The following is a 54,062-nucleotide window of genomic DNA, read 5'->3' on the forward strand; positions in this document are numbered from 1 at the left end:
CCACATCGCCAAACTCATGAACGACCGCCCCCGCAAAACCCTCGGATGGAAAACCCCCACCCAAGCCCTCGCCGAAGAAATCGCTCTCGCCGCCAAAAGTGTTGCAGTTGGAACTTGAGTTAACCCTTTCTGAACGTCCGCGACCAAGCCATTGATTTCATTGTGCCGAAAATTCTGTCCACCGTGGACACCCCAACCCTCATCCCGCCCGCAGCACCGGAAACCAGTCCTCCCGCAGCCGCTCTCCCGCCTGCATCCCATGCCCCGGAAACGGCGGCGAGGTCGGCCCCGGCCGCTCGACATAGCGGGCATCCTCGCCCACCAGCCGCAAGGAAAACGCCCGCCGCCGGTTCGCTGTCGTGTTCCCCCGCGCCCCGTGCAGGGTGCGGAAGTTGAACGCGACCGCATCGCCCGGCTCCATCTGCCACTCCCGGATGTCCATCCCCTCGGCCTCTGGGTCCGGCACCGCCATGTAATCGTCCTTGCCCGGATAGAAGTTCGTCTCCGACATCCAGCGCGTCGGCAGCACGTCCTTCGGCCAGAGATGCGAGCCCGCCACGCAGCGCAGCGCCGCCTCCTTCACCGGGTCCAGGGGCGACCAGAAACTCACCGTCTGCCGCCCCTCGACGAAATAATACGGCCCGTCGGTATGCCAGGGCGTCGGCTTCGTCGTCCCCGGCTCCTTGACCAGCACGTGGTCGTGGAACATCTGCACCCGCTCCGACCGCATCAGCTTCCCCGCAACCTCGGCCACCGCCGACTGCCGGATCACCGCCCCGAATTCCGGCACCTTCTCCCAGTTGCAATAATCGTCGAAGAAATACCCCGGCTCGCCCGGCTTCAGCGTCGCCATCTGGCTGGTCGGGTTCGCCATGTTCCGCGCCACGCCCGCCCGCAGCATCTCCACCCAATCAGCCCAAAGGCCCCTGATCAGCACGACCCCGTCGCGCTGGTAGGTTTCGACCATCTCTTCCGTGACTGCGACCATGGCATCCTCCCGATTGCAGCCACCCTGCCCCGGCCCGCGTCTCACGGCAAGACCAGGCAGGTCGACCCGAGCCGCTTCAGCGCCGCCCCGGTCCCAAGCTTGAACCGGGCAAGGCCCGGGGCCCGCTCGCTGTCCACCGACCCCAGGTCCAGCCAATGCACACCCTCTGCCCAGAGCGCCTCGGCCGCCCGGGTCAGCATCAACCCGTGCACGCCCGCCGCCCGCGCCGCATCAGAGCCCCAGCTCAGGTGATAGCTTGCCGACAGCCCATGCACGACAAAGCACATCGCCGCCTCCACCTCTCCCCCATGGCGCCATTGCCATATCCGCAGCGCGCCCTCTGGCAGCCCCCGGGTGAACCCCTGCGGCAGTGCCCGGTAGCGCCGCGCCGTCCGCTGGCGCAACTCGGCCTGAATCAGCGCGTCCAGGGTCCCGCGTTCGCCGTGCCGGACCTGCAGCCCCGTCCTTTCCGCCTGCTTCAGATGCCCTCGCCAGTTTCGCGCCATCCCCGCCCGCAGGTCCGGCCCAAGCCGCCAGATCGCGTGGTGCATCGGCGTGACCAGCGGCACCAGCCCAAAACCCTTGACCTGCGTCTCCGGCGTCACCATCGTCAGCCCCGGCCAATGCGCCAGTCGACGCTGCGCGTTTCGCCCCAGCCCTGCCATGCGCGAGATCAGCCGCAGCCGCCCCCGTTCCACCGCCAGCACCGGCCCGGCGTCCCCCTCCAGCCAGCGGGCCCGCGCGCCGCAGAAGGCCACCGCAGCCGCATAGGCCGGGCTTTGCTGAAGCGGCAGGAATCCCTCGAAGGCACCCGGTTCGACCATGGCGCGATTAACGCAGGCGAAACCTTTCCAGCTGCTTAATGCGCGGCATGAAACCCGTTTCCCTGCGCATATCTGTCGCTCCCACGCCCCGCCTGACCCTCTGGGTGCCCATCCTGCTGACCGGCGCGCTCGGCCTGGTCTGGCTGGCCCTCGTCGCACTGATCTGACTTCCGGACCCGGCCAAAGGTTAGGCTTTGACGCCTTCCCCACCCCCGGCTATGGTCTTGGCGGTCCAAACCGCATTGAGTGGCCTGCGCGACAATGAACCTGAAGGAACTTGCCCAGCGGCTCGGCTTGTCACCGACCACGGTGTCGCGCGCTTTGAATGGCTATCCGGAGGTGAACGAAGCGACGCGCGAGCGCGTCATGGCGGCGGCGAAGGAACACAATTACCACCCGAATTCCCGCGCAATCCGTCTTGCCACCGGGCGCGCCATGGCAGTGGGCCACGTCATCCCGATCGCCACCCGGCATGAGATCGTGAACCCGGTCTTCGCCGATTTCATCGCCGGGGCCGGTGAAACCTACAGCCGCAACGATTATGACATGCTCCTGTCGGTCGTCTCTGACGATGAAGAGGAGCAGACCTACCGTGCGATGAAGGTGAAGGGCAACGTCGATGGCGTCATCGTCCATTCCCCGCGCGAAAACGACCCCCGCATCCCGCTCTTGCGGGAAATCGGACTGCCCTTCGTGGTCCATGGCCGCGCCACCGGCACGACCGTCCCCTATTCATGGCTCGACGTGAACAATCGCCGCGCCTTCCTGCGCGCAACCGAATACCTGCTCGACCTCGGCCACCGCCGCATTGCCCTGGTCAACGGCCTTGAATTCATGGATTTCGCGATCCGCCGCCGCCGCGGCTATGTCGACGCGCTGGAGGCGCGAGGCATCTCCCCCGACTCCGCTCTCATGTCCTCCGACGAAATGAGCGAGGTCGCGGGATTCCGTGCCGCGCAAAGAATGCTTGCGCTTCCCGATCCGCCCACCGCCTTCCTTGCAGCCTCCATGATATCCGGCATGGGTGTTCGCCGTGCCGTCGAAAGCGAGGGGCTGGTGCTGGGCCGCGATATCTCTCTCATCCTTTTCGACGACGATCTCAGCTATATGAAGAACGGCGAGGACAAGCCGATTTTCACTGCGGTGCGGTCTTCTGTGCGGGAGGCCGGCCGTCTGGTGGCCGAGATGCTGCTGGACCGGATCGCCAACCCCGACCAGCCCCCGGTGGAACAGCTCCTGGAAGCCGAACTGGTCGAGGGCATGTCAACCGGCCCCGCGTCCCGGCGCAGGGCGCCCGAAGCGCTTTGATAGCACTGGCGCGATGGGACGATTCCCCGTATCACCCAACTCAATCCTGACCGACGGACCCGGCCCATGACCCTTGCGATCCTTGCCGACATCGGCGGTACCAATACCCGCGTCGCTCTGGCCGAAGGCACTCATGTCCGGATCGACTCGATCCGCCGCTTCCCGAACGCCGAATATCAGGCGCGTGGCCAGGACATTGCCCATGTTCTGCGTGACTACCTGGCCCAGACCGGTGCCGATGTGACCGGCGTCTGCGTTGCCGCCGCCGGTCCCGTGCAGGACGGCGTCGCGACGATGACCAACCTCGCCTGGGTGATGGACGCGGCCAAGCTGACCGCGGCCACCGGCGCGCGCAAGGTGGCGATCCTGAACGACCTGCAGGCGCAGGGCCAGGCGCTGGGGCATATCCCGGCGGCGAACCTGCGGGCGGTGATCCCCGGCCCGGTGAAGCCGGACACGACCATGCTGGTGGTGGGCCTTGGCACCGGGGTCAACGCGGCGCCCGTCCATCCGCTGTCCCATGGACGGATCGTGCCGCCCTCCGAATGCGGTCACGTCAACATGCCGGTCCGCAGCGAAGAGGATTTCCAGCTTGCCCGCTTCATCGAGGCGAAGCTGAAGGCCGAAGGCGAAGTGCCCCATGCCGGGGTCGAAGAGGTTCTGGCCGGGCGCGGCCTGGCCAATCTGCACGCCTTCGCCGCCTACGTCGCAGGCCACCCCTCCAGCCTGACCTCGGCCGAGGTGCTGGCGGCGCTGGACGCGGGAGACGCGACCGCCGCCCACGCTGCCCGGCTCTATGTGCACATCCTCGGCCAGATGCTCGCCGATCTGGCGCTGATCCACCTGCCCTATGGCGGCATCTACCTGATCGGCGGCATGTCCCGCGCGATGACCCCGCATTTCGCGCGCTTCGGACTGGAAGCGGCCTTCCGCGAGGACCGCCGCGTCGACCTCTTGCGGACCGATTTCGCGATCACCGTGGTCGAGGACGACTATGCCGCCCTGACCGGCTGCGCGGCCTATCTGAACAACGCCAGATAAGCCATTGATCAGACGGCAAGACGTTCCTTGATGAACTGAAGCGCCACGCTCAACCCGTCCGGCGCGATGCCATGGCCGGTGCCCTTCATCACATGCGCGTAGACCGGGAACCCGGCGGCAACCAGCGCGTCCCCCGCCCGGGCAAGCTCGCCAAACGGCACGACAGGGTCCTGGTCGCCATGCATGATCAGGACCGGCGGCCTGACCCGCGCCTCGGCGACCAGCGCTTCGGGCCGCAGCAGCCTGCCCGAGATCGCCACCACCCCGGCCACAGGCTTGGCACGGCGGGGGGCGACATGCAGGCTCATCATCGCGCCCTGACTGAAGCCGACCAGCACCAGCCGGTCGGGCGCAAGCCCTTCCTCTGCCAGGCGGGCGTCCAGAAACGCGTTCAGATCGGCGGCCGAAGCCTCGATCCCCGCCTCTGCCATCGCCTCGGTCGAGCCGTCGAAGCGCGGGATCGGGAACCACTGGAAGCCGAAGCCGCCCCCGGCGCAGCGATCCGGTGCATCGGGGGCCACGAAGGCCACCCCGGGGAGATGCGGCCCCAGCACATCGGACAGGCCCAGGAGGTCGGCGCCATCGGCCCCGTAGCCGTGCAGGAAGACGACCAGCGCCGTGGCCTCGCCCTGCGCCGCGCCCCTGCGCCCGAACCGCAACTCCTGCATCAGATCACCCCTTCGCGTTCCTTCGCGACCCGGTAGTAGGCCCAAAGGATGCGCGCCGCAACCGAGCGCCAGGGCGACCAGGCCTCGGCCATCGCGCGGAGCGCCTTTTCCGTGGGCCGCGCCTCCAGCCGGAACAGCATCCGCGCCGCCTCCTGCAAGGCCAGGTCGCCCGGTGCGAAGACATCGGCCCGGCCAAGCGCGAACATCGCATAGATCTCCGCCGTCCAGACCCCGATCCCCGGAACGGCGACCAGCTGGCGGACGACCTCCGCGTCAGGAATACCGCGCAAGACACTGAAATCGATGCCGGACTGCGCAAGGGCCCGCCCGTAGCGCGCCTTCTGCCGTGATAGTCCCGCCGCGCGCAGATCCTCGTCCGAGGCCGAGGCCATCGCCGTGGCATCGGTCAGCCCCAGACCCTCCAGCCGCCCCCAGATCGCCCGGGCGCTTGCGACCGAAACCTGCTGCCCGACGATCGCCCTGAGCAGCGCGGCAAACCCGTCCTCCTCCCGTCGCAAGGGCAAGGCCCCCACCAGCGGCAGGGCCTCGGCGAAGCGCGGCTCCTGCTTGGCAAGCCACCCCGCGCCTTCCGCCACGCAGTCCAGCGAGATGATGATCCGCCCAACCATGTTTCATCTTTGCCCAAATATCCCCGCCGGAGGCAACCACCTTTCCGCTTGCTCCTCCGGTTGGGCAGTTCTACCGATAGCCCATGAGCACAGACACCACAGCCCGCCGCAACGTCCTCGTCCTGGTCGCCGCCCAGGCCATCCTTGGCGCGCAGCTCCCGATGATCTTCACCATCGCCGGGCTTGCAGGATCCAGCCTTGCCCCGAACATCTGCTGGGCGACGCTGCCCGTGACGATGATGGTGGTGGGCTCGATGCTGACCGCGACCCCGATCTCGGCGCTGATGCAGCGCCATGGGCGCCGGGCCGGGTTCTACTTCGGCGTGGCAGGCGGGGCGCTGGGTGCCGCCATCGGCGCCTGGGGCCTGTCGACCGGCAGCTTCCTCCTGTTCTGCATCGGGGCGCTATTCTCCGGCATCTACATGTCTGCAAACGGGTTCTACCGCTTTGCCGCCGTCGACACCGCGTCCGAGGCCTTCCGGCCGAAGGCGATCAGCTGGGTCATGGCGGGGGGTCTGCTTTCCGCCGTCGTCGGGCCGCAACTGGTGAAAGTGACCGCCGATGCCATGGCCGTGACCTTCCTCGGCTCCTACCTCACCGTCATCGTGCTGAACTTCCTCGGGTCCTTCCTCTTCCTCGCGCTCGACATCCCGAAGCCGAAGCCCCCGACCGCCGGGGCCTTGGCCGGTCGCAGCCGTGGCGAGCTTCTGCGCAATCCGACGATCCTTGTCGCTATGATCTGCGCCACCGTCTCCTACGCGCTGATGAACCTCGTCATGACCTCCTCGCCCCTCGCCGTGGTCGGCTGCGGCTTCACCAAGGGCAACGCGGCCGACATCGTGACCGCGCATGTCCTTGCAATGTATGCGCCCTCGTTCTTCACCGGCCACCTGATCGCCCGCTTCGGTACCGAGAGGATCATTGCCGTCGGCCTCGCCATCCTCGCCTGCGCCGGGGCGGTGGCGATGGCCGGGGTGCAGCTGGAGAACTTCTTCGCGGCACTCATGCTCCTGGGCCTCGGCTGGAATTTCGGCTTCATCGGCGCGACGACGATGTTGACCAGTGCGCAGCGCCCCGAGGAACGCGGGCGGTTGCAGGGCCTGAACGATCTAGTGGTGTTTGGCGGGGTGACGTTGGCCAGCTTCTCGTCGGGCGGGCTGATGAACTGCTCGGGCGGAACGGTCCAGGCGGGCTGGCAGATGGTGAACCTTGCCATGCTGCCCTTCCTGGTGCTGGCGGGGGGCGCGCTGATCTGGCTCTGGCTGCGCCCCGAAGCGCGCCGCGCTTGACCCGAAGCGCCGATTTCTTCGAAGAAATCGGTGCGGAGCCTTCAAAGGCTCCGCCGCGGAGTTTCAGAAAACTCCGCCGCTACCAGCGTCCAGTGAACGCCTGCCAAAGCAACGCCCAACGTTTCCGCACCTCGGGCAGTTCTGGTGAAGATTGCCCCGCAACCACCTGATTCAAAATACTTTCTGTCTGCCATCCAACCAACAGGGCCGGGGCAACTTCCCTGGGCACCGCCTTCCGGCCCTTGCGCGCTTCCGCCAACCGCTCCAGCCCGAGCCGTGCAAGGTCCGCGGTTTCCATCCCCTCAGGCAAGGGCTGCCGCCCGCGCGCCCGCAATTCCGGCACCGCCCGCAGATAACCCGCCGCCGCCGTCGCCCAGCCATAGGCCCGCACCTGGGCCTCAGCCCCGTCCGGCGCGCCAAGAGCCCGTGCCGCCAGCCAAATCAGCCCTGCGCCGGTGTCGTCCAGATAGGCATCAAGCGCCGCCGCATCGGCGTGGGGGTCGCGATGGATGTCCCAACGCCGTGCCGTGATCAGCCGGTCCAGCACCAAGACCGGCAAGCCAAAATCCTGGATCAGCCCGTGCAGCGGCCCCGCCACCTCATGCGCCCGAGCCGCCCCCGAGGCGGTATTCTCCACCACGTCGCGCCACCATTGCAGCCGCATCTCCGCGATCAGCGGCTCCTGCGTGACCCAAGGCGCGCGGGCGACCTCCAGATTGAAGGCATAAAGCGGGAAAAGCTGTGCGCGCGCCTCGCGCGGGGCGGCCATTACCGCGCGGAACCGGTCCGGGTCTCCCCGTTCCACCAGCTCCGCACAAGCCTCCACGCTCACTTCGGCGCTCCGAAATCGCGGATCAGCTTCCATTGGATCGCGTCGAGCAGCGCCTCGAACGAGGCGTCGATGATGTTCGGGCTGACCCCGACCGTCGACCAGTGATTGCCCTGCCCGTCCTCGCTATCGATGATCACCCGCGTCACCGCCTCGGTGCCGCCATTGGTGATGCGAACCTTGAAATCCACGAGCTTCATGTCGTCGATGCAGGCCTGATACGGCCCCAGATCCTTGGCCAGCGCCTTCGAGAGCGCATTGACCGGCCCCCGGTCGCTGCCGCCCTCGTCCATGCTGTCGCTGACCGACATCATCTTCTGATCGCCGATCTTGACCACCACCACCGCCTCGGAAAGCGAGATCATCCGGTCGTACTTGTTCTTCCGCCGCTCCACCGTGACCCGGTAACGCTTGACCTCGAAGAACTCCGGGCACAGCCCCAGCTCGCGCCGCGCGACAAGCTCGAAGCTCGCCTGGGCCCCGTCATAGGCATAGCCCTGATCCTCGCGCGCCTTTACCACCTCGATGATCCGGCCAAGCCGCGGGTCCTTCGGATCGACCGCGATCCCCGCCGCCTGCAGCCGGGCGCGCAGGTTCGACTGCCCCGCCTGGTTCGACATCGGGATGACGCGCTCGTTGCCGACCACGGCAGGATCGATGTGTTCGTAGGTCGTCGGGTCCTTCAGGATCGCGCTCGCGTGCAGCCCGGCCTTGTGGGCGAAGGCTGAGGCCCCGACATATGGGGCGCTGCGCAGGGGGACGCGGTTCAGGATGTCGTCGAGCATCCGCGAGGTCTTGAGGAGCCCCGCCAGCGCCTCGCCGGCGACCCCTGTCTCGAACCGGCTGGCGTAGGGCTCCTTCAGGAGCAGCGTCGGGATCAGCGTCGTAAGGTTCGCATTGCCGCAGCGCTCGCCGAGACCGTTCAGCGTGCCCTGGATCTGACGGGCCCCAGCTTCCACGGCAGCAAGCGAGTTGGCGACCGCGTTGCCGGTGTCGTCGTGGCAGTGGATGCCGAGGCGGTCGCCGGGGATGCCAGCGGCAATGACCTCGGCGGTGACGCGGCCGACTTCGGCGGGCAGCGTGCCGCCGTTGGTGTCGCAAAGGACGATCCAGCGGGCTCCGGCGTCGAGGGCGGCTTGCAGGCAGGACAGAGCGTAGCCCGGGTTGGCGCGGTAGCCGTCGAAGAAATGCTCGGCGTCGAACAGCGCTTCGCGGCCCTTGGCGACGAGATGGCGGATCGAGGAGGCGATGGCCTCGCGGTTTTCGTCGAGGGTGACGTTGAGGGCGGTGGTGACGTGGAAATCGTGGGTCTTGCCGACGAGGCAGACGGCGGGGGTGTTCGCGTTCAGGACCGCCGCCAGCACATCGTCGTTTTCGGCCGACCGGCCCACCCGGCGGGTCATGCCGAAGGCGGTGAGGGTGGCTTTCGTGGCCGGGGGGGCGGCGAAGAAGTCGGAGTCCGTGGGGTTCGCGCCGGGCCAGCCGCCCTCGATGTAGTCGACCCCGAGGGTGTCGAGGGCGCGGGCGATCTGGGCCTTTTCGGGCGTGGAAAACTGGACGCCCTGAGTCTGCTGGCCGTCGCGGAGCGTGGTGTCGAAGAGGAAAAGCCGGTCGCGGGTCATGGGCGTGTCCACAGTGGACAGAAAATCGGAGCGAGGGATTTCAATGGGTTACGCGCACGCGTTAGGGTGGTGTTAACAAATGACGCGACCCCGCCCCGGACTTGATCCGGGGCCTCGTGATGGCAAGGGAGGCCCCGGATCAAGTCCGAGGCGGGCAATTTGGAGGTCAACGGAGCGCCTCCAACTTCACGGGGTCAAAGTTCTCCTTTAGCTTTGCTAACGCTCCTTGACCTACTGCCTGTTTCGTAGCTTGAAGTTCGACTCCAGCTTCAGCGGCTAGGTTCTTTAATTCATCAGCCGCCGCAAAATCTCGATTGCCGCGCAAGGCCGCCCACTTTCGAGCAATTTCGTTTGCGAGCTGATCGTGTTTCTCATCATGCTGACCCCAAGCAAGAGAACTGACAGTCGGCTGAAAACTGAGGAGACCCATCAGCCGGGCGCTTGCAAGAAGGGCTGCCCCTTGGTTCGCCTTTCTTAAGGCGTGGAGCCTGGCAATTGCGGCAGGTGTGTTCAAGTCATCTGCCAAGGCCTCAAGTACAAGAGGATCAGGGTCAACGGGTTCCACACCTCGGGTCAGTTCAATGAAACCGAGCAAAGTGTCTCTTGCCTGCCGCGCCTTCTCCGCCGTCCAGTCCATCGGGCTGCGGTAGTGCGTCATCAGGAGGACAAACCGGATCACCTCGCCCGGGATCCCCTGATCCAGCAAGTCCCTGACCGTGAAGAAATTCCCCAGGCTCTTGGACATCTTCTTGCCCTCGACCTGCAGCATCTCGTTGTGCAGCCAGTAATGCGCGAAATCGCCGTGCGGGTGGGCGCAGGCGCTTTGGGCGATCTCGTTCTCGTGGTGGGGGAATTGCAGGTCCAGCCCGCCGCCGTGAATGTCGAAGGACTCTCCCAGAAGCTCATGTGCCATAGCCGAGCATTCGATGTGCCAGCCCGGACGCCCCTTGCCCCAGGGCGAGGCCCAGCCGGGTTCCTGCCCCGAAGACGGCTTCCACAATACGAAGTCCATCGGGTCTTCCTTGAAGGGCGCGACTTCCACCCGTGCCCCGGCGATCATGTCATCGACGGAGCGGCCCGAAAGCTTGCCGTAATCCTTGTAGGACCTGACGCGGAACAGCACGTGCCCGTCTACGGCATAGGCGTGGCCCGAGGCGATCAAGCCCTCGGTCATCGCGATCATCTGGGCGATGAATTCGGTTGCGCGCGGCTCAAAGGTCGGCCGCAGCGCGCCAAGCGCGTCCATGTCGGCGTGATACCAGGCGATGGTTTCCTCGGTCCGGCCATGGATCAGCTCTTCCAGCGTCCCCGGCGACCCAGCCTTCTGCCGCCGCAGCGCCTCGGCGTTGATCTTGTCGTCAACGTCGGTGAAGTTCCTGACATAGGTCACATGCTCCGCCCCGTAGACGTGGCGGAGCAGGCGAAAAAGCGTGTCGAACACCACCACCGGCCGGGCGTTGCCCAGATGCGCGCGGTCATAGACCGTGGGGCCGCAGACATACATCCGCACATTGGCCGGGTCGATCGGAGCGAAGTCTTCCTTCTTCCGGCTCTTCGAATTGGTCAGGCGGATCGTCACCATGTCAGTCGTCCCCAGGCACGCAAGCATCACCCTCGCGCGGGAGCGGCTTTTCATCCAAGGGGAATGACGAAGCGCCCGCGCGACCGAAGTCAGCGGGTAATGCAGCAGATGCGGATGTTGCGCAATGTCGTCATGGCTGTGAGACATACACGAGGATCATCCACGCCGCCAAGGGGATTTCACCATGCAGGACCGCGCCTTCGTCAACGCCTTCTGCGCCGGGTTTCCCGGAGCCGGGGTCAGCCAACCCTTCGGCCCCGACCATGATTGCTGGAAGGTCGGGGCCAGGATGTTCGCGATCATCGGGCAGACGGGAGACGGGGTGTCGGTCAAGACCGACCATGTCGACACCGCTCGCCTCTTGATCGAGACGGGCCGGGCGATCCGCGCACCCTATCTGCACGCCTCCTGGGCACGGATTCCGTTCGGACGGGTTGGCGACGACGAGCTTTGCGAACGGATCGCCACGTCCTATGCGCTGATCCGGGCGGGCTTGCCGAAGAAGGTGCAGGCCGCGCTGGGGTAGGCGCGCCCTGCCCTTCTTGCAAAGGCCGTTCAGTTGCCCTTGCGGCTGAAGGTGCCCCGGTTGTCCGGGCCAAGCCCCAGCCAGCCAGCCACGGTGGCCGCGACGTGGTTGGTGATCATCGACTTCTGGGTGACGCCCTTCGCGCGCGCGGCCTTCATCCGTGCGCCGGACCAGGCGGGTGTCTCGGCCCGGATCTTGGTCGCGGGCAAAAGCACGGCGCCGGTGCGGGCATCCACCACCTCGGCGATGAAGTCGACGTTATGGACGCCCCAGTCGCTGCTTGACAGCTCGGCCTCATAGGTCAGGGCATGGAAGCGGGTCACGGTGACCGAGATGATCACCGGGGTCGAACCACGCAACCCCTGCGCCCCGCGCAGCACGGCGTTCTGGATGATCTTGCCGACCTGGGCATGACGGTCGCCCAGCGGATCCTCGCGCCAGACGATGTCGGCATTGGGCAGAAGCGTCTTGGCTTCGGACACGGAAAGCGACTTCGGGACCGAAACCCGCACTTCGGCCAGGCGCCAGGATTTGGCAAGCGCGGCGGGGACAGGGTCGTATTCGGTCTTGAAGGTGCCGCCGCCGACACAGGCGGACAGGAGCGTTGCGGTAAGTCCAAGCAGTATTGTGCGTCGGGTCGTTGACATGGAACCTCTCACGGGTCGGGATTTTACATCTTGTCAGCCTATCCTTAACGAATCCTGATGTCGGGAAAAAGGAGCTTGCGTGGCGGCAGGACGGTAGAAGCTTGCCAATCGGCGCGGCGCCGCGGTATTTGACAGGTTAAATAAAATGGGGACGACGATGGATCACGAGGGCTTGCGGCACTGGTCGAAGCGGGCGGCGGACTGGGCGGCAGACTATCACGCCACCCTGCGCGACCGGCCGGTGCGGGCGCCGCTGGTCCCCGGCGCGATTGCGCGGCAGTTGCCCCCCGGCCCGCCCGATGCCGCCGAGCCGATGGAGGCGATCTGGGCGGATTTCGAACGGATCGTGCCGGATGGCATGACCCATTGGCAGCATCCGCGCTTCTTCGCCTATTTCCCGGCCAATGCCGCGCCTGCCTCGATGCTGGCCGAGCAGCTGGTCAACGCGATGGCCTGCAATGCGCTGATCTGGCAGACCTCTCCCGCCGCGACCGAGGTGGAGCAGGTCATGGTCGGCTGGCTGCGCCAGGCGGTGGGCCTGCCGGAGGGCTTCACCGGCACGATCCATGATTCGGCGACCAATGCCACGCTGTCCGCCGTGCTGACGATGCGCGAGCAGGCGCTGGGGTGGAAGGGGCTGGAGGACGGGCTGTCGGGCGCGCCCACCTTGCGCTTCTACGCCAGCGCCGAGACGCATTCGAGCGTGGACAAGGCGATCCGCGTCGCGGGGATCGGGCAACGGAACCTGGTGAAGGTGGCGACGGACGCGGCGCGGGCGATGACGGGGGCCGCGCTCCAGGCGGCGATCCGGGCGGACCGGGCGGCGGGCCTGCATCCGGCGGGGGTCATCCTCTGCGCCGGGGGCACCAGCGTCGGGGCCTTCGACCGGATCGCCGAGTGCGTGGCAGCGGCAAAGGCCGAGGGCGTGCCGGTGCATGTCGACGCGGCCTGGGCGGGCTCGGCGATGATCTGCCCGGAGTTCCGGGACTTGTGGGCGGGGGTGGAGGGGGCGGATTCCATCGTCTTCAACCCGCACAAGTGGCTGGGGGCGCAGTTCGACTGTTCCATCCAGTTCCTGAAGGACCCGGGCGCGCAGGTGCGGACGCTGGGACTGCGGCCGACCTATCTGGAGACGGCGGGGCGGGAGGAGATCGTCAATTTCAACGAATGGACCGTGCCGCTCGGCCGCCGGTTCCGGGCCTTGAAGCTGTGGTTCGTGCTGCGCGCCTATGGGCTGGAGGGCTTGCGGGAAAGGATTCGCAACCACGTCACCTGGGCGCTGCGGTCGCGCGACCAGCTGGCGGCACTGCCGGGAGTGCGAATCGTGACCGAGCCCAGGCTATCGCTCTTCAGCTTCGCTTTGGAAACAGATGCGGCGACGGAAGCGCTTTTGCAACGGATCAACGACGATGGCCGGATCTACCTGACGCAAACCAGGGTGGACGGACAGTTTGCGATCCGGGTGCAGGTCGGATCATTTGACTGCCGCGAAGAAGATGTCATGCTGATTGCAAAGACAGTTCAAGAAATGCTTGCACCATGTTCCTCCGATTCGTTGCCGTCGCGCTGACGCTTGCCTTTCCCGTCCATTCGCAAACCCTCCCCTCCCCGCAGAGCGATACGCTTTCCGATTTCGCCGACGTGCTTGACGCGACCGAGGAAGGCCGGATCACCCGCCTCCTGACCGACACGCGCGCGGCGACGGGCGTGCAGATGGTGGTGGTCACCGTCCCGGGGATCGCCAGGCAGGGCGGCGGCGACATGGGGATCGAGGCCTATGGCAAGGCGCTGTTCAATGCCTGGGGCGTGGGCGGGGCGGACCGCAACGACGGCATCCTCTTGCTCGTCGACACCCGGTCGCGCGAGGCGCGGATTGCGCTCGGGGCGGGCTACGACCCGGTCTATGACGGGCGGGCGGCGCGGGTGCTGTCCACCGCCGTGCTGCCGCCGCTCCGCGACGGGCAGTTCGCCACCGGGATCGAGGCCGGCATCGCCTCGGCCCGCGACCGGCTGATCACGCCGTTCCTGGCGGGCACGCCGGTTTCCGTCACCGACGGGTTCGAGGCGCCGGAAAGCACGGGATCGGGCACGACCGCGCTTCTGGGTTTCGGGGCCATTGCCGCATTGGCCGGGGTCGGCATCTGGCGCAGCAAGCGCGCGCAGCGGGTCTGCCCGAATTGCGGGGCGCGGACGCTGGAGCGCAGCCGCGAAGTGATCCAGCAGCCGACGCGCAGCGATCCGGGGCTCGGGATGCAGCACCTGACCTGCTCCGCCTGCGGCTTCTCCGACCACAAGTCCTACCCGGTCAGCTTTTCCAGCCGCGAAGCGCGCCAGGAACGCGACGTCAACCGACGCGGCAGCGGCACCGGCGGCCGTGGCAATGGTGGCGGCTTCGGCGGCGGCAGGTCATCGGGTGGGGGCGCAACCGGGAAATGGTAGGTAAATCATTCACCTGCGTCGCGCTGTTCGTCCTGGGCGCAGGCGGGGTCGCGCAGGCGAAAAGCCCGCAGGACCAGATGTTTCCCGGCACCGACAGCTGCTATACCCGCAGCTATTCCGACGACCATCTGGCCAAACACCCGGCGCAGCGCGTGACCGACATCTCGGTCAGCCCCGACTTCACCATCGCCGATCCGATGCTGGGCCTGCATGTCCTGTTGCAACTGCGCGGCGTGCCGGGCGGCGCGTTCGAAGCCTATGGCTACTGCGAAAACGAAGGCGGCCACACGCTTTACTGCGGGATGGAGGGCGATGCAGGCGGGTTCCAGATCACGCCCGGCAAGAACGGCGCGATCCTGATCGAGGTCAGCAGCCTTGGCATGACCTTCGAGAACGACAGCGGCTTTGCGACGCTGGAACGAAACTCGGGTGATGACCGCAGTTTCCTGTTACTCCCGGCGGCCTGCCGCTGAGCGCCGGAAAAGCTGCGGCGCGGGGGGAAGCCGCGCCGCAACAGGCAAAGGTCAGAACTTCATGCCGACCTTGGCCTTGATCGTGGTGGCGTCGAAATCGGTGCCCGAGGCATCGAAGTCGTCGAACTGGTGCTGAAGCACCTCGCCGCCGACGGTCCAGCGGTCATTCACCGCATAGTCGAAGCCCAGACCGTAGACGAGGCCGTCATCGCTGAGATCGGTCCCGCCGACGCTGGCCTTGGCATGGGCGGCGCCCACGGTGCCGTAGACCAGGCTGTTGCCGATTTCGCGGCCCGCCATCAGCTTCAGCGCCGCGACGCTGTCAAGCTCGTCGCCCGCCGTGGCGCCCAGGTCGATCGCGGCCTTGTCCCAGGACAGTTCACCCCCGGCGACCCAGTTGCCCAGATCCCAGCGGTAGCCACCATGGATACCGCCCAGAAGGCCGTGACCGTCAAGACCCGCGCCGTTCGAATCCACGTCGCCGTAGCCAAGCTGCGCGCCGACATAGGCACCCGACCAGTCCACGCCAGGTGCAACATAGGGTTCAGCCGCCGGAACCACGGAGGGTTCCTCGGCAACCGCAATCGGGCCGCCAGCGAAGGCCGGGGCGGAAATGGCGGCGGTAGCAATCAATGCTGCGATAGTTTTCATTTCTGTCTCCTTGTTCTGGCCGACCACAACCAACGTCACATCGGAACGGTTCCGGGCGGCTCAGGAGAGGGAATGGGGGAGCGGGCGACCAAGGACAATGGCTCCTCACGGGCGCTTGATGAGCCGTGTGGCAGGGTGGCGGGGATGCGCCGAGGAACCCGGCCGCTTTTGGCCGACCCCCGCCGGTTCCGCCGCGTCAGGCGCGCTCGGCCAGATTCAGCCACTCGGATTCGGCGGCTTCAAGGCTGCGCTGGCGTTCGGTCAGGGCCTCGGTCGCCTTGCGGAATTTCACAGGCTCACGCGTGAAAAGTGCGGGGTCTTCCAGGAGCGCACCCAACTTGCCGATCTCGGCCTCAAGGCGCTCGATCAGGGCGGGGAGGTCATCCAGCCGCTTCTTCTCGGTGAAGGACAGGCCAGCCGGTTTTGCCGCAGTCTCCGGCTTTGCCGCGACCGCGGTGGCGGGCCGGCCTCCGGATTTCGGGGCGTCGGCTTCGACGGCCGGGCGCTGTGCTGCATAGTCGGACCAGCCGCCGGGATAGGCCTGCGCCCTGCCCCCGCCCTCCATCGCCACGGTCGATGTGGCGATCCGGTCGATGAAATCGCGGTCGTGGCTGACCACCAGCACCGTGCCGTCATAGTCACCCAGGATGTCCTGCAAGAGGTCCAGAGTTTCCACGTCCAGATCGTTGGTCGGTTCGTCGAGGATCAAGAGGTTCGACGGTTGCGCCATCAGTTTCGCCAGCAGCAGCCGCGCCCGCTCGCCGCCCGAGAGGCTGCGCACCGGGGCGCGGGCCTGCGCTTCGTCGAAAAGGAAGTCCTTGAGATAGGCGACCACATGCTTGGGCGTGCCGCGCACCATCACCTGATCGGACGCGCCAGAGACGCGCATCAGGGGATCCACGGTCAGGTTGTCCCAGAGGCTCGCGTCGAGGTCGAGGCGGGTGCGGGTCTGGTCGAAGACCGCGATTTCCAGGCTGGTGCCCAGAGTCACGGTCCCGGCATCCGGTTGAACTTCTCCGGTCAACATCTTGAGAAGGGTGGTCTTTCCAACACCGTTTGGCCCGACGAAGGCCACCCGGTCTCCCCGCAGGACGCGCAAGGAGAAGCCCTTGACGATGGCCTTGTCGCCATAGGCCTTGGTCAGGCCCTGCGCCTCGATCACCTTCTTGCCCGAAGTGGGCCCGCTTTCCAGCGCGAAGGCCGCCGTCCCCTGCCGCCGGATCTGCGCGGCGCGGTCGGCCCGGAGCGCCTGCAACGCCCGAACGCGGCCCATGTTGCGCTTGCGCCGGGCAGAGATGCCTTCGACCGCCCATTTCGCCTCGGCCTTGATCTTGCGGTCAAGCTTGTGGCGGGCCTCGTCCTCCTCGGCCCAGACGGTTTCGCGCCAGTCCTCGAAGCCCTCGAAGCCTGCCTCGCGGCGGCGGACCTCGCCGCGGTCGATCCAGAGCGTCGCCTTCGACAGTGCCCGCAGGAAGGCGCGGTCGTGGGAGATGAGGACGAAGGCGGTGCGGGTTTCGCTGAGCTCCCGTTCCAGCCACTCGATCGCCTGGATGTCCAGGTGGTTGGTCGGCTCGTCCAGAAGCATCAGTTCCGGCGCCTCGGCCAGGAGCTTGGCCAGCGCGGCGCGACGGCGTTCCCCGCCGCTGGCCGTTGCGACCGGCGTCGAGGGGTCGAATTTCAGCCCCTCGGCCACGACGGCAAGGCGGTAGTCCTGCCCCTCCGGCAACGCCGACGCAGCGAAATCGCCGAGCGTGGCGAAGCGCGTGAGGTCTGGCTCCTGCTCCATGTAGCCCACGGTCACGCCCGGGGGGACGGTGCGCAGGCCCCGGTCGGGCTCTGCCAACCCCGCCATCACCTTCATCAGCGTCGACTTGCCCGAGCCGTTGCGGCCGACAAGCGCGATGCGGTCGCCGGGCTGGACGGTCAGAGAAAGGTCGTCGAAGACCGGGTTGCCGCCGAAGGTCAGCGAGATGGAGGACAACTGGAGAAGGGGTGCGCGTGCCATGGGGGCGAGGTAGAGGGGGATTTGACCGGCGTCAACGTCCGGCCCGTGCGGACATGGCAGGATGGCGCAAACGGAGGCTTACATGGCACCCCTGGACGGCATCCTCATCCTCGACCTGACGCATGTGCTGGCGGGACCATTCTGCACGCAAAGCCTGCAGGACCTGGGCGGACGCGTGATCAAAGTGGAACGACCGGGCACCGGCGACGACACCCGGGCTTTCCCGCCCTTCGTGGCGGGCGAGAGCGCCTATTTCGCGACGCTGAATGCGGGGAAGCAGTCGATCGCGCTGGACATGAAGGCGCCAGCCGACCGGGCGATCTTCGAGCGGCTGCTGGCGCGGGCGGATGTGCTGGTCGAGAACTACCGCCCCGGCGTGATGGCGCGGCTGGGCTACGGCTGGGAGGTGCTGCATGCGCGGCACCCGCGCCTTGTCTATGCGGCGGTTTCGGGTTTCGGGCAGACCGGGCCGGATGCCCAGAAACCCGCTTATGACATGGTGGTGCAGGCCCGCGGCGGGGTGATGTCGATCACGGGCGAAAGCGGGGGGCCGCCTGTCCGGGTCGGGGCCTCGATCGGCGACATCGTCGCGGGGATGTACCTGGCGCAGGGCGTGCTGGCGGCGCTCTATCAGCGCGAGAGGACCGGCGAGGGCGCGTTCATCGACGTGGCCATGCTGGACAGCCAGCTCGCCATCCAGGAGCATGCGCTGGCCATCGCCTCGGCGACCGGGGTTGCCCCCGGGCCGACGGGCGCCCGGCATCCGACGATAACCCCCTTCGCCACCTTCCGCGCGGCGGACGGTTTCGTGGTGATCGCCGCCGGGAACGACGCGATGTTCGGGAAACTGTGCGATGTCCTGGGCCTGTCCATCGCCACCGACCCCCGCTTTGCCACCAATGCCGCACGCTGCGACAATCACGCGCTGCTGAAGCGGCTGATCGAAGCGGTGACACTGGGCGAGACGGTCGCGCATTGGCTGGCGGCGCTGGACGCCGCAGGCCTGCCGACCGCGCGGGTGCAGGACATGGTCGAGGTGCTGGCCGACCCGCAGATCGCCGCGCGGAACATGGTATTGCCGGTGACGCCCCATCCCGGCGGCCCGGCCTTCACCGCACCGGGCAACCCGATCAAGATGTCCACCCTGCCCGAGGCGATGAGCCTGCCCCCTGCCCCGCGACTGGACGGCGACCGGGCAGCGATCCTGGGCTGGCTGGAGGAGGACGACTGACGCCTCGCGGGTCGGGGCGCCTATTATATTGAGCGGCTCACGCCGCGAAGACTCTTTGTCTCGCGCTTTTGCGTGAAGGACGCAAAAGCGCTCGGATATGCGCGCCGCGCGGGGATATTTGGGCAAGTGTGAAAGGCATATTGCACAGGGTGTTCCGGATGCTATCCAGTCCCATGCCCTTTCGCAGCCTCGACCCCGCGCAAATCCTCAAGACCACAGAAACCCTGCAGCGACGGGTCGAAGAGCGGTTTCCCGACCGTGGGCTGGCACAGGTTGCACGGGAAATCTCCGCCCTTGCCCGCACCGTCCGGGACGAGGTCGCCGTCCTGGCCCCGCCGATCTGGTGGCTGCGCGGGGTGGTGGCGCTGGTGGTGCTGGCGGGAGCGGCGGTCTTCCTTTGGGTCGGCTCGATCCTGCCGCTGCGCGATGTGGGCCAGGACGCCATCGGCTCGGTGCAGGGCATCGAGGCGGCGATCAACACCGCCCTCCTCGCGGGCCTTGGCCTTGTCGCGCTGGTGCGGCTGGAAGCGCGGGTCAAGCGCCAGCGGGTCGCGCGCGGGTTGCATGGCTTGCGCTCGATCATCCATGTCATCGACATGCACCAGCTGACCAAGGACCCGGTGGCGCTCTCGCCCGATTTCACACCGACCGCAACCTCGCCCGCCCGCGATCTGGATGCGGTCGCCATGTCGCGCTATCTCGACTACTGCTCGGAGCTCTTGGCGATCACCGGCAAGCTGGCTGCCCTCTATGCCCAGGCGGTGCCGGACGAAGGCGTGGCGCAGGCCGTCACCGACATCGAGCTGCTGGGCGCGAGCCTTGCCCGCAAGATCTGGCAGAAGATCAGCCTGATCGACCCTGCCCCGTCCGGTCCAGTCGCGTCCCGCAAGCGCAACCGCAGTGCCGCAGTCAGGGCATCCGACTGATCCTGCCGCAATCCTCTGCCCCCTTGCGCCAGGTGCGTGATCCGGGTTTTCTGCAAGGCCAACACGCTTTGAACGGAAGCCGAAACCGATGCACCAGATCATCCGTGGCCTTCGCCCGCGCGACCCAAAGGAACATCACCGGGTCGCGACGACGCTGGAACTGTTCTTCGACCTTGTGACGGTCATCGCCATCGCCGCAGTCACTGCGGGCCTGCACCACGGCATCAGCGAGGGTCACGGACTGGAGGTGCTGCCGCGCTTCCTGTTCCTGTTCGTTGCCGTCTGGTGGTGCTGGATGAACTTCACCTGGTTCGCCTCGGCCTTCGACAACGACGATCCGCTCTACCGCTTCCTGGTCATGGGGATCATGTGCGGCGAGCTGATCTTTGCCGGCGGTGCTGCCTATATCTTCGACACGCTGGACATGCGGTTCGGCATCCTCGGCTGGGTCATCATGCGGCTCGGGATGGCGGCGCTCTGGCTGCGGGCTGCACGGGGCAATCCGGACTACCGGACGACCTGCACCCGCTATGCCATTGGCATCCTGATCGCCCAGGCACTGTGGGCCCTGATGTATGTCACCTGCCCGCCGGGTTCGACCGTCTTCTTTCAGGTCGGGATCGCGATCTATGTCGTCGAGCTTTGCGTCCCGGTCTATGCCGAGCGCGCCCGCCCCACGCCGTTCCACCGCCACCACATCATCGAACGCTACGGCCTCCTGATGATCATCTCTCTCGGCGAGATCATGCTGTCGATCAGCCACGGCTTCGGGGCGCTCTTCTCGGATCACCCCTCGCTTCAGGCCGCGCTGACCTCGGTCTCGGGGCTGGTGCTCGTGTTCTCGATCTGGTGGATCTATTTCTGCGAAGAGGAACACCTGACCACCACCGACATGCCGCAGGCGATCATCTGGGGCTATGGCCATGTGCTGATCTTCATGGCGACGGCGATGCTGGGCGCGGGCATCGCCGCCGCGGTCGACGTCGCGACGCATCACGGCGTGGCCACTGCGGGCGAGGTGTCGCACTGGATCGGCCTGGCGCTGGCGTTGCTGTTCGGCACGCTCTGGCTGGTGCGCGACCGGGCCCACGCGCTACCGCGCCGACTGAATCTGGCCTTGCCGGTGGCGACGGTCGTCTTCGGGCTGGGCGGGTTCCTGGGGCTGCCGCTCTGGGCCTATGCGCTCCTCTCGGTCGGGCTGGTGAACTGGCGTGCGCCGCATCTTGGCCAGGCAAAAGGCGCAAGCTGACCGCCATCTGCCGTTTCCGGGCGCTTGCGTCGGCGCTTCGCCAGATTACATAGTCCGGCGCGCAGGAGTCCGGCAATGACCACAGATGCTCTCGTTATCTTCACGCCCTCCGGCAAGCGGGGGCGCTTCGCGCTGGGGACGCCGGTCCTGACTGCCGCGCGGCAACTCGGGGTCGACCTCGATTCGGTCTGCGGCGGCCGCGGCATCTGTTCCAAGTGCCAGATCACCCCCGGCTATGGCGAGTTCCCGAAGCACGGCGTCACGGTGGACGAGGACGCGCTGACCGAATGGAACGCGGTCGAGGATCGCTACAAGCGCATCCGCGGCCTGCCCCCGGGGCGCCGTCTGGGTTGCCAGGCCAAGGTGATGGGCGACGTGGTGATCGACGTGCCGCCGGAAAGCCAGGTCCACAAGCAGGTGATCCGCAAGTCGGCGACCGAACGGGTCATGGTCATGGACCCGGCCACCCGCGCCGTCTATGTCGAGGTGCAGGAACCCGACATGCACGAGCCCACCGGCGATTTCGAACGGCTGGGCCGGGCCCTGGCCGCGCAATGGCAGGTCGAGGGGATCGAGGCCGATCTGTCGGTCCTGCGCCGGTTGCAGCCGGTGCTGCGCAAGGGCGAATGGAAGGCGACGGTCGTCCTGCACAAGGGCAACCATGACACTGCGACGCGCGTCCTGGACATTCTCCCGGGCTTCCACGAGGGGCCGCTTCTGGGCCTTGCGGTCGATCTCGGCTCGACCACCATCGCGGCGCATCTCTGCGATCTGTCGGATGGCAAGGTGCTGGCCTCCTCCGGCCTGATGAACCCGCAGATCCGCTTCGGCGAAGACCTGATGTCGCGCGTCAGCTACGCGATGATGAACCCCGGCGGCGATGTCGAGATGACCAAGGCCGTGCGCGAGGCGATCAATGCGCTGGCGCTTGCCATCGCCGAGGACGCAAAGGTCGACCCGGCCTCGATCTACGAACTGGTTCTCGTCTGCAACCCGGTGATGCACCACCTGTTCCTCGGCGTCGATCCGGTGGAACTGGGCCAGGCGCCCTTTGCGCTGGCGATGAGCGGCAGCCTGTCGCTGGATGCCCGCGATCTGGACCTGACGAACCTCAACCGGTCGGCGCGGGTCTATGTGCTGCCCTGCATCGCGGGCCATGTGGGGGCGGATTGCGCGGCGGTGGCGCTGTCGGAAGAGCCGCAGAAGTCGAAGGACATGGTGCTGATCGTCGATGTGGGCACCAATGCCGAGATCCTGCTGGGCAACGAAACCCGCGTCCTCGCCTGTTCCTCGCCCACCGGCCCGGCCTTCGAGGGCGCACAGATTTCCAGCGGGCAGCGGGCGGCCCCAGGCGCCATCGAACGGGTGGAGATCGACCCGGTGACGAAAGAGCCGCGCTTCCGGGTGATCGGCTCGGACCTCTGGTCGGACGAACCCGGCTTCGCCGAGGCGACCAAGGGCACCGGCGTCACCGGCATCTGCGGCTCGGGCATCATCGAGGCGGTGGCCGAGATGCGGCTGGCGGGGCTTCTGGACCCGAGCGGGCTGATCGGCGGACCGGAGCAGACCGGATCCGCCCGCTGCGAGCCACATGGCCGGACCTTCGGCTATCTCTTGCATGACGGCAGCGCCGGGGGTGGCCCGCGGATCACCGTGCTGCAGGGCGACATCCGGGCAATCCAGCTGGCGAAATCGGCGCTCTACGCGGGTGCGCGGTTGCTGATGGACGAGATGCACGTCGACACGGTCGACCGGGTGACGCTGGCAGGCGCGTTCGGCGCGCATATCAGCCCGAAGCACGCGATGGTGCTGGGGATGATCCCCGACGTGCCACTGGACCGCGTGACCAGCGCGGGCAACGCCGCCGGGACGGGCGCGCGCATCGCGCTCTGCAATGTGGCGGCGCGCAACCAGATCGAAGCGACGGTGCACGACATCCACAAGGTCGAGACCGCCATCGAGCCCCGCTTCCAGGAGCATTTCGTCAACGCGAATGCCATCCCCCATGCGGTCGATCCGTTTCCGAACCTGCACCAGATCGTTTCCCTGCCCGAGGTCAGCTTCAACCCGAAGACCGCCGGTGACGAGGGCGGGCGTCGGCGTCGCCGGGGATAGGCCTTTCCGGCGAAACCCTTGCAAGGCGGGCGAAAACCCGTAACGTCGGCGCCATGGACGATCCTGTCGCCGCCCTGATCGCGAAATGCGCCGCTGCCGACCGGGTGGCGTTCCGGGCGCTTTACCGCGACACCTCGGCGAAACTCATGGGTGTTCTCCTTCGTATGCTAAGGGAACGCACCGAGGCGGAGGATGCCTTGCAGGAGGTCTACACCAGGGTATGGCTGCGCGCCGGTCGCTACGATCCGGCGAAGGGTCGCGGCATGACCTGGCTCATCGCCATCGCCCGCAACCTCGCCATCGACCGGCTGCGCGCCCGGCCCGAGGCGCAGTCCGACGACGGGCTCGACACGGTGCAGGACAGCGCGCCCCGCGCCGAGACCCGGCTCGTGGCGCAGGGCGAGGCGCGGCGGATGGCCGATTGCTTCGGGACTTTGGAGCCCGACCGCGCCGACGCGGTGAAAGGGGCCTATCTCAACGGCTATTCCTATGTCGAACTTGCCGCGCGCCATGCCGTACCCCTGAACACCATGCGCACCTGGCTTCGCCGCAGCCTCCTGAAGCTGAAGGAGTGTCTGGACGCATGACCGACGCCCCGCTCACCCCCCACGAGGCAGATGACGCCCTGGCCGCCGAATATGTGCTGGGCGTCCTGAGCCTTTCAGAACGGGCCGAGGTCGAGGCACGCCTGAAACGCGACGCCGCCTTCGCCGATCTGGTGTCAGGCTGGGAGCACCGCATGGCGGGGCTGAACGACGGGTTCGAAGCGGCTCCCGCCCCCGACCTCTTGCCCCGGATCGAGGCGCGACTCTTTCCCCGGGCACCCTTGCCGAAGCGGCGCTCCGGGCTCTTCGGCTGGCTCTCGGGCGCGACGGTCGCCGCCGTCCTGGCGCTGGCCTCCATCGCCACCCTCGCCCCGCCGCACCAGGAACCGATCGCGCGGCTTGCAACCGAGGACAACCGGCTTGTCTACGCGGTGACGCATTTTGGCGACACGATGCAGATCACCCGTGTCGCAGGTGTTCCGGCCGTCGCGGGACAGGTTCACGAGCTTTGGATCATCGAGCCCGATTCCGCGCCGGTCTCGCTGGGCCTGCTGGAAGACAAGCCGCTGGTCATCACCCTTCCGGACCCGCCCGAGACCTACGTCCTCGCCGTCACCGTCGAGCCCGAGGGCGGTGCACCCGGTGGCATCCCGACCGGCCCGGTGATCCTGAAAGCCAACGTGGGAGATGCGGCCTGATCACGAGAGCGTGAGCACAAGGTCGGTCTGAAACTTTGCCAGAACGGCTCCGTTCCTTAGGGCATGAGGCGGGAATGACCCCGCCCAGAACCCGGAGGAAACACCCGATGAAATCCCTGAAACTTGGCGTTGCGATCCTGGCCCTGACCACCGGCATGGCGCTGGCGGAAAACCCGATGGTCGGCGGTGCGGCGATGTACGAAGACAAGAACATCGTCGAGAACGCGGTGAATTCGGCCGATCACACCACGCTCGTCGCCGCGGTGCAGGCGGCCGGACTGGTGGAAACGCTGTCGGGCCCGGGCCCCTTCACCGTCTTCGCGCCGACGAACGAAGCCTTCGCCAAGCTGCCCGCGGGCACGGTGGAAACCCTGCTGAAGCCGGAGAACAAGGACCAGCTGGTCAAGATCCTGACCTGTCATGTCGTCGCCGCCAACGCGATGGCGGCCGATGTCGGCAAGATGGTCATGGATGACGGCGGCGAACACACCATCAAGACGGTCGGTGGTTGCGAGTTCACCGCGATGGAGAAGGACGGCAAGATCATGATCAAGGACGGCCAGGGCAACGTGGCGAACGTGACCATCGCCGACGTCAAGCAGTCGAACGGCGTGATCCATGTGATCGACACGGTGCTTCTGCCGGCGATGTGATCCCTTTCGCCGACGGAAGGTCGGGGCGCCGTGGGGATTGACGCCCCGGCGCTTCGTGCCAGAGCCGCCCCGGGGGCCGGTACAAGGTCCCCAGAACCGTTCCCTGGGTTGGCAAGGTCTTCGGGCATGTCCCGAAGACCTTTTTCGTGGCGGCGGTTGACCGGGCCGGAGCGGCTGCCCTAGGCTCGCCCGATAGTTGTTGCATTGGAGAGCCCGGAGATGCGCATTCTCAACACCTTCATTGCCGCCCTTCTGGTTCAGGCCGGTCTTGCGGCCCCGGTTCTGGCCGAGGGCAAGTCGATCATCGTGCTGGATGCCTCAGGCTCGATGTGGGGCCAGATCGACGGTCGCCCCAAGCTGGAAATCGCCCGCGAGGCGCTGGGATCGGTGCTCTCCGGCCTCGACCCGGCGGCCGAGATCGGCCTCATGGCCTATGGCCACCGCGAAAAGGGCAGTTGCGACGATATCGAACTGGTGGTGCCCCCCGCCCCCGGCACCGCGCAGGCGATCACCGATGCCGCCAATGCGATGAAATTCCTGGGCAAGACGCCGCTGACCGAAGCAGTGCGCCGCGCGGCGTCGGAGTTGAAATCGACCGAGGAGAAGGCCACCGTCATCCTGATCACCGACGGGATCGAGACCTGCGAGGCCGATCCCTGCGCGCTCGGCACCGAACTCGAAGCCTCGGGCGTCGATTTTACCGCGCATGTCGTGGGCTTCGGCCTGACCGAGGAGGAAGGCAAGGCCGTGGCCTGCCTGGCCGAGAATACCGGCGGGAAATACATCCAGGCCAAGGATGCAGGCGGCCTGGTCGAGGCGCTGAAGACCACGGTTGCCGTGGTGGAACCGGAGCCTGTGCCCGAACCCGAGCCGACCCCGATGGTGCTGGACAAGAACTTCGATCCGGTCATCGTCCTGGCCGAGGGGCAGTCCGAACCCGCCGATAAGATCGTCGATGATGCCTATGTCACCCTGCGCCTTGTCCTGCCCGACGGTGCCCTCTCCGAGGAGACGATCACGGTCTACGGCCGCCAGACCGAACTTGTGCCGCCCGGCACCTACCGGATGTTCACCGAGTTGAACGACGCCAAGGCCGAGCAGGAGGTGACGATCACCGCCGATGCGCTGGCCCAGCCGGTCGCGAACCTGAATGCCGGGGTGCTGAACCTGAAGCTTTATGCCTTCGAAGGCGGCGATATCGCCTCCGATGCCTTCTGGGAAGTGCGCGGTCCGGAAGAAGTGTCCGAATCCGGCTATGGCCAGGCTCTGCACGTCTTCCCGGCGGGCGAATACAGCTTCCTCGCCAGCCTCGGCGCCGCGAAAGTCGAAGAAACGCTCACCTTCGAGGCGGGCAAGCAGATCGACAAGGACGTGATCATCGGCACCGGCCTTGCGGTGGTGGACGCCACCTATGCCGAGGGGGTGAAGGTCGAGGGCGGCGATCATTTCGTCGAGATATTCGGCGCGGCCAAGGACATCGACGGCAACCGCAAGTCGCTGGGCTATACCTACGGCGCGGGCGCCAGCTTCGACCTTCCGGCGGGCGATTATGTCGCCGTCGTGACGCTCGGGGCGGCCAAGGCCGAGGTCCCCTTCACCGTCAAGGTCGGCGAGCGGACCGAGATCACTGCCCCCCTGAATGCAGGCGTCGCGGCCTTCACCACGCAAGCGGACGAGTTCATCGAGGTGCTGGCGGCCAAGCCCGACATCAACGGCGACCGGGCGTCCTTTGGCTATGGCTACGGGCCCGCGTGGCAGACCACGCTGCCCGCGGGCGACTATGTGGTGAAGGCCAGCAAGGACGACAAGCAGTCCGAGACGCCCCTGACCGTCAAGGCGGGCGAACGCAGCGAAATGGCGCTTACCCTGCCCTGACCGGCAAGCCTGCCGCCCGGCGCAAGGTGTCGGGCGGTATCAGCGCGCCACGCTCCATCACCACGCGCGCGGCAACGGCCTGCGCCAGGGGCACGGCGGCGGCGGGTGCAAGCCCCATCAGGCGTGCGGCGAGATACCCCCCGTTGAAACTGTCCCCCGCCCCGGTCGTATCCACCGGGCGCAGACCCTGCGGCGGCAGGTGGCGGCTGGGTTCGCCATTCTGGAACAGCAGCGTCTCCCGCGCGCCATCCTTGACCACGACTTCGCCACAGCCCCAGCCCGCGAGCCGCCCTGCCGCGGCCTGCGGGTCCGCATCGCCGAAGGCCGCTGCCTCGTCCTCGAAGGTTGGCAGAAGGATATCGGCAAGCCCCGCGATCTGCCGGGCAAAGCTCCGCATCGCTCCCGCATCCTCCCAAAGGCGCGGCCGGTAGTTCGGGTCATATGCCAGAAGGGCGCCTGCCTCCCTCGCCTCGGCCAGCGCCGCCAACAGGGCCGCGCGACCCTCCGGGCCGACGATGGCCGCCGTGATGCCGGAGAAATAGACCAGCCGCGCACCGCGCAGCCGGTCGGCCAACGCCGGACCATCCCCGGCCAGTCGACGCGCAGCCGATGCCTGCCGCCAGTAGGTGAAACTCCGCTCGCCCCCCGCATCCGTCGCGATGGTGTAGAGCCCGACCGTTCGCTCGGGATCGCGGCTGATGCCCTCTGTCCCGACCCCCGCAGCAGCGATGAAATCGACCATCGCGTCCGAAACGGCATCTCGCCCGACTCGGCTCACATAGCCCACCGGAACCTCGGCGGGCAGAAGCGCGCGCAGGGTCCAGGCCACGTTCAGCGTGTCCCCGGCAAAGCCGCGCTGCCAGCAGCCATCGCCCCGGTCGAAGAACTCGACCATGCATTCGCCGATGGAAAAGACCCCGCCCGCCGCCTGCATTCCCGCCTCCCACTTTGCCCGGCCACCCTGCCGCCTGACCGGAGCGCAGGCAAGCCGTCAGCGCCCGGACTGCGCCATGAGGAAGCGGCGGATGTGCGGGGCGACCTGGTCCGTGGCCTCGATGAAGATCGCGTGCTTCAGCTCCGGCAGGATCACCAGCTCCGACCCCGGAAGTGCTGCCTGGATCAGCCGGTTGAGCCGTGGATTGCAGCCGCCGTCGTTCTCGCCGGTGATGATCTGCGCGGGCGCCGTGACCTCGTGCAGCCAGGGTCCCATTTCCGTCTCGGCATAGATGTCGAAGACATTCAGGAACACGTCCGGAGGCGTCTCCATCACCTGCCGCTTGCGCCACTCGATCACCTCGGGATGGGCCGTCAAGAAGGCATCGGTGAACCAGCGCGCGGTCAGCGTGTCCAGCACCTGCCCGATCCCCTTTTCCCGCATCGCCGCGACCACGCCCCTGACCTTGGCGCTGTCGTCCTCCGTCCGGAAGGCCGCCGTCGACCACAGGCCCAGCGACAGCACCCGGTCGGGATGGCGCCGGGCATAGGCCGGGCCGATCATGCCGCCCAGCGAATGCCCTGCGAAATGCGCGCGGTCGATCCCCAGCTTCGCCCGCAGCGCCTCAAGGTCGTCCACCAGATCGTCCAGCCCGAAACGCCCGTCCGGCACCGGGCTTTCGCCATGGCCGCGCAGGTCATAGCTGATGCAGGTGAAGCGGTCCTTCAGGTCCGGCACCAGCTTCGCAAAGGTCGCGCGCCGCGCCCCGATGCCATGGATCAGGAACAGGGCATCACCCTGCCCTTCAACGGTGTAGGAGCAGTCGAGGGCCAAGCTCTATTCCTTCGGATCGCTGGCCAGCCGCCCGGCCGTCGCCCAGTCATGCTTGGCCACATCGGTGAAGACCACCGTCACCGCCTGCGGCGTGCCCCCGCAGGTATCACACCAGGCCTTCGTCACCGCCTCGGCACAGGCGCGCTTCTGCTCCACCGTGCGGCCTTCGAACATCTCGATCCGGATGATTGGCATCTTTTCCCCCTTACGCGGCCTGCCGGGCCGTCGGCGCCACCTTGGGCATGACGTCTTCCGCCAGCCTGCCCATCATGTCCAGCACCGCCCCCTGCGCCTGCCCGAAGTTCGACGACACGATGACCTCGTCGATCCCCAGTTCGGCATAGGCGGAAAGCCGGTCGATCATTTCCTCCCGCCCGCAGATCAGGATGTTGCGGCGGAAGTCCTCCATGCTTTGCTTCCGGGGAAGCGGCTTGATGATCCCGTGCTCCACGATCCCCGGCCCGCCGAAGACATTGTCGAAGCTTTCGTAGTATCTGTAAGCCTTTGCCAGCATATCCTCCACTTCCGCCGGACGATCCGAGACAAAGATCCCCCGTTGCAGCGACAGCCGCTGCCCGGTCTTGCCGGAGGCCGCGACGCCCCGGTGGAAGGCCGCCACCTGCCCCTCCAGCACGCCGTGGCTCGCTGACAGCGGCGTCGTCTGGATGTGATAGCCCTTCGCCGCCGCCGCCTCGATCCCCGGCGGGGCCATGATCGCCAACGCCAAGGGGATCGGATCCTCGGGCCGCGGCATCGCCGTCAGCGCGTCGAACCTGTACCAGTCGCCATGCCAGCTGACCTCTTCCCGCGTCAGAAGCGCCTCCAGCACGGCAAGGCTTTCCTCGAACCGGGGCTTCGTCTCCTCCATCGGCACCCCGATCCGCCCCGTCTCGAAGCCGAAGGCGCCCTTGCCCACCCCCAGCACCAGCCGCCCGCCGCAGAGTGCCTGCGCCTGCACCACCTCGCCCGCAAAGACCCGCATGTCACGGATCGGCAGCTGGCAGATCGCCGTCGCGATCTCGACCCGCGAGGTCCGCGCCGCGATGGCCACGGCGAATTGCAGCGGCGAGGGCACCAGAAGGATGTTCAGGAGGTGATGCTCCGGCACCGATACGCCGCGGAACCCGCAGGATTCTGCATGAACCGCCTGTTCCAGCATGTCGGCCCAAAGCCGCTTGCCTCCGACCGAGGGGTCCAGAAGATGCGAGTTCAGGAAATGCGAGATGTCCATGCGGCCCTCCGTTGGCTTGTACGTTTGTACAAACCGGAGTAGCCTGTCAAGCACCCCGTGAACCGGCTATGCCAGGACCATGACCGAAGCCCCGCCCCGCAGCCAGACCCGGACCGACCGGCGCATCGAAATTGCCGAGGCCGCGCTGCGCGTCCTGGGGCGCGAGGGGCATGCGGGTCTGACCGCGCGCAGGGTCGCGACCGAGGCGGGGCTGTCGCTTGGCCATATCACCTACAACTTCACCGGGATGGACGAGGTCCTGGCCGAGGCTTATCGTCTGCTCTCCACCCGGCTTCGTGCGGCCTCGGACGCCAGCCTGTCTGCCGCGACGCCGAAGGACAGGCTGGCCGCGTTCCTGCGGGCGGGATTCTCGGACGACTTCCTGACCCCCGCGCATATCCGCACGCGCATCGACCTCTGGTCAGCCGCCGCCGCGCATCCCGCCGTGGCCGAAACCGAGTTGCAGCTTTACACCCATTACCGCGCCCGGCTGGAGGCCCTGCTTGCGCCCCTTGTCGCACCCGATACGCTCCGGGCCCTGACCGACCTGATCATGGCGACGCTGGACGGGCTCTGGCTCGACTGGATGCGCCGACGCGACCTTGTTGCCGTGAACAACGGGCTTCGGATGATCGGAAAGCTGGTGGCGCAGCACCCGCACCCCGGCGCGACCTGACCCAAACGAAAAGGCCGCCTGCGTGGCGGCCCTTGCTGACGTTTCCGGCCTATTCGGCGGCTTCCTGCGGCGGCTCGCCATCCGGCTTGCCCTCGCCCTTGGGCTTGCGCGGCCCGCGCGGACGCTTCGGGGCGCGCTCTTCCTTCGGCGGGGCCTCGACCGCAGGTTCCGCCACGGGTTCGACCTCGACGCGGGCGCGCGGCGCCGATTCCGGAGTCTCGATCAGGCCGGTGTCGTCGCCCGCATCCAGTTCGATCACATCGGTCGCCATCGGCTGTTCTTCGGCGGGGAAACTGCGCTCCTCGCGGTAGTCGCGGTTGAACTCCTGCCGACGCTCGCCCCGGTCCTGACGCTCGCCCCGGTTGTCGCGGTTGTCACGATTGTCACGATTGTCCCGGTCGTTGCGGTCGCGCCGGCCCTCGCCCTCGCCCTGGCGATCGCCGCGGGGCTGGCCCTGCTGGCCGTTGTTCTGCCCGTTCTGGCCGTTCTGGCCGCCGTTCTGCTGGTACTGCTGCTGCCGCGCTTCCTGTTCGGCCGCCATTTCCTTCATCGCCTCGGCGAGCATCCGGGTGTAATGCTCGGCGTGCTGCAGGAAGTTCTCGGCCGCCACGCGGTCGTTCGACAGCTGCGCATCGCGCGCCAGCATCTGGTATTTCTCGATGATCTGCTGCGGCGTGCCACGCACCTTGCCCTCGGGACCCGAGGAATCGAAGACGCGGTTGACGATATTGCCGAGGGTGCGCGGGCGGTTCTGGTTGGAACGCGAGCGTTTCTTGGAGGAGCGCATCTGGTCCTTATGATGGCTTTGGCCTGCAACCGCCGCCCCTCATGGGCAGCAAAATCCGGGTCAGCAGGGCTTGGACAATGCGTCAGGGGCAGGTGGAACCCGCGCCCGACAGGGGTCACTAATCACAGGGAAGCCCATGTGACAAGGGATATTTGCGCATTTGCGGTGGAATAGGCGGAGGTCAGGCACAACCGCAACTGTCGCCGCCGGGCTTTCTGGCCGCCACCACACGGTCACGGCCATCCATGTCGGGCAGGACGCGGATGTCCTCCAGCCCCGCCGCCCGGAGCAACGCACTGACGGCCACCCCTTGCGTCGGCCCGATTTCCACCAGAAGCCGCCCGCCGGGCATCAACCTGGCCGGGGCGCCCCGCGCGATGGCGCGGTAGGCGTCCAGCCCGTCGCCGCCGGGGGTGAGCGCCTGATGCGGCTCCCAGTCGCGCACTTCGGGCGCCAGCTGCGGCATCTCCTCTGTGGCGATATAGGGCGGGTTCGAGACGATCAGGTCATAGGCGCCCGTCACCTTGTCGAGCCAGTCGGACTTGCGGAACCGCGCCCGCGCCTCCAGCCCCAGGTCGCGGGTATTCCCGATCGCCACCTGCAACGCCGCGTCCGAAATGTCGGTGCCGAGCCCCCGCGCCATCGGCATGTCCTTGAGGCAGGACAAGAGGATGCAGCCCGTTCCGGTGCCAAGGTCCAGGACCTTCAGGAACGGCTCCTTCAGCGCCTCTGCGACCAGCGTCTCGGTCTCGGGCCGCGGGTCCAGCGTGTCGCGCGTCACCCGGAACGACAGCCCCCAGAACAGCCGCCGCCCGATGATCTGCGCCACCGGCTGCCGGGCCATGCGTGCCGTCAGCGCCTCGTCATACAGGGCCTCCTGCGGGGAGGTCATCTCGTCCTGCAGCTTCAGCGTCAGGCGGTCGTGGCCGATCCCCAGCGCATGCGCCAGCAGAACCCGCGCATCGCGGGCGCCGTCCTCGATCCCGGCTTCCTGAAGCCGCGGAACCGCCAGCCGCAATGCGTCCTGCGCTCTCACGCTTCCATCTCCGCCAGCCGCGCGGCCTGGTCATGCGCCACCAGCGCGTCGATCACCTCGCCCAGGTCGCCGCCCATGATCTGCGGCAGGGCATACAGCGTCAGGTTGATCCGGTGGTCGGTCATCCGGCCCTGCGGGAAGTTGTAGGTGCGGATGCGCTCGCTGCGGTCGCCGGAACCCACCTGCGACTTCCGGTCTGCCGCGCGGGCCGAATGCAGCCGCTCCCGCTCGGCCTCATAGAGCCGTGCACGCAGGACCTGCATCGCGATCTCGCGGTTCCGGTGCTGCGATTTCTCCGACGACGTCACCACGATCCCGCTCGGCAGATGGGTGATCCTGACCGCGGAGTCGGTCGTGTTCACATGCTGCCCCCCCGCGCCCGAAGACCGCATGGTGTCGATGCGAATGTCGGATGCGGGAATGTCGATGTCGACCTCCTCCGCCTCGGGCAGCACCGCAACCGTCGCCGCCGAGGTATGGATGCGCCCCTGCGCTTCGGTCTCCGGCACCCGCTGCACCCGATGCACGCCGCTTTCATACTTCATCCGGGCATAGACCCCCTCGCCCTGGATATGGGCCGAGAATTCCTTCAGCCCCCCGACCTCGCCCGCCTGCTCGCTGATTACCTCGAAGCTCCAGCCCATCCGCTCGGCATAGCGCTGGTACATCCGCGCCAGATCGCCCGCAAACAGCGCCGCCTCGTCGCCCCCCGTGCCGGGCCGGATCTCGATGATCGCGGGCCGCGTATCGGCCACGTCCTTCGGCAAAAGCGCCAGCCGCAGCGCCTGCTCCATCTCGGGGATGCGGGCCTTCAGCCGAGGCAGCTCCTCCTCCGCCAGCGCCTTCATCTCGGGGTCGGACAGCATCGCCTCCGCCTCGGCCAGATCGTCCAGCGACTGGCGATAGGCATGGATTTCCTCCACCACCGGCTTCAGATCGGTATATTCCCGGCTGATCCGGGCGATCTCGGCCGGGGCCGCGCCCGCGTTGAGCTGCGCTTCGAGAAACTCGAACCGCTCGGTGATCTGGGCAAGTCTGTCCAAGGGAACCATGCGGCGGGTTTCGCAGGCAGGCCCGCAAGCGTCAAGGGGCCGCCCCAAGCCCTTTCACATTTGCCCAAATATCCCCGGCGGAGCCCGCCCGAGCGGCTTTGCGTTCTTCACGCAAAGCCGCGAGACAAAGAGTCTTCGCGGCGAAAGCCGCTCAATCCAATAGGCGCGCCTCACCTCTGCGTCCGCGCCCAGTGATAAAGGCAGATCAGCTCATAGGCGACATGCGCCCCGGCAATCGCCGTGGCCCCGCTGGTGTCATAGGGTGGCGAGACCTCGACAATGTCGCCGCCGACCATGTTGATCCCGGCCAGATCGCGCAAGGCAGCTGCCGCCTGCCAGCTGTGCAACCCGCCCCAGACCGGCGTCCCGGTCCCCGGCGCGGCAGAGGGATCGAGGCAGTCGATGTCGAAGGTCACATAGGTCGCCCCGTCGCCGACGATATCCTTGGCCTTCGCCACCACATGCGCGACGCCCCTCTCATGCACCTCCCGCGCGTCGATGACGTTCACCCCCAGGTAATCCTCGGTCGTGGTGCGGATGCCGATCTGGACCGAGCGTTTCGGGTCGACGAGGCCCGTCTTCACTGCCTTGTACAGCATGGTGCCGTGGTCGATCCGGGTCAGGTCGTCATCCGGCCAGAGGTCCGAATGCGCGTCGAAATGGATCACGCCCAGGGGTCCGAACTTCTCGGCATAGGCTTTCAGGATCGGATAGGTGATGTAGTGGTCGCCCCCGAGCGTCACCGTCCCCGCCCCGGCTTTCAGGATGGTCCGGATGTGGTTCGTCAGCGTCTCGGGGAAGTCCGACACCTTGGCATAGTCGAAAGCGCAGTCGCCGTAGTCGATGATCGACATCTCCTCCAGGGGGTTCGTCGGCCAGCCATAGGGCGGATCATAGGGCTGCAAGCTGGACGCCTCGCGGATCGCCCGGGGGCCAAAGCGCGTGCCGGTGCGGTGCGTTACCGCTTGGTCAAAAGGCACCCCGGTGATCGCCAGATCAACGCCGGTCAGGTCCTTGGTGTAGGTCCGCCGCAGGAATGACGTCGCCCCGCCGAAGGCGTTTTCAAAGGAATACCCCCGGTTGGATTTCCGGGTGAACGCAGTGTCGACCTGCGTCTTTGCATCTTCCAGTGCCATGATGATCTCGGGTCTTCTCGGCGCAGTCGTTCAGCGGAGACGCGCGGATCCGGGGGGGCCAAGAAACCCCTGGCCCGCCGCCTTGTCAAGCACGCGATTTCTTCGAAGAAATCGCATCGGAGCCTTCAAAGGCTCCGGCCCGGAGTTTTCGAAAACTCCGGCGCCTCACCCGATCCGGTGCCCCTCCCGCACCAGCTCGTCCGTGACCTTGCGGATCGCCTTTTCCAGCGTCTCGACCACGAAATCCACCTGGCCCCCAGTGATCGTCAGCGGCGGCGACATCACGTTCAGATGCCCGATCGGCCGCACCATCAGCCCCATCGCCTCGGCCGCATCGCTGATACGCTTGCTCTCATTCACCCCATCCGGCAGCGGCTCCTTGGTACGCTTGTCGGCCACGTTCTCCACGCAGACCATCAACCGCCGCCCGCGCACCTGCCCCACCAGCGGCAGGCCCTCCAGCCCCTTGAGGCGCTCAAGGAAGTAATCCCCGACCACAGCCGCGTTCTCCAGCAACCCCTCGCTCTCGATGATCTCGATGCTCTTCAACGCCGCCGCACAAGCCACCGGATGCCCCGAATAGGTGAACCCAGAGGTGAACCAGCGCTCGCCCTTCGCCGCCATACCCTCCCAGATACGATCCGAGAAGATCAGCGCGCCCAAGGGCAGATAGCCCGAGGTCAGCCCCTTGGCGCAGGTGATCATGTCCGGCACCACGCCAAACTCCGCCTCGCTGGCAAACCAGTGCCCCAGCCGCCCGAACGCCGTCACCACCTCGTCGGCGATGAACAGGATGTCGTGCTTCCGGCAGACCTCCCACATCCGCCGCAGATAGCCCTCCGGCGGCACGATCACCCCGCCCGAGGCCTGGATCGGCTCGGCAATGAACCCCCCGATCCGGTCGGCGCCCACCCGCGCGATCAGCGCCTCGAACTCGGCCACCAGGTGATCGCAGAACCCCGCCTCGCTCATCCCCTCCGGGCGGCGATAGGGGTTCGGCGGGGTCAGGTGATGGATGCCGTCTTCCTTGTAGCGGAACTCGGCCACCCGGTCGCCCGGCCGCTTGCCCACCGACTGCGTCAGGTAGGTCGAGCCGTGATAGGAATGATCCCGCGCGACGATGTCGGTCTTTTCGGGCCGCCCCATGCAGCTCTGCCAGTACCAGACCATGCGGACAGCGGTATCCACCGCCGTCGACCCACCCGTGGTCAGATGCACCCGGTTCAGATCACCCGGAGCCAGCGCCGCCAGCTTCGCCGAAAGCCGGGCCGAGGGTTCGTTGGTCACATCGACAAAGCTGTTGGCAAAGGCGAGCCGCTCCACCTGGTCGGCAATCGCCCGCGCCATGTCCTTGCGCCCCAACCCGACGTTGGTGCACCACATCCCGCCGACCGCGTCCAGATAGCGCCGCCCCTCCGCGTCCCAGAGATAGCAGCCCTCGCCCCGCGCGATGACAAGGCTGCCCTCCTTCTCGAACGATCCGAAATTCGTCCATGGATGCAGGGCATGCGCCCGGTCCATTTCCCACAGATCGGCGGGCGAGGGGCTGTTCGACAGGTCGAGGGTCATTTGGCTATCCGGTCACTGACTGCACAGTCAATGTATCAGTTTGATCATATCCACGCCAGCCCCGGCACCGGACCAATGGTAGCGGTGGGGCAAGATATGGTGTCCAAAGGTTGATCCGGCCCCATCAGGACCCACGCTCTGCCGCTATCGGCAACTCCCCCGATTCGGCAATTCATACTGGCCCAAATATCCCCGCCGGAGGCTGCAAGGCCGGACCCAGGCACTGCGGTTTCAGAACAGCTTCTGCTTTGCCTTCGCCACGCTGAACCCGTGCCCTTCCGCATTGGTGCAGGTCATGCCGTTCTTGGCAGAGACGCAGGAGATGCCCCCCAGGCTGACCGCCTCGCCATAGGGCAGCACCGGGTTGCCCGGATCCTGCACCGTGTCGCCGACGCAGAGGAGTTCCCCCTTGCCCGACGCGGCAACGCCAAAAGCCATGCCCCAGTCCTGCTCGCAGCCCGCCGGGCGTTTCGTGTAGCTCGGCGTATAGGACCGGAGGTCGCAGCGCGCCTCGGCCCGACCGTCGAACGTGTACATCGCGCAATGGATGTTGCCGGTGGGCGACCGGAAGCCGAAATAGTCGTCGGCCAGCACCGGGGTGGCCAACAGGAGCAGGACAGCAAGAGCTTTCACGTCAGAATCGCCTTTCTCTCACGGGTCAATCCCGGCACTCTACGCGCCTCGCCCGCGTCCAGCCAGTTCAACCTTGACCGCAGTCATGCCCCGCCTCGCCCCAGCCGCCCTCGCCTACACCCTGCCGGTCTTCGCCGTGGCCTTCGCCCTCGGCGCCCTGCGCGTCACCTTCATCGCCCCGCAACTCGGCCCGCTGGCCGCCGTGGCGCTGGAGCTGCCCCTGGTCCTCGCCCTCTCCTGGCTCGTCGCGGGGCGCGTGCTGCGCCGCTGGCCCCTGACCCCGCGCCTCGGCATGGCCCTGCTGAGCTTCCTGATCCTGATGCTCCTCGAACTCGCCACCGCGCTGGCCTTCGGCCAGACGCCCGGGCAGTTCCTTGCCGCCATGGCCACCCCGCCCGGCACCCTCGGGCTTGCCGGGCAGATCGGCTTCGGCCTGATCCCGCTTATCCGTCAGCCCAAGGGCTGAGCCCGCTCCACCAGCCGCGCGAAGAAGCTCGCCCCGACCGGCGCCGCCTCGTCGTTGAAGTCGAAGGCCGGATGATGCAGCCCTGCCCCCGGTCCCGTGCCCAGGAACAGATAGGCCCCGGGGCGCGCTTCCAGCATGTAGCTGAAATCCTCCGACCCCATCTCGCGGCCCGCCCGGGCGTCCACCGCCTCCTCGCCTGAGACCTCGCGCGCCACCCCGGCGGCGAAATCCGCCTCCTCCTCGTGGTTGATCGTCGCCGGATAGCCCCAGTCATAGTCGATCTGCGCCGTCACCCCATAGGCCGCCGCATGGCCCTCGACGATCTCATGGAACCGCTTCTTCAACAACGCCCGCACATCCGGCTTGAAGCAGCGGATCGTCGCGGCAAAGGTCCCGTCCTCCGGGATGATGTTCGACGCCGACCCGGTATGGATCATCGTGACCGAGATCACCGCTTCGTCCAGCGCATAGACGTTCCTCGGGATGATGGTCTGCAAGGCCTGCACCATGCCGACGATCGCCACCACCGGATCGACGCATTCATGCGGCGTGGCACCATGCCCGCCCTTGCCCGTCACCTTGACCACCGCCGTATCCACGCTCGCCATCAACGGCCCCGGCGTGGTCTGGAAATGGCCGAAGGGAATGTTCGGCGCGTTGTGGATGCCGTAGACTTGGCCGATCCCGAAGCGGTCCATGATGCCTTCCTGCACCATGACCTGCCCGCCGCCGCCGTCTTCCTCCGCCGGCTGGAAGATCAGCGCCACCGTGCCCGCGAAGTTCCGCGTCTCCGCCAGGTACTTCGCCGCGCCCAAGAGCATCGTCACATGCCCGTCATGCCCGCAGGCGTGCATCTTGCCCTTCACCGTGCTGGCATAAGGCGCGCCGGTCAGTTCCTCGATCGGGAGGGCATCCATGTCGGCGCGGAGGCCAATCACCGGACCCGCACTCTGCCCCTTGATCAGCGCCACGATCCCGGTCTTCGCAATGCCTTCGTGGATCTCGTCCACCCCGATCTCGCGCAGCCGTTCGGCGATCCAGGCTGCCGTGTCATGGCAGTCGAAGGCCAGCTCCGGGTGCTGGTGCAGATACCGCCGCCACCCCTTCATTTCCTCGGCGTACGAGGCGATACGGTTCAGAACGGGCATGGCAAGACTCCTCCGGCGTGTCCTTTGATCAAATCCGAAATCCCGGCCGACCGCAATGGATGAGGCGTTTCCGGCAGGTCACGACTGCCTGACTTTGGCCGCCGATCCGGGCGATGCAAATCCGCATCAGGTGGCCGCAATCGATTCGCGGGGTGCAATGTCGACGCGGAATCCGGCGCAATTCCTTGCTATGTTGCGGCAAAAGCAGTCAGAACCCGAGAGCAGTCCATGAACCTTTCCCTGCGTGCTGCGGCCGCCCTTCTTTGCCTGGCCGGCCCCGTGCTGGCTGGCGGCCCGGCGGTCGTCGAAGATCCGGTCGTCTTCCCGCCGCCGCCCGATGCTCAGCCCGATCCGGCCTGGACGGGTGTCTATGGCGGTTTCTCGCTTGGCCGGACGACGGGGGATCTTGAATACCAGAACCCCGCCTCTTCCCACGATGTCGACTCCGGATCGCTCCGCTCGATCTTTCTTGGCTACCGTCTCCAGCAGGGCAACGTGGTCTACGGCGGCGAGATGGAACTGGCCAACCTGTCCGGAACCACCATCGAGGGCTTTGCGGAGGAATACTCCAAGGCCTTCGACGTGAAGGGATCCGTCGGCGTCACCAGGGGCCGTTTCCTCGGCTATGGCGTGCTCGGCTGGTCGCAGGTGACGTTCGACCACACGACCGGGCCGGGCAACTTCGGCGGCATTTCCTATGGCGCGGGCGTCGAGTATTCGGTCAACGACAATATCGGCCTCGGCCTCGAATACCTCGCGCGCAAGGTGGACGGTGTTTCTCCGAACGGCAGTCCCCAGACCACGACCATCGACGCGAATTCGCTGTCGCTGCGCATCGGCCTGTCGTTCTGACCTGTCGCGGGGGCTGGCCAAGGCCCCCGCACCCGCCGTAGGTTGGCCCCGCAGTTGACCCGAGGCCCCATGCCCGCATTGTCCGCCCTTCCGCCAACCGGCATCGACCGGCTCCTCGCCATCATGGCCGCGCTCCGCGATCCCGAAACCGGTTGCCCCTGGGACATCGCGCAAAGCTTCGCGACCATCGCCCCCTACACGCTGGAAGAGGCCTTCGAGGTCGCCGATGCCATCGACCGCGCCGACTGGCCTGAGCTGAAAGGCGAACTTGGCGACCTCTTGTTCCAGACCGTCTACCACGCCCAGATGGCGTCCGAGGCCGGGCATTTCCGCTTTGCCGACGTGGTCGAAACCATTTCCGACAAGATGATTGCCCGCCACCCCCATGTCTTCGGCGACCAGTCCCGCGACAAGACGGCAGAGCAGCAGACGAAGGACTGGGAGGCGCAGAAGGCCGCTGAACGCGGACCTGCCCGCACGCTCGACGGCGTCGCCCAAAGCCTCCCCGCCCTCACCCGTGCGCTGAAACTGCAAAACCGCGCCGCCCGCGTCGGCTTCGACTGGCCCTCGACCGGCGAGGTGCTGGACAAGCTCACCGAAGAGGCCCGCGAGGTGGTCGAGGCGCGCGATTCCCTCTCCCACACTGAACTTGCCGAGGAAATCGGCGATCTCCTCTTCGTCATGGCCAACCTCGCCCGCCACCTGAAGGTCGACCCCGAGGCCGCGCTGCGCACCGCCAACGCCAAGTTCACCCGCCGCTTCGCCCGGATCGAGGACTGGCTGGCCGAGGCTGGAAAGACCCCCGCCGACAGCGACCTTGCCGAGATGGACGCGCTCTGGAACCGCGCCAAGGCCGAGGACAAGGCACGCTAGGTCGCCAGCTTCATCATCACGATCCCCGACAGGATCAGCCCCGCCGCCAGCATGCGCAGCGCCGTCGCCGGTTCCCCCAGAACCACGATACCCACGGCGAAAGCCCCCAGCGCCCCGATCCCGGTCCAGACCGCATAGGCCGTCCCCAGCGGCAGGACCCGCATCGCATGGGCCAGCAGCGCAAAGCTGAGACCCATTGTCGCAAGCATCAGGACCACGGCCCAGGGTTTCGTGAACCCGTCCGAGGCCTTCATGGCCCAGGCCCAGACGATCTCGAAGATACCGGCGAAAAGCAGCGAAACCCAGGCCATCATAGCCTCCTGTCAAGCGCCGGGCCGTCCCGGACTTCAACCCTTTGACAGGGGGAGGACGTCGCCTCGCGGATTGGAAGCTCGCCTTTCCGGTGCCAGGGTTCAAGCATTCCTGGAAGAATTCGCCGGATGGTTGCCTTCCGGCAACCACCCCCGGGCCGCATTCCCGATTGACCAAAGCGAAAGACTCGGATTTAAGCGCCGCCAGAAACCTGACAAAAGGAGTCAGCCAATGCTGCGCCTCTCGACCTTCGCTCTCCTCGCCTGTTCCGTCCCGGCCCTTGCGCAAGAGATCAACGTCTACTCCCACCGCCAGCCCGAGCTGATCCAGCCCCTCGTCGATGCCTTCACCAAGGAAACCGGCATCGCCGTCAACGTGGCCTTCGTCGACAAGGGCATGGCCGAGCGGCTGCAGGCCGAGGGCGACCGCTCGCCCGCCGACCTGGTCCTCACCGTCGACATCGCGCGCCTGATGCAGATCGTCGACGCGGGTGTCACCCAGGCCGTCCAGTCCGACGTGCTGGAAGCCGACATCCCCGCCGAACTGCGCGATCCGAACGACCACTGGTTCGGTCTCACCTCCCGCGCCCGCGTCGTCTATGCCTCGAAGGACCGCGTGAAGCCCGGCGAAGTGACCACCTACGAAGATCTCGCCTCGGACAAGTGGAAAGGCCGGCTCTGCACCCGCTCGGGGCTCCACGACTACAACGTCGCCCTCCTCGGCGCGATCATCGTCCACCACGATGAGGCCTATGCGACCAAGTGGGCCGAGGGCCTGAAGGCCAACCTCGCCCGCAAGCCCGACGGTGGCGACCGTGACCAGGTCAAGGCCATCGCCGCGGGCGAATGCGACATCGCGCTCGGCAACACCTACTACATCGGCCAGATGCTCGCGAACCCCGAGGAAAAGGACGCCGCCGAGCAGGTCTCGATCATCTTCCCGACCTTCGAAGGCGGCGGCACCCACCTGAACATCTCGGGCGTCGCGATGACCAAATCCGCCCCGAACCGGGAAAACGCGCTGAAGTTCATGGAATGGCTGGCCTCGGACGAGGCGCAGAGGATCTACGCCGAGACCAACTACGAATTCCCGGTCAAGCCGGGTGTCGAACGCTCCGATCTGGTGAAAAGCTGGGGCGAGTTCACCCCCGACGCAACGCCGCTGGCCGACATCGCCAAGGCCCGCGCGGCGGCGCTGAAGATCATGGAGACGGTGGATTTCGACGGGTGATCGGGCCGCACTTGTAGGTCAGGGCCTGCCCCGACCCTCTCCCCGGGCGCGCAGGCATGCGCGCCTTTTTTCCTTGATCCACCCGCCCACGTGGGATGAACCGCGATCCGGAGCCTGAAGTCAGGTTGAAACCAACTTCGGCTGTGATGCGGGGTAGAGACAGAAAGGCGATCAGTTCAAGGTTTACCAACTGTTAGCGCGCCCAAAATATGCTCTGGTTATGACTCAGGTTGTTGTGGGTTGAATCTGTCGGCGCACAATATATGCTCCTCCGGACGGAGAATGTGATGTCCAAACTGACGTCTTTGGAAGTCTGCGCCGGTGCCGGGGGACAAGCCCTTGGCCTCGATCACGCGGGCTTTGATCATGTGGGCCTGGTCGAGATCGACAAGCACTGCTGCGCAACGCTCCGTCACAACCGTCCGAAATGGAACGTTCTCGAAGCCGACATCCGGTCCGTTGACGGCAAGTCCTTCCACGGCATCGACCTTTTTGCCGGTGGACTTCCCTGCCCGCCCTTTTCGGTCGCCGGCAAGCAACTCGGCGACCGGGACGAACGCAACCTGTTCGGGGATGCGCTGCGCATCATCGCGGAGGCCGCCCCGAAGATGGTTCTGATCGAGAATGTGCGCGGCTTCCTTGATCCGGTCTTCGCACCCTACCGCGATTTCCTGCGCTCCCGGCTCGCCGAAATGGGTTATATCGCGGACTGGCGATTGCTGAACGCCTCCGACTTCGGTGTCCCACAACTGCGCCCGCGCGTGGCGATTGTGGCGGGCCTTCAGCAATATTGGCGGCATTTCCGGTTTCCCGCACCAAAAGCCTCCCCTGCCAGCGTTGGCGAGGTTCTGTTCGACCTCATGGCGGCGGAAGGATGGGAGGGTGCTGCCGATTGGGCGCGCCGCGCCAACGAGGTTGCCCCGACGATCGTCGGCGGCTCAAAGAAACATGGCGGGCCGGACCTCGGGCCAACCCGAGCACGCGCCGCCTGGGCCAGACTTGGCGTCAACGGCAAGACTATCGGCGAAACCGCACCCGCGCCCGGGTTTGCAGACATGCCGCGCCTCACCCCACGCATGGTCGCGCGGCTTCAGGGTTTCCCCGACGACTGGCATTTCACCGGGCGGAAGACACAGGCCTACAAGCAGATCGGCAATGCCTTTCCGCCGCCGGTGGCCATGGCCTTGGGGGCCGAGATCCGCGAGGCGATCATCAGGGGCGACATGCAGTCCGACCTGCGGATGGAGGTTGCTGCGGAATGAGCCGCGGGAAGAACAGCCAGGGCGCTCGCGCGATGCTGCGAGCGCACTTCCTGGCAAATCTCGGTCGCATAATGGCATCGGACGAGCTTCGGCAGGTGGCCGGGAACATCTCGGAATGGGCTCGGCGCGTGCGCGAGCTGCGGACCGAGGAAGGCTACCAGATCCTCACGCACAACGACCGCAGCGAATTGAAGCCCGGCGATTATCTTCTGGAAAATCCGAAGCCTCAGCCTGCATTCGAACGCGCCGTCAGCAAGGAAACGCGGGCCTTCGTTCTGGATCGCAACGGGTTCACCTGCCAGCAATGCGGCGCCGTCGCGGGGGAACCGCACCCCTATGACCCGAGCCGCAAGACCCGCCTCCATATCGGCCATGTGATCGACAAAAGCCTGGGCGGAACCGATGACCCAAGCAACCTGCGCGCGCTGTGCTCGATCTGCAACGAAGGCGCCGCGAACCTGACGTTTGATCGACCGTCGCTGGCTAAGTTGCTTGTCCAGGTAAGACGTGCCACCGCCTCGGATCAGCGCGAGGTGCTGAAATGGCTGCGGCTCAAGTTCCCCAGGGATTAGTTTTGCTGCGGCGTTGCTGGCAGCCAATCTGACACCGACTTCGTGACAGCAAGATATGCTGAACTGGTCGGCATTGACGCAGCGGCTTCACCCCCCGACCATCCCGGTCCAGACCATCCCGATCCCGACCAGCGTTCCGGCCCAGCCCAGCCGCAGAAGCCATTCGCTCGTCCCCGACCAGGCCGGAGCCGGCTGAGGCCGCCTCTCCCGCTCCGTATCCACCCCCGCCATCCACAAACCGCGCCGCAGCCAGCCCAGCCGCAGGCCTGTCCGGTCCAGCATCGCCCCGACCCCGGCCCCGATCACCGCAGTGCGCAGATACCGGGTCAGCGCGCCGATCCCGCTCGCCTTGACCAGTGCCCCGGCGAGCGCCGCCAGCGCCGCCCCGCTGACGCCGACCCAGAAGCGCCACGCTTCGCCCAGCCAGGACCCGACCAGCCATTCGGTCCCAAAGGCCGTCGCCACGACCGCTGCGAGCGACAGAAACATGCGCATGATGGTCCTCCGAGCCGCCTTGCCCGCAGGAACCCTAACCGCCCCGGCACGCCTGCACAGGTCGCCAAAACCCGACCCCGAACCCGCGAAGGAATCCTTCCAAACCGTTAATGTCCGCGACCAACCCCTTGATTCTGCACGCCCCGATTTTCTGTCCACCGTGGACAGCTACCCCATGAACTCCACCGACAAGACCGTCGGCAGGTGCCGCGCGACCTCCTCCCAGCTCTCTCCCTCATCCCTCGACAGGAACACAGACCCCGAGTTCGTCCCGAACGCCACCCCTGCGTCGCACGAGGCCATCCCCTGCCGCAGCACCGTGAAGAAGCAGTCCTTCTCCGGCAGCCCCTTGCCCTTCCCCTCCCATGTCTCCCCCCCATCCGAAGTCTTCCAGACCAGCGCCCGCCCATCCACCGGGTACCGCCCCAGGGAATCCCCGTTCAACGGGAACACCCAGAACGTGCCAGCCTTCGAAGGATGCGCCGCCACCGGGAAGCCGAAGGTCGAGGGCAGCCCCTCCGTCACCTCCTCCCACACGGCCCCGCCATCCCGAGACCGATAGACCCCCTGGTGGTTCTGCATGTAGATCAGCCCCTCCGCCGCCCCGAAGGCGAGGTTGTGGACACAGGAGAAGATCTCGTCCTCCTGCCTGAACTCCACCCCGTCCCCCCAGTCCCGCGCCAGCGCACCCGCCGGCCCCGCCCGGTTTCCCCGCCGGTTCCGCATCTGCCAGCTTGTGCCCCCGTCCCGCGATTCAAACACCCCCGCCGCCGAAATCCCGACCCAGACCCCGCCCTTCTGATCCGCCAGGATCGTGTGCAAGGTCAGCCCCGCCGCCCCCGGCATCCACTGGTCCGCCCCCGGCTGGTCGGTCAGCGCCTCCAGCCGCCGCCAGCTTTCTCCCCCATCCGTGCTCTCGAACAGATAGGCCGGCTTCGACCCCGCCAGCACCCGGTCGCGGTCGAAACACACCGACCACAGTTGCTCCGCCCCCTCGAAAGGCCCCTTCGCGACCGACCACTCCCCGCCAACCCGCCGCCAGACCCCCGCCCCGTGCCAGCCACTCCCCCCGGCCGCAAAAATCTCCCCCCCGCGCCCGACCGCATGGTTGATCGGCCAGCCCTCGCAGAACGGCCCCTCCACCCGCCCGCCCGAAAGCACGAACAGCCCCTTCGTCGTCCCGACCAGTATCTCCATCGCACACCTCCCGTTTTCGCCATCCTGCCACAGGCCAGCCTCTGGACAAACCCTGTCGCCTCCCGGCACGGTGCAAGAAAGGAGCCCGCCCATGTCCCGCAAGATCATCATCGACACCGACCCCGGCCAGGACGACGCCGTCGCCATCCTCCTCGCCCTCGCCTCGCCCGAGCTGGATGTCCTTGCCCTCACCGCCGTCGCGGGCAACGTGCCGCTCCCCCTCACCCAGAAGAACGCCCGTACCATCGTGGAACTCGCCAACCGCGACACCCCGGTCTACGCCGGCTGCGACGCCCCCCTCGCCCGCAAGCTCGTCACCGCCGAGCATGTCCATGGGCGATCCGGCCTCGACGGCATCCCGCTCTCCGACCCGACCCATCCCCTGCAACCCGAACACGCCGTCGACTACCTGATCGACACGCTCCGCGCCCACCCCTCGGGCAGCATCACCCTCTGCCCCCTCGGCCCCCTGACCAACATCGCCACCGCCTTCCAGCGCGCCCCCGACATCGTGCCCAAAGTGGCCGAGATCGTCCTGATGGGCGGCGGCTATTTCGAGGGCGGCAACATCACCCCAGCAGCCGAGTTCAACATCTACGTCGACCCGGACGCCGCTGACATCGTGTTCAAATCCGGCGTTCCCCTTGTGGTGATGCCGCTCGACGTCACCCACAAGGCCCTGACCTCCCGCGCCTGGGTCGAGGGGATGCGGAGCCTAGGCACCCCCGTCGGCCAGGCCGTCGCCTCCTGGACCGATTTCTTCGAGCGCTTCGACACCGCGAAATACGGCAGCGAAGGCGCCCCCCTGCACGACCCCTGCGTGATCGCCTACCTCCTGGAGCCCGCCCTCTTCCACGGCCGCCACATCAACGTGGAGATCGAGACCTCCAGCCCCCTCACCCTCGGCATGACCGTCGCCGACTGGTGGCGCGTGACGGGCCGCGAGCCCAACGCGATGTTTATGGGCAGCGTGGACCGGGAGGGGTTCTACCGGCTTTTGACGGAGCGGTTGGGGAGGTTGTGAGGGGGGAAGTCTGAGGTCGGCCCGCTAAATCACAGAAACTAGCAGTCCAGATTTCTCGACATGTGCTTGCCCCGGCGGCAAAATCTGAACAAAGCCCGATTTCTCGTCGTATTGAACCCAAGCCTTCTTATGCAGCGCTCGGATGACCTTCCGCTTGAAGTCCGTTCCGTTTTTGTATTCGACCCACGTTTGCAGCTGCGGGACCGGTACCGGCTTCCCTTCCGCGTACAGTAGTATCATCACCTTGTCGCTCGCCGTCTTAGCAGGTTCCAAAACCCGACGCAGATCGCCACTTGCCCAAACCATATGGAAAGTTCGGGCAGTCACCGCCTCTACGACGGCGTGAGAGTCATTTAGAGGCAGTTGCGAAAAATTTCGTACGAACTCGCCCATGACCCACTTCATGCCACGCAGAAAAAGCTCCGCGTCCATGTGGTTAGGGCTGACCTCGGCAGACACATGGCCAATTGCGCGGTTGTTTCGTAGCTCATAAAGCGCTGCCAAAACTTTGGGCACCTGCATGCACAGGGAGCGGCCCTTTGCGCCGTTATGCTGCTCTAAGTCCCGACACGCTTGGGGAAAGTTTCCTGGCTTAGAAGGTGAGGAAGCATAGCCGCCAGTGGCGTGACCGGCACACACGCAGTAGGCTATTTCACAGAACTTGCCTGCTTTGAGGCCGACCTTCTCCCAATCAGCAGCGCGATACTCGTCAAGGGCTTGGTTAAACTCTTCAATAAGTGGGTCGCGTAGACCTGCTGGCACTAGCTTCAGCGCGTCCTGAAGAGTGGTCAAAGCCAAAATCAGTCTCTATCCCAGAAATAGAGCCAATTGTTTCCGTCCTTAATTCGCTGCAGAGAGCCCCTCTTGACCAGTTGCCCAGCCGCCGCGCTCACTTGGCTCACATTGTGGTTCTGCGCCTTCTCAGAAAGCTTGGCCACTATGTCTGCCGTGCTGCGCTTCTGCTTGAAGTATCCATCTGTTTTGAGCGCCAGAACACGGTCGGCGCAAGAATGTCCAGCAGGCGCTTTCTTCGAAACTTTTCGAGTACGGGGTTTTCCCTTCCCGTTCTCAACTACAGTAACGTCTTCAACTGTATCAACTTCCCCTGATGCTTCCGCTTCAGCACCCTGCGGGCGGCTGCCAAAACCTGCTTCTTCGATCAAGGGGAACAGCTTCGCAAGTAGGCCTTCAACGAAATCCTTCTCGCCTTCAATGTCGATGACGCCTGCAGGCGCGTCAATGTGGACCCGATTAGTCAAGATGGCCTCCGAACCAGAAAGAGGAAACATGATTGCGCCAAAGCCCAAAATACTCAAGATGCTTTGATGCTGAGTGTCTTTTAGCCGATATGTAGTATAGAAATCGTCGCTTGCGCTCACTCAAGCCCATCTCATTCCGCCACCACCCCCACCGGCAACCACAGCGTCCTGCTTCCCGCCGGGAACTCCAGCCACTCCGCCTGTGCCAGATACCACGCCCTCGCCCCTTCGTCCTTCGCCTGCACCAGCACCGCCGCGATGCCGATGCTCTCGGCAGCCCCCGCGATCCGACGGAGGGCGTCGGCCAGCAGGCTCGTGCCCAGACCTCGGCCCGCATAATCCCGATCCACCGCCAGCCGCCCGATGATCGACACCGGCACCGAATCCGGAGCATTCCGGCGCAGCTTTCCCGGCGCGGCCTCGCGCTGCACCGCCCCTGCGGCCAGGCAATAATACCCCGCCACCCGTGCGCCATCGCAGACCACATAGCTCCGCGAGAACCGGCTTTCGTTCTTCAACGCCCGCTCGCGCAGCCAGTCGTTCAACACCGGAACCCCGCAATCGAACTGCGAAAGGTCATGCGCCGCCGTGATCGGATGCGGGGCCGTCAGTTTCGGCAGGATCACTCCTCCCAGACCGGCTTGCGCGCCATCAACCGTTGCAGCTTCGGCCCCGGCGCGGGCGGATTGTCCAAGGCCTGCACGAAGGCGTCATAGGCCCCGGTTTCCAACACGAACAGCCGCTGGTCCAAGAGCACGTCAATCGCCTGCCGCCGCGCCGTGTCGATCATGAACTCGGTCCGGGTCTTGCCCAGCATCCCCGCCGCCTCGTCGATCAGCGCCCGCGTATTGGCCTCGATCCGCAAGTTGATGCTCCCCTTTTCCGCCGGTTGGGCGTCAAAAGGTGCGGGTGATTCAGCAAGGCCAGCGGGTTTTGTCATGGGGGCACACTAGGTGAAACGTATCCACATTGTCAATACGTAGGGTGTGCATTCATGCGCACCATGACGATCAACCACCCGGCGATTGACCCAAAATGTTGGGCCCAAAAAACGGTGCGCATGAATGCACACCCTACATTAACCACCCCCTCAACAAACCCCTAACGCCCACGTCCAACCCATTGCTTCCAAAATATAATCCGAAAATGTCCACCGTGGACAGCCACCCTTGCGACCCCACCTCACCCCAGCGGCAGCACCACCGAGAACCGGCTCCCCTCGCCCACCACGCTCTCCACCCGCAGCCAGCCCCGGTGGCGGCTCACGATGTGCTTCACGATCGCCAGCCCCAGCCCCGTCCCCCCCATCTCCCGCGACCGATGCGAGTCGACCCGGTAGAACCGCTCCGTCAGCCGGGGGATGTGGACCGGATCGATCCCCTCCCCCTGATCCGCGACCTCGACCCGCACCGCAGGCCCCCGCACCGTCTCCTCCGGCGAGAGCGACACCCGCACCACCTGTCCCGCGCCCCCGTATTTCAGCGCGTTCTCGATCAGGTTGGTGAAGACCTGCACCAGCTGGTCGTGGTCCGCCGGCACCGTCACCGGATCGCCCGTCAACTCCACCCGGTCCCCGGTCTTCTCCGCCACCCCCCGCAAGGAGGAGATCACCCCCTCCAGCAGTCCCCGCAGCTCCACCGCCTCCTTGGGCCGCACCCGCTCCTCCGCCTCCACCCGTGACAGCTGCAACAGGTCGCGCACCAGCCGGTTCATCCGCCCCGCCTCGGCCTCCATGATCCCCAGGAACATCTCCCGCGCCTTCGGGTCGTCCTTCGCGGCGTGTTTCAGCGTCTCGATGAACCCCATCAGCGCGGTCAGCGGGGTACGCAGTTCATGGCTGACGTTCGCCACGAAGTCCCGCCGCATCTCGCCCGCCCGCTCCTCCTCGGTCGCGTCGCGGAAGACGCAGAGCACGACATCGCCTTGCTCGGAGACCGTGACTTGGAACACCGCCTCCTGCCCCTCGCGGCGGAGGGTCATCCGCGCCTCCTGCATGCCGCCTTGACGGGCGACGGCAGAGATCGCCTCCAGCACCGAGGGCGCGCGGACGGCCATCGCCGGGTGGCGCCCGACGATCCCCTCGCCCAGAAGCGCCTCGGCGGAGGGGTTTGCGGCAAGGATGCGATCATCCCGCCGGACCAGCATCGCGGGCAGCGGCAGGCCGGAAAGCAGGCGCTGAAGCTCGGGTTCGGTCATTCCCTCCACTTCTCCTCATGATTGTGGCGGCAGGCCTTGTGTTGCGCCGGAATACCAGTAAATTCCCGGTTGTACATGTAACGCGGTGCGGTACCGGCCTTTGACCGGAACAAGGATCGGCCCCGACGCGAGTCATGCAGACAGACGATTTGGCGGCGCCTCACTTGGTGAGAGGTGGAGAGATGTCGCAAAAGCTTAGATGTCTGGTGATTGGCATTCCGGAAGCGAAGGCAGCCGAGGGAAGTTTGCGGCCCGAAGAGTTCGCTTCGATTGATCTGGCTGCGTTCGAAAGCCAGCTGCCGCTCCCGGCGTCGCTGGAGCTTGTCGTGACGCCCCTGTTCTGCAAGACCTTCGATGCGCTGGAGATTATCGAGAAGCTCGGCGCCCAGGACTTCCGCAAGACGCTGCGGGTCGTCGCGCCGAAACTGCCGAACCGGCAGATCGTCCTGCGGGAACTGCGCAGCCATGCGGCACGTCAGGGCATCACCATCGAGCTGGTCGAGGAAGGCCCGCCCGAGTCAGGCGGGGCCTAGGCCGGAGCGGAACCGGCGGGCATTGGCCTGGTAGCCGGCGGCCGAGGCGAGGAGTTTTGCGCGCGCGGTTTCATCCAGTTGCCGCACAACCTTGCCGGGAGAGCCCATCACCAGCGAACCGTCGGGGATCTCCTTGCCTTCGGTGATCAGGGCGCAGGCGCCGATCAGGCAGCCCTTGCCGATCTTGGCACCGTTCAGCACCGTGGCCCCCATGCCGATCAGCGTGCCGTCGCCGATGGTGCAGCCATGCAGCATGGCCTTGTGGCCGATGGTGCAGTTCGCACCAATCGTCAAGGGGTAGCCCATGTCGGTGTGCAGGACCGAATTCTCCTGCACGTTGGTCCCCGCCCCTACCCGGATTTCCTCGTTGTCGCCGCGGATCACGGCACCGAACCAGATCGAGGCCTCGGCTTCGACGACGACCTTGCCGATCAGGGTTGCTTCATCGGCCACCCAGGCGGAAGCGGCGATGGTCGGGGCGGTGCCGTCGAGTGCGTAGATCATCGGGCTTCGAACTCCTCGTTCAGGCTGCGGACGAAGGCGGAAAGCTGCGGCTGGCGGTCGCGCTTCAGGCGTTCTGCGGTGAGGATGGTCTTCAGGCTTTCGAAGGTGGCCTGAAGATCGTCGTTCACCAGCACATAGTCGTATTCCGCCCAATGGCTGATCTCGTCGCGGCTTTTCGCCATCCGGCCTGCAATGACCTCGTCGCTGTCCTGCGCGCGGGAGCGGAGGCGGCGGTCAAGCTCGGCGATGGAGGGCGGCAAGATGAAGATCGACACCACGTCGCCGCGCATCGCCTGTTTCACCTGCTGGCCGCCCTGCCAGTCGATGTCGAAGACCGTATCGGTCCCGGCCTGCATCGCAACCTCGACCGGACCGCGCGGGGAGCCGTAGAAATTGCCGAAGACCTCGGCGTGTTCCAGCATCTCGCCCTGGGCGACCATCGCCTGGAACTCTTCGCGGCTGCGGAAATAGTATTCCCGGCCATCTTCTTCCCCCGGTCTCGGCTTGCGCGTGGTGGCCGAGATGGAAAAGCGCATCGTCGGGTCCCATGCCATCAGCATCCGGGAGAGCGTGGATTTCCCGGCCCCCGAAGGCGAGGAAAGGATCAGGAGAAGCCCGCGCCGGGTCATGCGTCATTCCACATTCTGGACCTGTTCGCGCATCTGATCGATCACGGTTTTCAGGTCAAGGCCGATGCGGGTGAGCGCCAGCGACTGCGCCTTGGAGCAGAGCGTGTTCGCCTCGCGCATGAATTCCTGCATCAGGAAGTCGAGCTTGCGGCCCGCCGGAGCCGGGTCGGCGACATGGGCGCGCGCGGCTTCGACATGGGCGGCGAGGCGATCCAGCTCCTCGGTCACGTCGGTCTTCAACGCCAACAGCGCCAGTTCCTGCGCCAGACGCGCGGGGTCGACGGCGTCGGTCGCGGACAGAACCCGGGCCAGTCCCTCGCGCAGGGTGTCTGCCTGGGTTGCGGTGCGGGCGGCTGTCTCGTGCTGCGCGGCGGATGTGAGGTCGGCGATCAGGTCAAGCTGGCCGGTCAATACCGCTGCCAACGCCTTTCCCTCGGCAGCCCGCATGGCCTGGAAATCGCCCAGCAATCCCGGCAGGTCGGTCATGATCGCGACACGCAGGGGCGTCGTGTCCGTCTCCTGCCCGCCTGCGTCGATCACCCCGCGCAGGGTCAGGACATCCGCCCCCGTCGGCTGGCGCAGGGTGACGCCCGCATCCATCGCCGCCGCCTCCACCCGGGCCAATGCGGCCAGCGCCGCCCCCAGCGCCGCCTCGTTCAACCGGAAGCCCGCGTCGTCCCGCCCCTCGTCCTGCGTCACCCTAAGGGTCAGGCTGACGTTCCCCCGCGTGAGCGCCTTCTGCAACTCGCTCCGGATCGCCGCCTCCAGCCCGTCGATCCAGTCCGGCACCCGCAACCGCAGGTCCAGCCCCTTGCCGTTGACCCCACGCAGGTCCCAGACCCAGGTGTAGCCCGGCCCAGCCCCGCGCCGGGCCGCGAAACCTGTCATCGAAATCATGGAGCCCTCGTTCAACCGCCGCTTGCGGTATTTACCATTTGATTAGATTTCCACCCGAATCCTGCCGATCCGGGGTATTTTCCCTTCATGGCGCGAGGGGCCGTCCGCCCGCAAGGGCAGGATGCAGGGGAAGGAGACAAAGATGACGCTAAGCTTTCTCGACCGGCTTCGTCCGCGCCGCGATCCTCCCCGGAATCCGGTCTTCGAGGGCCTTGCGCAGGTGCGCGCCTACTGGGAGGGGCTTCGCGAGGGCGGGCAGTTGCCGCAGCGTGCCGCGCTTGATCCGCGGGGTCTTGGCGGGGTGCTGGACCGCGTTTTCCTGGGCGAACGTGTCGGGCGTGGTCTGGTTCAGCTGCGCATCGCCGGTTCGGGCCTCGCCGACTTTGCCGGACTGGACGTGCGTGGCCTGCCGCTCTCCTGCCTCTTCACGCCAGAGTCGCGCGCGATCCTGGCGCAGAGCATGGAGAACGTCTTCGACACCCCCGCCGTGGCCGAGATCGACCTGGGATCGGATCGGCTGGGCGGTGGCGCGCTCCTGGCGCGGCTTCTGCTGATGCCGCTCTCCGATCAGGGAGGGCAGAAGCTGGTGCTGGGCGCGATCAGTTTCGCGACAGCGACGCGCGCCTGCAAGCTTCAGATCCTGGCGCGACGGGAAGAAACGCTGGTGATTTCCGGAACTGCCGCCGTGCCTGCACCGGCACCGCAGCCCATCCGCCGCCTGGGGCATCTCGCGCTGGTGCACAGCGCCGACTGAGACCCGCATGAAAAGGGGCGGCAGGCCCGGCCCGCCGCCCGCAATCATCGTCGCCGGACCTTACAGCGCCACGCGCCGCGCGGCCTCACGCTGCGAGGACAGCTCTTCCGCCACCAGGAACGCCAGTTCCAGCGACTGCGAGGCGTTGAGCCGTGGGTCGCAGGCGGTGTGGTAGCGGTCGGCAAGGTTTTCGTCCGACACGGCGCGCAACCCGCCGGTGCATTCGGTCACGTCCTGGCCCGTCATCTCGAAATGCACGCCGCCGGGGACGGTGCCCTCGGCCTTGTGGATTGCGAAGAACTCCCGGACCTCGCGCAGGACAGAATCGAAGGGCCGGGTCTTGTAGCCCGAGGCCGCCTTGATGGTGTTGCCGTGCATCGGGTCGCAGGACCAGACGACGTTGGCGCCTTCGGACTGCACCGTCTTGATCAGGCGCGGCAGATGTTCGCCCACTTTCCCGGCGCCGAAGCGCGCGATCAGGGTCAGGCGGCCCGGCTCGTTCTCCGGGTTCAGCTTGGCCATCAGCACCTTCAGGTCGTCCGCCGTGGTCGAGGGCCCGCATTTCAGCCCGATCGGGTTCAGCACGCCGCGCGCGAATTCGACATGCGCGCCGTCGGGCTGACGGGTGCGGTCGCCGATCCAGATCATGTGGCCCGAACCCGCAACGTTCTGGCCGGTGATCGAGTCGACCCGGCAGAGCGCCTCTTCGTATTCCAGCAGCAGCGCCTCGTGGCTGGTGTAGAAATCGACGCGCGACAGCTCGTTCGCGGTGTCGCTGTTCACCCCCGCGGCGTTCATGAAGTCGAGCGCGTCGGAAATCCGGTTCGCCATCTCGCGGTAGCGTTCGGCCTTGTCATGCTCGGCAAAGCCCAGGGTCCAGGAATGGACGCGGTGGATGTCGGCGAAACCGCCCGTGCTGAACGCCCGCAAGAGGTTCAGGCTGGCTGCCGCCTGGGTATAGGCCTGCAGCATCCGGTTCGGATCGGGAATCCGTGCCTCGGGCGTCGGGTCGAAACCGTTGATGATGTCGCCCTTGTAGCTGGGCAGCTCCAGCCCGTTGATCATCTCGGTCGGAGCGCTGCGCGGCTTGGCGAATTGCCCCGCCATGCGGCCGACCTTGATCACCGGAACCTTGGCGGCATAGGTCAGCACGACCGC

The 54,062-nt window shown here is 66.5% G+C and carries 58 protein-coding genes (1 of these 58 running past the window's edge); 25 read left to right on the forward strand and 33 right to left on the reverse strand.

Annotation, left to right across the window (positions count from 1 at the left end; translation table 11 throughout):
* Positions 1-199: 199 nt before the first annotated feature.
* On the reverse strand, positions 200-988 hold the full coding sequence (locus JNL31_RS05005; protein WP_294970705.1) for a phytanoyl-CoA dioxygenase family protein: 789 nt from the start codon (positions 986-988) through the stop codon (positions 200-202).
* A 41-nt stretch (positions 989-1,029) separates the two neighbouring features.
* Positions 1,030-1,812, reverse strand: coding sequence for a GNAT family N-acetyltransferase (locus tag JNL31_RS05010; RefSeq protein WP_294970707.1), 783 nt, complete (start codon positions 1,810-1,812; stop codon positions 1,030-1,032).
* Positions 1,813-2,073: 261 nt separating this feature from the next.
* Between JNL31_RS05010 and JNL31_RS05015 the strand changes: the two genes are divergently transcribed.
* On the forward strand, positions 2,074-3,120 hold the full coding sequence (locus JNL31_RS05015; RefSeq protein WP_294970709.1) for a substrate-binding domain-containing protein: 1,047 nt from the start codon (positions 2,074-2,076) through the stop codon (positions 3,118-3,120).
* Positions 3,121-3,186: 66 nt separating this feature from the next.
* Entirely contained in the window at positions 3,187-4,161 is a 975-nt protein-coding gene (locus JNL31_RS05020; RefSeq protein WP_294970711.1) for an ROK family protein, read from the forward strand.
* A gap of 8 nt (positions 4,162-4,169) precedes the next feature.
* Here JNL31_RS05020 and JNL31_RS05025 read toward each other — a convergent pair whose 3' ends face one another.
* Together JNL31_RS05025 and JNL31_RS05030 are read right to left on the reverse strand one after the other, a co-directional pair.
* Complete coding sequence (locus JNL31_RS05025) at positions 4,170-4,832, reverse strand: alpha/beta fold hydrolase (RefSeq protein WP_294970939.1); 663 nt, start codon at positions 4,830-4,832, stop codon at positions 4,170-4,172.
* Entirely contained in the window at positions 4,829-5,458 is a 630-nt protein-coding gene (locus JNL31_RS05030; protein WP_294970713.1) for a DNA-3-methyladenine glycosylase 2 family protein, read from the reverse strand. Before JNL31_RS05030 ends, JNL31_RS05025 begins: the two co-directional genes overlap by 4 nt.
* Before the next feature lie 83 nt (positions 5,459-5,541).
* On the opposite strand from JNL31_RS05030, the gene JNL31_RS05035 reads away from it, so the two are divergent.
* Positions 5,542-6,747: an MFS transporter gene (locus JNL31_RS05035; protein ID WP_294970715.1), complete on the forward strand. Its 1,206-nt coding sequence runs from the start codon at positions 5,542-5,544 to the stop codon at positions 6,745-6,747.
* 79 nt (positions 6,748-6,826) lie between these two features.
* Here the strand turns inward: JNL31_RS05035 and JNL31_RS05040 are convergent, their stop codons facing one another.
* The 3 genes from JNL31_RS05040 to cysS all read right to left on the reverse strand — a co-directional run bounded on the left by JNL31_RS05040 (position 6,827) and on the right by cysS (position 10,780).
* Positions 6,827-7,579, reverse strand: coding sequence for a squalene/phytoene synthase family protein (locus JNL31_RS05040; RefSeq protein ID WP_294970717.1), 753 nt, complete (start codon positions 7,577-7,579; stop codon positions 6,827-6,829).
* Complete coding sequence (cimA, locus tag JNL31_RS05045) at positions 7,576-9,198, reverse strand: citramalate synthase (RefSeq protein WP_294970719.1); 1,623 nt, start codon at positions 9,196-9,198, stop codon at positions 7,576-7,578. The genes JNL31_RS05040 and cimA overlap by 4 nt, the downstream gene beginning before the upstream one ends.
* Before the next feature lie 166 nt (positions 9,199-9,364).
* A complete protein-coding gene (gene cysS, locus JNL31_RS05050) occupies positions 9,365-10,780 on the reverse strand; it encodes a cysteine--tRNA ligase (protein WP_294970721.1) in 1,416 nt (471 codons plus the stop codon).
* 184 nt (positions 10,781-10,964) lie between these two features.
* Here cysS and JNL31_RS05055 point away from each other — a divergent pair, with 184 nt between their 5' ends.
* Positions 10,965-11,306 carry an MmcQ/YjbR family DNA-binding protein gene (locus tag JNL31_RS05055; protein ID WP_294970723.1) on the forward strand — a complete coding sequence of 114 codons (342 nt, stop codon included), beginning with the start codon at positions 10,965-10,967 and terminating at the stop codon, positions 11,304-11,306.
* Between the two features lie 29 nt (positions 11,307-11,335).
* Here the strand turns inward: JNL31_RS05055 and JNL31_RS05060 are convergent, their stop codons facing one another.
* Positions 11,336-11,953: a DUF6778 family protein gene (locus JNL31_RS05060; RefSeq protein ID WP_294970725.1), complete on the reverse strand. Its 618-nt coding sequence runs from the start codon at positions 11,951-11,953 to the stop codon at positions 11,336-11,338.
* 157 nt (positions 11,954-12,110) lie between these two features.
* Here JNL31_RS05060 and JNL31_RS05065 point away from each other — a divergent pair, with 157 nt between their 5' ends.
* The 3 genes from JNL31_RS05065 to JNL31_RS05075 are packed head-to-tail and all read left to right on the forward strand — an operon-like array spanning position 12,111 to position 14,865.
* Positions 12,111-13,523: a pyridoxal-dependent decarboxylase gene (locus JNL31_RS05065; protein ID WP_294970941.1), complete on the forward strand. Its 1,413-nt coding sequence runs from the start codon at positions 12,111-12,113 to the stop codon at positions 13,521-13,523.
* The gene (locus JNL31_RS05070; RefSeq protein WP_294970727.1) at positions 13,493-14,392 is read left to right on the forward strand and encodes a TPM domain-containing protein; all 900 of its coding nucleotides are present in this window, start codon (positions 13,493-13,495) and stop codon (positions 14,390-14,392) included. The genes JNL31_RS05065 and JNL31_RS05070 overlap by 31 nt, the downstream gene beginning before the upstream one ends.
* The gene (locus JNL31_RS05075) at positions 14,386-14,865 is read left to right on the forward strand and encodes a hypothetical protein (RefSeq protein WP_294970729.1); all 480 of its coding nucleotides are present in this window, start codon (positions 14,386-14,388) and stop codon (positions 14,863-14,865) included. Before JNL31_RS05070 ends, JNL31_RS05075 begins: the two co-directional genes overlap by 7 nt.
* Before the next feature lie 51 nt (positions 14,866-14,916).
* On the opposite strand, the gene JNL31_RS05080 is transcribed toward JNL31_RS05075, so the two are convergent.
* On the reverse strand, positions 14,917-15,516 hold the full coding sequence (locus JNL31_RS05080; RefSeq protein WP_294970731.1) for an outer membrane beta-barrel protein: 600 nt from the start codon (positions 15,514-15,516) through the stop codon (positions 14,917-14,919).
* A 196-nt stretch (positions 15,517-15,712) separates the two neighbouring features.
* A complete protein-coding gene (locus JNL31_RS05085) occupies positions 15,713-17,521 on the reverse strand; it encodes an ATP-binding cassette domain-containing protein (protein WP_294970733.1) in 1,809 nt (602 codons plus the stop codon).
* A gap of 82 nt (positions 17,522-17,603) precedes the next feature.
* On the opposite strand from JNL31_RS05085, the gene JNL31_RS05090 reads away from it, so the two are divergent.
* The 8 genes from JNL31_RS05090 (at position 17,604) to JNL31_RS05125 (ending at position 26,813) form a co-directional block, all read left to right on the forward strand.
* On the forward strand, positions 17,604-18,752 hold the full coding sequence (locus JNL31_RS05090) for a CoA transferase (RefSeq protein ID WP_294970735.1): 1,149 nt from the start codon (positions 17,604-17,606) through the stop codon (positions 18,750-18,752).
* Positions 18,753-18,925: 173 nt separating this feature from the next.
* Positions 18,926-19,678: a hypothetical protein gene (locus JNL31_RS05095; protein WP_294970737.1), complete on the forward strand. Its 753-nt coding sequence runs from the start codon at positions 18,926-18,928 to the stop codon at positions 19,676-19,678.
* Between the two features lie 88 nt (positions 19,679-19,766).
* Positions 19,767-20,927 (forward strand): low temperature requirement protein A, encoded by a 1,161-nt coding sequence (locus tag JNL31_RS05100; RefSeq protein WP_294970739.1) that lies wholly within the window; start codon positions 19,767-19,769, stop codon positions 20,925-20,927.
* A gap of 75 nt (positions 20,928-21,002) precedes the next feature.
* Positions 21,003-23,042: an ASKHA domain-containing protein gene (locus tag JNL31_RS05105; RefSeq protein ID WP_294970741.1), complete on the forward strand. Its 2,040-nt coding sequence runs from the start codon at positions 21,003-21,005 to the stop codon at positions 23,040-23,042.
* 53 nt (positions 23,043-23,095) lie between these two features.
* Positions 23,096-23,629 carry a sigma-70 family RNA polymerase sigma factor gene (locus JNL31_RS05110; protein ID WP_294970743.1) on the forward strand — a complete coding sequence of 178 codons (534 nt, stop codon included), beginning with the start codon at positions 23,096-23,098 and terminating at the stop codon, positions 23,627-23,629.
* The gene (locus JNL31_RS05115) at positions 23,626-24,285 is read left to right on the forward strand and encodes an anti-sigma factor (protein ID WP_294970745.1); all 660 of its coding nucleotides are present in this window, start codon (positions 23,626-23,628) and stop codon (positions 24,283-24,285) included. The genes JNL31_RS05110 and JNL31_RS05115 overlap by 4 nt, the downstream gene beginning before the upstream one ends.
* Before the next feature lie 107 nt (positions 24,286-24,392).
* Complete coding sequence (locus tag JNL31_RS05120; protein WP_294970747.1) at positions 24,393-24,938, forward strand: fasciclin domain-containing protein; 546 nt, start codon at positions 24,393-24,395, stop codon at positions 24,936-24,938.
* Positions 24,939-25,157: 219 nt separating this feature from the next.
* Complete coding sequence (locus JNL31_RS05125) at positions 25,158-26,813, forward strand: VWA domain-containing protein (protein ID WP_294970748.1); 1,656 nt, start codon at positions 25,158-25,160, stop codon at positions 26,811-26,813.
* On the opposite strand, the gene JNL31_RS05130 is transcribed toward JNL31_RS05125, so the two are convergent.
* From JNL31_RS05130 to JNL31_RS05145, 4 genes are read right to left on the reverse strand one after another with little or no spacing between them, the layout of a single operon-like run.
* Positions 26,800-27,747 (reverse strand): sugar kinase, encoded by a 948-nt coding sequence (locus JNL31_RS05130; protein ID WP_294970750.1) that lies wholly within the window; start codon positions 27,745-27,747, stop codon positions 26,800-26,802. The two genes, JNL31_RS05125 and JNL31_RS05130, sit on opposite strands and share 14 nt — an antisense overlap.
* Positions 27,748-27,804: 57 nt before the next feature.
* Positions 27,805-28,581 carry an alpha/beta hydrolase gene (locus JNL31_RS05135; protein WP_294970752.1) on the reverse strand — a complete coding sequence of 259 codons (777 nt, stop codon included), beginning with the start codon at positions 28,579-28,581 and terminating at the stop codon, positions 27,805-27,807.
* A 3-nt stretch (positions 28,582-28,584) separates the two neighbouring features.
* Positions 28,585-28,776 (reverse strand): 4-oxalocrotonate tautomerase, encoded by a 192-nt coding sequence (locus tag JNL31_RS05140; protein WP_294970753.1) that lies wholly within the window; start codon positions 28,774-28,776, stop codon positions 28,585-28,587.
* Between the two features lie 10 nt (positions 28,777-28,786).
* A complete protein-coding gene (locus tag JNL31_RS05145; protein ID WP_294970755.1) occupies positions 28,787-29,812 on the reverse strand; it encodes an LLM class flavin-dependent oxidoreductase in 1,026 nt (341 codons plus the stop codon).
* 79 nt (positions 29,813-29,891) lie between these two features.
* On the opposite strand from JNL31_RS05145, the gene JNL31_RS05150 reads away from it, so the two are divergent.
* Complete coding sequence (locus JNL31_RS05150) at positions 29,892-30,488, forward strand: TetR family transcriptional regulator C-terminal domain-containing protein (RefSeq protein WP_294970757.1); 597 nt, start codon at positions 29,892-29,894, stop codon at positions 30,486-30,488.
* Between the two features lie 49 nt (positions 30,489-30,537).
* On the opposite strand, the gene JNL31_RS05155 is transcribed toward JNL31_RS05150, so the two are convergent.
* The 6 genes from JNL31_RS05155 to JNL31_RS05180 form a co-directional block, all read right to left on the reverse strand.
* Positions 30,538-31,275, reverse strand: coding sequence for a DUF4167 domain-containing protein (locus JNL31_RS05155; protein WP_294970758.1), 738 nt, complete (start codon positions 31,273-31,275; stop codon positions 30,538-30,540).
* 181 nt (positions 31,276-31,456) lie between these two features.
* Positions 31,457-32,311, reverse strand: a complete 855-nt coding sequence (gene prmC, locus JNL31_RS05160; protein ID WP_294970760.1) for a peptide chain release factor N(5)-glutamine methyltransferase — start codon at positions 32,309-32,311, stop codon at positions 31,457-31,459.
* Positions 32,308-33,363 carry a peptide chain release factor 1 gene (gene prfA, locus JNL31_RS05165; RefSeq protein ID WP_294970762.1) on the reverse strand — a complete coding sequence of 352 codons (1,056 nt, stop codon included), beginning with the start codon at positions 33,361-33,363 and terminating at the stop codon, positions 32,308-32,310. Before prfA ends, prmC begins: the two co-directional genes overlap by 4 nt.
* A gap of 170 nt (positions 33,364-33,533) precedes the next feature.
* Positions 33,534-34,499, reverse strand: coding sequence for an agmatinase (gene speB, locus JNL31_RS05170; RefSeq protein ID WP_294970764.1), 966 nt, complete (start codon positions 34,497-34,499; stop codon positions 33,534-33,536).
* A 165-nt stretch (positions 34,500-34,664) separates the two neighbouring features.
* Positions 34,665-36,068 carry an aminotransferase gene (locus JNL31_RS05175; RefSeq protein WP_294970766.1) on the reverse strand — a complete coding sequence of 468 codons (1,404 nt, stop codon included), beginning with the start codon at positions 36,066-36,068 and terminating at the stop codon, positions 34,665-34,667.
* 231 nt (positions 36,069-36,299) lie between these two features.
* Positions 36,300-36,701, reverse strand: coding sequence for a DUF6636 domain-containing protein (locus tag JNL31_RS05180; protein WP_294970768.1), 402 nt, complete (start codon positions 36,699-36,701; stop codon positions 36,300-36,302).
* Positions 36,702-36,786: 85 nt separating this feature from the next.
* On the opposite strand from JNL31_RS05180, the gene JNL31_RS05185 reads away from it, so the two are divergent.
* Positions 36,787-37,167 carry a hypothetical protein gene (locus tag JNL31_RS05185; protein WP_294970769.1) on the forward strand — a complete coding sequence of 127 codons (381 nt, stop codon included), beginning with the start codon at positions 36,787-36,789 and terminating at the stop codon, positions 37,165-37,167.
* Here the strand turns inward: JNL31_RS05185 and JNL31_RS05190 are convergent.
* Entirely contained in the window at positions 37,152-38,315 is a 1,164-nt protein-coding gene (locus JNL31_RS05190) for a M20 aminoacylase family protein (protein WP_294970771.1), read from the reverse strand. The genes JNL31_RS05185 and JNL31_RS05190 overlap by 16 nt on opposite strands.
* A 228-nt stretch (positions 38,316-38,543) precedes the next feature.
* Here JNL31_RS05190 and JNL31_RS05195 point away from each other — a divergent pair, with 228 nt between their 5' ends.
* Together JNL31_RS05195 and mazG are read left to right on the forward strand one after the other, a co-directional pair.
* Entirely contained in the window at positions 38,544-39,167 is a 624-nt protein-coding gene (locus tag JNL31_RS05195; protein WP_294970773.1) for an outer membrane beta-barrel protein, read from the forward strand.
* A 69-nt stretch (positions 39,168-39,236) separates the two neighbouring features.
* Positions 39,237-40,040 carry a nucleoside triphosphate pyrophosphohydrolase gene (gene mazG / locus JNL31_RS05200; RefSeq protein ID WP_294970775.1) on the forward strand — a complete coding sequence of 268 codons (804 nt, stop codon included), beginning with the start codon at positions 39,237-39,239 and terminating at the stop codon, positions 40,038-40,040.
* On the opposite strand, the gene JNL31_RS05205 is transcribed toward mazG, so the two are convergent.
* Positions 40,037-40,351 carry a multidrug efflux SMR transporter gene (locus JNL31_RS05205; RefSeq protein ID WP_294970777.1) on the reverse strand — a complete coding sequence of 105 codons (315 nt, stop codon included), beginning with the start codon at positions 40,349-40,351 and terminating at the stop codon, positions 40,037-40,039. The genes mazG and JNL31_RS05205 overlap by 4 nt on opposite strands.
* A gap of 232 nt (positions 40,352-40,583) precedes the next feature.
* Here JNL31_RS05205 and JNL31_RS05210 point away from each other — a divergent pair, with 232 nt between their 5' ends.
* From JNL31_RS05210 to JNL31_RS05220, 3 genes are all read left to right on the forward strand, one after another.
* Positions 40,584-41,582, forward strand: a complete 999-nt coding sequence (locus JNL31_RS05210) for a Fe(3+) ABC transporter substrate-binding protein (RefSeq protein WP_294970779.1) — start codon at positions 40,584-40,586, stop codon at positions 41,580-41,582.
* Between the two features lie 287 nt (positions 41,583-41,869).
* A complete protein-coding gene (locus JNL31_RS05215; protein ID WP_294970781.1) occupies positions 41,870-42,844 on the forward strand; it encodes a DNA cytosine methyltransferase in 975 nt (324 codons plus the stop codon).
* The gene (locus tag JNL31_RS05220) at positions 42,841-43,416 is read left to right on the forward strand and encodes an HNH endonuclease (protein WP_294970783.1); all 576 of its coding nucleotides are present in this window, start codon (positions 42,841-42,843) and stop codon (positions 43,414-43,416) included. The genes JNL31_RS05215 and JNL31_RS05220 overlap by 4 nt, the downstream gene beginning before the upstream one ends.
* Before the next feature lie 87 nt (positions 43,417-43,503).
* On the opposite strand, the gene JNL31_RS05225 is transcribed toward JNL31_RS05220, so the two are convergent.
* Together JNL31_RS05225 and JNL31_RS05230 are read right to left on the reverse strand one after the other, a co-directional pair.
* Positions 43,504-43,911: a hypothetical protein gene (locus JNL31_RS05225; RefSeq protein WP_294970785.1), complete on the reverse strand. Its 408-nt coding sequence runs from the start codon at positions 43,909-43,911 to the stop codon at positions 43,504-43,506.
* Positions 43,912-44,079: 168 nt separating this feature from the next.
* Positions 44,080-45,108 carry an exo-alpha-sialidase gene (locus JNL31_RS05230; protein ID WP_294970787.1) on the reverse strand — a complete coding sequence of 343 codons (1,029 nt, stop codon included), beginning with the start codon at positions 45,106-45,108 and terminating at the stop codon, positions 44,080-44,082.
* A gap of 91 nt (positions 45,109-45,199) precedes the next feature.
* On the opposite strand from JNL31_RS05230, the gene JNL31_RS05235 reads away from it, so the two are divergent.
* Entirely contained in the window at positions 45,200-46,132 is a 933-nt protein-coding gene (locus tag JNL31_RS05235; RefSeq protein WP_294970788.1) for a nucleoside hydrolase, read from the forward strand.
* 24 nt (positions 46,133-46,156) lie between these two features.
* On the opposite strand, the gene JNL31_RS05240 is transcribed toward JNL31_RS05235, so the two are convergent.
* The 5 genes from JNL31_RS05240 to JNL31_RS05260 form a co-directional block, all read right to left on the reverse strand.
* A complete protein-coding gene (locus JNL31_RS05240; protein WP_294970789.1) occupies positions 46,157-46,924 on the reverse strand; it encodes a hypothetical protein in 768 nt (255 codons plus the stop codon).
* Between the two features lie 8 nt (positions 46,925-46,932).
* Positions 46,933-47,511 (reverse strand): hypothetical protein, encoded by a 579-nt coding sequence (locus JNL31_RS05245; protein WP_294970792.1) that lies wholly within the window; start codon positions 47,509-47,511, stop codon positions 46,933-46,935.
* An 11-nt stretch (positions 47,512-47,522) separates the two neighbouring features.
* Positions 47,523-48,017: a GNAT family N-acetyltransferase gene (locus JNL31_RS05250; RefSeq protein WP_294970794.1), complete on the reverse strand. Its 495-nt coding sequence runs from the start codon at positions 48,015-48,017 to the stop codon at positions 47,523-47,525.
* Entirely contained in the window at positions 48,014-48,331 is a 318-nt protein-coding gene (locus JNL31_RS05255) for a DUF1778 domain-containing protein (protein WP_294970795.1), read from the reverse strand. Before JNL31_RS05255 ends, JNL31_RS05250 begins: the two co-directional genes overlap by 4 nt.
* A gap of 242 nt (positions 48,332-48,573) precedes the next feature.
* Positions 48,574-49,587, reverse strand: coding sequence for an ATP-binding protein (locus JNL31_RS05260; RefSeq protein WP_294970797.1), 1,014 nt, complete (start codon positions 49,585-49,587; stop codon positions 48,574-48,576).
* A 182-nt stretch (positions 49,588-49,769) separates the two neighbouring features.
* On the opposite strand from JNL31_RS05260, the gene JNL31_RS05265 reads away from it, so the two are divergent.
* Complete coding sequence (locus tag JNL31_RS05265) at positions 49,770-50,120, forward strand: hypothetical protein (RefSeq protein ID WP_294970799.1); 351 nt, start codon at positions 49,770-49,772, stop codon at positions 50,118-50,120.
* Here the strand turns inward: JNL31_RS05265 and JNL31_RS05270 are convergent.
* Genes JNL31_RS05270 through JNL31_RS05280 form a run of 3 tightly spaced genes read right to left on the reverse strand, consistent with a single transcriptional unit; the run spans position 50,106 to position 52,150 of the window.
* The gene (locus JNL31_RS05270; protein WP_294970801.1) at positions 50,106-50,624 is read right to left on the reverse strand and encodes a gamma carbonic anhydrase family protein; all 519 of its coding nucleotides are present in this window, start codon (positions 50,622-50,624) and stop codon (positions 50,106-50,108) included. The two genes, JNL31_RS05265 and JNL31_RS05270, sit on opposite strands and share 15 nt — an antisense overlap.
* Positions 50,621-51,253, reverse strand: a complete 633-nt coding sequence (gene gmk, locus JNL31_RS05275) for a guanylate kinase (protein ID WP_294970803.1) — start codon at positions 51,251-51,253, stop codon at positions 50,621-50,623. The genes JNL31_RS05270 and gmk overlap by 4 nt, the downstream gene beginning before the upstream one ends.
* 3 nt (positions 51,254-51,256) lie before the next feature.
* Positions 51,257-52,150, reverse strand: a complete 894-nt coding sequence (locus tag JNL31_RS05280) for a YicC/YloC family endoribonuclease (RefSeq protein WP_294970806.1) — start codon at positions 52,148-52,150, stop codon at positions 51,257-51,259.
* A 142-nt stretch (positions 52,151-52,292) separates the two neighbouring features.
* Between JNL31_RS05280 and JNL31_RS05285 the strand changes: the two genes are divergently transcribed.
* Positions 52,293-52,904: a PAS domain-containing protein gene (locus JNL31_RS05285; RefSeq protein WP_294970807.1), complete on the forward strand. Its 612-nt coding sequence runs from the start codon at positions 52,293-52,295 to the stop codon at positions 52,902-52,904.
* A gap of 60 nt (positions 52,905-52,964) precedes the next feature.
* Here JNL31_RS05285 and JNL31_RS05290 read toward each other — a convergent pair whose 3' ends face one another.
* Positions 52,965-54,062 carry the 3' portion of a class II 3-deoxy-7-phosphoheptulonate synthase gene (locus JNL31_RS05290; RefSeq protein ID WP_294970809.1) on the reverse strand. It continues 273 nt past the right edge of the window, so 1,098 of the gene's 1,371 nt are visible here — the last part of the coding sequence; its start codon lies off the right edge, out of view — the gene reads right to left on this strand; its stop codon occupies positions 52,965-52,967.

Origin of the sequence: Tabrizicola sp., from assembly GCF_016792905.1 — a bacterium.
In the GTDB taxonomy this organism is placed as follows: Bacteria; Pseudomonadota; Alphaproteobacteria; order Rhodobacterales; family Rhodobacteraceae; genus Tabrizicola.

Excerpts from the sequence above, each read along its gene's own strand:
- JNL31_RS05005 (WP_294970705.1), bottom strand. The coding sequence starts at position 988 with ATGGTCGCAGTCACGGAAGAGATGGTCGAAACCTACCAGCGCGACGGG.
- JNL31_RS05010 (WP_294970707.1), bottom strand. The coding sequence starts at position 1,812 with ATGGTCGAACCGGGTGCCTTCGAGGGATTCCTGCCGCTTCAGCAAAGC.
- JNL31_RS05015 (WP_294970709.1), top strand. The coding sequence starts at position 2,074 with ATGAACCTGAAGGAACTTGCCCAGCGGCTCGGCTTGTCACCGACCACG.
- JNL31_RS05020 (WP_294970711.1), top strand. The coding sequence starts at position 3,187 with ATGACCCTTGCGATCCTTGCCGACATCGGCGGTACCAATACCCGCGTC.
- JNL31_RS05030 (WP_294970713.1), bottom strand. The coding sequence starts at position 5,458 with ATGGTTGGGCGGATCATCATCTCGCTGGACTGCGTGGCGGAAGGCGCG.
- JNL31_RS05035 (WP_294970715.1), top strand. The coding sequence starts at position 5,542 with ATGAGCACAGACACCACAGCCCGCCGCAACGTCCTCGTCCTGGTCGCC.
- cimA (WP_294970719.1), bottom strand. The coding sequence starts at position 9,198 with ATGACCCGCGACCGGCTTTTCCTCTTCGACACCACGCTCCGCGACGGC.
- cysS (WP_294970721.1), bottom strand. The coding sequence starts at position 10,780 with ATGGTGACGATCCGCCTGACCAATTCGAAGAGCCGGAAGAAGGAAGAC.
- JNL31_RS05055 (WP_294970723.1), top strand. The coding sequence starts at position 10,965 with ATGCAGGACCGCGCCTTCGTCAACGCCTTCTGCGCCGGGTTTCCCGGA.
- JNL31_RS05060 (WP_294970725.1), bottom strand. The coding sequence starts at position 11,953 with ATGTCAACGACCCGACGCACAATACTGCTTGGACTTACCGCAACGCTC.
- JNL31_RS05065 (WP_294970941.1), top strand. The coding sequence starts at position 12,111 with ATGGATCACGAGGGCTTGCGGCACTGGTCGAAGCGGGCGGCGGACTGG.
- JNL31_RS05070 (WP_294970727.1), top strand. The coding sequence starts at position 13,493 with ATGTTCCTCCGATTCGTTGCCGTCGCGCTGACGCTTGCCTTTCCCGTC.
- JNL31_RS05075 (WP_294970729.1), top strand. The coding sequence starts at position 14,386 with ATGGTAGGTAAATCATTCACCTGCGTCGCGCTGTTCGTCCTGGGCGCA.
- JNL31_RS05080 (WP_294970731.1), bottom strand. The coding sequence starts at position 15,516 with ATGAAAACTATCGCAGCATTGATTGCTACCGCCGCCATTTCCGCCCCG.
- JNL31_RS05085 (WP_294970733.1), bottom strand. The coding sequence starts at position 17,521 with ATGGCACGCGCACCCCTTCTCCAGTTGTCCTCCATCTCGCTGACCTTC.
- JNL31_RS05090 (WP_294970735.1), top strand. The coding sequence starts at position 17,604 with ATGGCACCCCTGGACGGCATCCTCATCCTCGACCTGACGCATGTGCTG.
- JNL31_RS05095 (WP_294970737.1), top strand. The coding sequence starts at position 18,926 with ATGCCCTTTCGCAGCCTCGACCCCGCGCAAATCCTCAAGACCACAGAA.
- JNL31_RS05100 (WP_294970739.1), top strand. The coding sequence starts at position 19,767 with ATGCACCAGATCATCCGTGGCCTTCGCCCGCGCGACCCAAAGGAACAT.
- JNL31_RS05105 (WP_294970741.1), top strand. The coding sequence starts at position 21,003 with ATGACCACAGATGCTCTCGTTATCTTCACGCCCTCCGGCAAGCGGGGG.
- JNL31_RS05110 (WP_294970743.1), top strand. The coding sequence starts at position 23,096 with ATGGACGATCCTGTCGCCGCCCTGATCGCGAAATGCGCCGCTGCCGAC.
- JNL31_RS05115 (WP_294970745.1), top strand. The coding sequence starts at position 23,626 with ATGACCGACGCCCCGCTCACCCCCCACGAGGCAGATGACGCCCTGGCC.
- JNL31_RS05120 (WP_294970747.1), top strand. The coding sequence starts at position 24,393 with ATGAAATCCCTGAAACTTGGCGTTGCGATCCTGGCCCTGACCACCGGC.
- JNL31_RS05125 (WP_294970748.1), top strand. The coding sequence starts at position 25,158 with ATGCGCATTCTCAACACCTTCATTGCCGCCCTTCTGGTTCAGGCCGGT.
- JNL31_RS05130 (WP_294970750.1), bottom strand. The coding sequence starts at position 27,747 with ATGCAGGCGGCGGGCGGGGTCTTTTCCATCGGCGAATGCATGGTCGAG.
- JNL31_RS05140 (WP_294970753.1), bottom strand. The coding sequence starts at position 28,776 with ATGCCAATCATCCGGATCGAGATGTTCGAAGGCCGCACGGTGGAGCAG.
- JNL31_RS05145 (WP_294970755.1), bottom strand. The coding sequence starts at position 29,812 with ATGGACATCTCGCATTTCCTGAACTCGCATCTTCTGGACCCCTCGGTC.
- JNL31_RS05150 (WP_294970757.1), top strand. The coding sequence starts at position 29,892 with ATGACCGAAGCCCCGCCCCGCAGCCAGACCCGGACCGACCGGCGCATC.
- JNL31_RS05155 (WP_294970758.1), bottom strand. The coding sequence starts at position 31,275 with ATGCGCTCCTCCAAGAAACGCTCGCGTTCCAACCAGAACCGCCCGCGC.
- prfA (WP_294970762.1), bottom strand. The coding sequence starts at position 33,363 with ATGGTTCCCTTGGACAGACTTGCCCAGATCACCGAGCGGTTCGAGTTT.
- speB (WP_294970764.1), bottom strand. The coding sequence starts at position 34,499 with ATGGCACTGGAAGATGCAAAGACGCAGGTCGACACTGCGTTCACCCGG.
- JNL31_RS05175 (WP_294970766.1), bottom strand. The coding sequence starts at position 36,068 with ATGACCCTCGACCTGTCGAACAGCCCCTCGCCCGCCGATCTGTGGGAA.
- JNL31_RS05185 (WP_294970769.1), top strand. The coding sequence starts at position 36,787 with ATGCCCCGCCTCGCCCCAGCCGCCCTCGCCTACACCCTGCCGGTCTTC.
- JNL31_RS05190 (WP_294970771.1), bottom strand. The coding sequence starts at position 38,315 with ATGCCCGTTCTGAACCGTATCGCCTCGTACGCCGAGGAAATGAAGGGG.
- JNL31_RS05195 (WP_294970773.1), top strand. The coding sequence starts at position 38,544 with ATGAACCTTTCCCTGCGTGCTGCGGCCGCCCTTCTTTGCCTGGCCGGC.
- mazG (WP_294970775.1), top strand. The coding sequence starts at position 39,237 with ATGCCCGCATTGTCCGCCCTTCCGCCAACCGGCATCGACCGGCTCCTC.
- JNL31_RS05205 (WP_294970777.1), bottom strand. The coding sequence starts at position 40,351 with ATGGCCTGGGTTTCGCTGCTTTTCGCCGGTATCTTCGAGATCGTCTGG.
- JNL31_RS05210 (WP_294970779.1), top strand. The coding sequence starts at position 40,584 with ATGCTGCGCCTCTCGACCTTCGCTCTCCTCGCCTGTTCCGTCCCGGCC.
- JNL31_RS05215 (WP_294970781.1), top strand. The coding sequence starts at position 41,870 with ATGTCCAAACTGACGTCTTTGGAAGTCTGCGCCGGTGCCGGGGGACAA.
- JNL31_RS05220 (WP_294970783.1), top strand. The coding sequence starts at position 42,841 with ATGAGCCGCGGGAAGAACAGCCAGGGCGCTCGCGCGATGCTGCGAGCG.
- JNL31_RS05225 (WP_294970785.1), bottom strand. The coding sequence starts at position 43,911 with ATGCGCATGTTTCTGTCGCTCGCAGCGGTCGTGGCGACGGCCTTTGGG.
- JNL31_RS05230 (WP_294970787.1), bottom strand. The coding sequence starts at position 45,108 with ATGGAGATACTGGTCGGGACGACGAAGGGGCTGTTCGTGCTTTCGGGC.
- JNL31_RS05235 (WP_294970788.1), top strand. The coding sequence starts at position 45,200 with ATGTCCCGCAAGATCATCATCGACACCGACCCCGGCCAGGACGACGCC.
- JNL31_RS05255 (WP_294970795.1), bottom strand. The coding sequence starts at position 48,331 with ATGACAAAACCCGCTGGCCTTGCTGAATCACCCGCACCTTTTGACGCC.
- JNL31_RS05260 (WP_294970797.1), bottom strand. The coding sequence starts at position 49,587 with ATGACCGAACCCGAGCTTCAGCGCCTGCTTTCCGGCCTGCCGCTGCCC.
- JNL31_RS05265 (WP_294970799.1), top strand. The coding sequence starts at position 49,770 with ATGTCGCAAAAGCTTAGATGTCTGGTGATTGGCATTCCGGAAGCGAAG.
- JNL31_RS05270 (WP_294970801.1), bottom strand. The coding sequence starts at position 50,624 with ATGATCTACGCACTCGACGGCACCGCCCCGACCATCGCCGCTTCCGCC.
- gmk (WP_294970803.1), bottom strand. The coding sequence starts at position 51,253 with ATGACCCGGCGCGGGCTTCTCCTGATCCTTTCCTCGCCTTCGGGGGCC.
- JNL31_RS05280 (WP_294970806.1), bottom strand. The coding sequence starts at position 52,150 with ATGATTTCGATGACAGGTTTCGCGGCCCGGCGCGGGGCTGGGCCGGGC.
- JNL31_RS05285 (WP_294970807.1), top strand. The coding sequence starts at position 52,293 with ATGACGCTAAGCTTTCTCGACCGGCTTCGTCCGCGCCGCGATCCTCCC.